This window comes from Nonomuraea sp. NPDC050202, from assembly GCF_040656115.1.
Lineage (GTDB): Bacteria > Actinomycetota > Actinomycetes > Streptosporangiales > Streptosporangiaceae > Nonomuraea.
This window is the reverse complement of record NZ_JBFALF010000054.1, coordinates 1-57,473: the sequence shown is the minus strand read 5'-3', so window position 1 is coordinate 57,473 and position 57,473 is coordinate 1. Positions and strand designations below refer to the sequence as shown.

The 57,473-nt window shown below is 69.3% G+C and carries 49 protein-coding genes and 5 pseudogenes (1 of these 54 running past the window's edge); 16 read left to right on the top strand and 38 right to left on the bottom strand.

Features of this window, described 5'->3' with window-relative positions:
• The 5 genes in view from AB0I79_RS58085 to AB0I79_RS58065 are tightly spaced (at most 47 nt apart) and all read right to left on the bottom strand, a layout consistent with a single transcriptional unit that may run on beyond the window.
• Positions 1–302, bottom strand: the beginning of a protein-coding gene (locus AB0I79_RS58085) for a hypothetical protein (protein WP_357893727.1). 646 nt of this gene lie to the left of the window's left edge; the window shows 302 of its 948 coding nt (coding positions 1–302); the start codon lies at positions 300–302; its stop codon lies off the left edge, out of view.
• Positions 302–832: an AAA family ATPase gene (locus tag AB0I79_RS58080; RefSeq protein WP_357893725.1), complete on the bottom strand. Its 531-nt coding sequence runs from the start codon at positions 830–832 to the stop codon at positions 302–304. The genes AB0I79_RS58085 and AB0I79_RS58080 overlap by 1 nt, the downstream gene beginning before the upstream one ends.
• A gap of 13 nt (positions 833–845) precedes the next feature.
• Positions 846–1,322 carry an NUDIX domain-containing protein gene (locus AB0I79_RS58075; protein WP_357893723.1) on the bottom strand — a complete coding sequence of 159 codons (477 nt, stop codon included), beginning with the start codon at positions 1,320–1,322 and terminating at the stop codon, positions 846–848.
• Between the two features lie 17 nt (positions 1,323–1,339).
• On the bottom strand, positions 1,340–2,446 hold the full coding sequence (locus tag AB0I79_RS58070; RefSeq protein WP_357893721.1) for a serine hydrolase domain-containing protein: 1,107 nt from the start codon (positions 2,444–2,446) through the stop codon (positions 1,340–1,342).
• Between the two features lie 47 nt (positions 2,447–2,493).
• Positions 2,494–3,954 carry an AMP-binding protein gene (locus tag AB0I79_RS58065; protein ID WP_357893719.1) on the bottom strand — a complete coding sequence of 487 codons (1,461 nt, stop codon included), beginning with the start codon at positions 3,952–3,954 and terminating at the stop codon, positions 2,494–2,496.
• A gap of 146 nt (positions 3,955–4,100) precedes the next feature.
• Between AB0I79_RS58065 and AB0I79_RS58060 the strand changes: the two genes are divergently transcribed.
• Entirely contained in the window at positions 4,101–4,880 is a 780-nt protein-coding gene (locus tag AB0I79_RS58060) for an inositol monophosphatase family protein (RefSeq protein WP_357893717.1), read from the top strand.
• Between the two features lies 1 nt (position 4,881).
• On the opposite strand, the gene AB0I79_RS58055 is transcribed toward AB0I79_RS58060, so the two are convergent.
• Both AB0I79_RS58055 and AB0I79_RS58050 read right to left on the bottom strand, forming a co-directional pair.
• Complete coding sequence (locus tag AB0I79_RS58055; protein WP_357893715.1) at positions 4,882–6,636, bottom strand: ABC transporter ATP-binding protein; 1,755 nt, start codon at positions 6,634–6,636, stop codon at positions 4,882–4,884.
• A gap of 32 nt (positions 6,637–6,668) precedes the next feature.
• A complete protein-coding gene (locus AB0I79_RS58050) occupies positions 6,669–8,243 on the bottom strand; it encodes an ATP-binding cassette domain-containing protein (protein ID WP_357893713.1) in 1,575 nt (524 codons plus the stop codon).
• Positions 8,244–8,617: 374 nt separating this feature from the next.
• On the opposite strand from AB0I79_RS58050, the gene AB0I79_RS58045 reads away from it, so the two are divergent.
• Entirely contained in the window at positions 8,618–10,024 is a 1,407-nt protein-coding gene (locus AB0I79_RS58045; protein WP_357893711.1) for a condensation domain-containing protein, read from the top strand.
• Between the two features lie 16 nt (positions 10,025–10,040).
• Here the strand turns inward: AB0I79_RS58045 and AB0I79_RS58040 are convergent, their stop codons facing one another.
• Genes AB0I79_RS58040 through AB0I79_RS57995 form a run of 10 tightly spaced genes read right to left on the bottom strand, consistent with a single transcriptional unit; the run spans position 10,041 to position 23,363 of the window.
• Entirely contained in the window at positions 10,041–11,390 is a 1,350-nt protein-coding gene (locus AB0I79_RS58040) for a hypothetical protein (RefSeq protein WP_357893709.1), read from the bottom strand.
• A complete protein-coding gene (locus tag AB0I79_RS58035) occupies positions 11,387–12,367 on the bottom strand; it encodes a BadF/BadG/BcrA/BcrD ATPase family protein (protein ID WP_357893707.1) in 981 nt (326 codons plus the stop codon). Before AB0I79_RS58035 ends, AB0I79_RS58040 begins: the two co-directional genes overlap by 4 nt.
• Positions 12,360–14,228, bottom strand: coding sequence for a thiamine pyrophosphate-dependent enzyme (locus AB0I79_RS58030; RefSeq protein WP_357893705.1), 1,869 nt, complete (start codon positions 14,226–14,228; stop codon positions 12,360–12,362). Before AB0I79_RS58030 ends, AB0I79_RS58035 begins: the two co-directional genes overlap by 8 nt.
• A complete protein-coding gene (locus AB0I79_RS58025) occupies positions 14,228–14,965 on the bottom strand; it encodes a hypothetical protein (protein ID WP_357893703.1) in 738 nt (245 codons plus the stop codon). Before AB0I79_RS58025 ends, AB0I79_RS58030 begins: the two co-directional genes overlap by 1 nt.
• A gap of 26 nt (positions 14,966–14,991) precedes the next feature.
• Positions 14,992–16,671, bottom strand: a complete 1,680-nt coding sequence (locus AB0I79_RS58020) for an acyl-CoA dehydrogenase (protein ID WP_357893702.1) — start codon at positions 16,669–16,671, stop codon at positions 14,992–14,994.
• A gap of 5 nt (positions 16,672–16,676) precedes the next feature.
• Positions 16,677–18,440, bottom strand: a complete 1,764-nt coding sequence (locus tag AB0I79_RS58015; protein WP_357893700.1) for an acyl-CoA dehydrogenase — start codon at positions 18,438–18,440, stop codon at positions 16,677–16,679.
• Between the two features lie 53 nt (positions 18,441–18,493).
• Positions 18,494–20,371: a condensation domain-containing protein gene (locus tag AB0I79_RS58010; protein ID WP_357893699.1), complete on the bottom strand. Its 1,878-nt coding sequence runs from the start codon at positions 20,369–20,371 to the stop codon at positions 18,494–18,496.
• A 17-nt stretch (positions 20,372–20,388) separates the two neighbouring features.
• The gene (locus AB0I79_RS58005) at positions 20,389–20,715 is read right to left on the bottom strand and encodes a phosphopantetheine-binding protein (protein WP_357893697.1); all 327 of its coding nucleotides are present in this window, start codon (positions 20,713–20,715) and stop codon (positions 20,389–20,391) included.
• On the bottom strand, positions 20,712–22,415 hold the full coding sequence (locus AB0I79_RS58000; protein WP_357893695.1) for an AMP-binding protein: 1,704 nt from the start codon (positions 22,413–22,415) through the stop codon (positions 20,712–20,714). Before AB0I79_RS58000 ends, AB0I79_RS58005 begins: the two co-directional genes overlap by 4 nt.
• A gap of 6 nt (positions 22,416–22,421) precedes the next feature.
• On the bottom strand, positions 22,422–23,363 hold the full coding sequence (locus AB0I79_RS57995) for a ferritin-like domain-containing protein (RefSeq protein WP_357893693.1): 942 nt from the start codon (positions 23,361–23,363) through the stop codon (positions 22,422–22,424).
• 499 nt (positions 23,364–23,862) lie between these two features.
• Between AB0I79_RS57995 and AB0I79_RS57990 the strand changes: the two genes are divergently transcribed.
• Together AB0I79_RS57990 and AB0I79_RS57985 are read left to right on the top strand one after the other, a co-directional pair.
• Complete coding sequence (locus tag AB0I79_RS57990; RefSeq protein WP_357893691.1) at positions 23,863–25,224, top strand: condensation domain-containing protein; 1,362 nt, start codon at positions 23,863–23,865, stop codon at positions 25,222–25,224.
• 879 nt (positions 25,225–26,103) lie between these two features.
• A pseudogene (locus AB0I79_RS57985) lies at positions 26,104–26,881 on the top strand (transposase family protein).
• A gap of 253 nt (positions 26,882–27,134) precedes the next feature.
• Here the strand turns inward: AB0I79_RS57985 and AB0I79_RS57980 are convergent.
• The 6 genes and pseudogenes from AB0I79_RS57980 to AB0I79_RS57955 all read right to left on the bottom strand — a co-directional run.
• The gene (locus AB0I79_RS57980) at positions 27,135–27,281 is read right to left on the bottom strand and encodes a hypothetical protein (protein WP_357893689.1); all 147 of its coding nucleotides are present in this window, start codon (positions 27,279–27,281) and stop codon (positions 27,135–27,137) included.
• 10 nt (positions 27,282–27,291) lie between these two features.
• Positions 27,292–27,828, bottom strand: a complete 537-nt coding sequence (locus AB0I79_RS57975; protein WP_357893688.1) for a hypothetical protein — start codon at positions 27,826–27,828, stop codon at positions 27,292–27,294.
• 39 nt (positions 27,829–27,867) lie between these two features.
• The gene (locus AB0I79_RS57970; protein ID WP_357893686.1) at positions 27,868–28,344 is read right to left on the bottom strand and encodes a hypothetical protein; all 477 of its coding nucleotides are present in this window, start codon (positions 28,342–28,344) and stop codon (positions 27,868–27,870) included.
• A gap of 520 nt (positions 28,345–28,864) precedes the next feature.
• The gene (locus tag AB0I79_RS57965; RefSeq protein WP_357893684.1) at positions 28,865–30,103 is read right to left on the bottom strand and encodes a helicase-related protein; all 1,239 of its coding nucleotides are present in this window, start codon (positions 30,101–30,103) and stop codon (positions 28,865–28,867) included.
• 34 nt (positions 30,104–30,137) lie between these two features.
• A pseudogene (locus AB0I79_RS57960) lies at positions 30,138–30,476 on the bottom strand (DEAD/DEAH box helicase family protein); the annotation flags it as partial.
• A gap of 469 nt (positions 30,477–30,945) precedes the next feature.
• Positions 30,946–31,281: pseudogene (locus AB0I79_RS57955) on the bottom strand (transposase family protein); the annotation flags it as partial.
• Here AB0I79_RS57955 and AB0I79_RS57950 point away from each other — a divergent pair.
• The 3 genes and pseudogenes from AB0I79_RS57950 (at position 31,243) to AB0I79_RS57940 (ending at position 33,600) form a co-directional block, all read left to right on the top strand.
• The gene (locus AB0I79_RS57950; RefSeq protein WP_357893682.1) at positions 31,243–31,530 is read left to right on the top strand and encodes an FAD-dependent monooxygenase; all 288 of its coding nucleotides are present in this window, start codon (positions 31,243–31,245) and stop codon (positions 31,528–31,530) included. The pseudogene AB0I79_RS57955 and the gene AB0I79_RS57950 sit on opposite strands and share 39 nt — an antisense overlap.
• A complete protein-coding gene (locus AB0I79_RS57945) occupies positions 31,490–32,140 on the top strand; it encodes an FAD-dependent monooxygenase (RefSeq protein WP_357893680.1) in 651 nt (216 codons plus the stop codon). The genes AB0I79_RS57950 and AB0I79_RS57945 overlap by 41 nt, the downstream gene beginning before the upstream one ends.
• A 140-nt stretch (positions 32,141–32,280) precedes the next feature.
• Positions 32,281–33,600 (top strand): annotated as a pseudogene (locus AB0I79_RS57940) (IS256 family transposase).
• On the opposite strand, the gene AB0I79_RS57935 reads toward AB0I79_RS57940, so the two are convergent.
• Positions 33,539–34,243 carry an SDR family NAD(P)-dependent oxidoreductase gene (locus AB0I79_RS57935; RefSeq protein WP_357893678.1) on the bottom strand — a complete coding sequence of 235 codons (705 nt, stop codon included), beginning with the start codon at positions 34,241–34,243 and terminating at the stop codon, positions 33,539–33,541. The pseudogene AB0I79_RS57940 and the gene AB0I79_RS57935 overlap by 62 nt on opposite strands.
• Before the next feature lie 154 nt (positions 34,244–34,397).
• Between AB0I79_RS57935 and AB0I79_RS57930 the strand changes: the two genes are divergently transcribed.
• A complete protein-coding gene (locus tag AB0I79_RS57930; RefSeq protein WP_357893676.1) occupies positions 34,398–34,847 on the top strand; it encodes a helix-turn-helix domain-containing protein in 450 nt (149 codons plus the stop codon).
• A gap of 184 nt (positions 34,848–35,031) precedes the next feature.
• On the opposite strand, the gene AB0I79_RS57925 is transcribed toward AB0I79_RS57930, so the two are convergent.
• Positions 35,032–35,214, bottom strand: coding sequence for an ATP-binding protein (locus AB0I79_RS57925; protein ID WP_357893740.1), 183 nt, complete (start codon positions 35,212–35,214; stop codon positions 35,032–35,034).
• Between AB0I79_RS57925 and AB0I79_RS57920 the strand changes: the two genes are divergently transcribed.
• The 4 genes from AB0I79_RS57920 to AB0I79_RS57905 all read left to right on the top strand — a co-directional run bounded on the left by AB0I79_RS57920 (position 35,128) and on the right by AB0I79_RS57905 (position 39,629).
• Complete coding sequence (locus AB0I79_RS57920) at positions 35,128–36,444, top strand: FAD-dependent oxidoreductase (RefSeq protein ID WP_357893674.1); 1,317 nt, start codon at positions 35,128–35,130, stop codon at positions 36,442–36,444. The genes AB0I79_RS57925 and AB0I79_RS57920 overlap by 87 nt on opposite strands.
• 286 nt (positions 36,445–36,730) lie before the next feature.
• On the top strand, positions 36,731–38,008 hold the full coding sequence (locus AB0I79_RS57915) for a DUF3500 domain-containing protein (RefSeq protein WP_357893672.1): 1,278 nt from the start codon (positions 36,731–36,733) through the stop codon (positions 38,006–38,008).
• Positions 38,009–38,124: 116 nt separating this feature from the next.
• Positions 38,125–38,763: a transposase family protein gene (locus tag AB0I79_RS57910; protein ID WP_357893670.1), complete on the top strand. Its 639-nt coding sequence runs from the start codon at positions 38,125–38,127 to the stop codon at positions 38,761–38,763.
• A complete protein-coding gene (locus AB0I79_RS57905; protein ID WP_357893668.1) occupies positions 38,721–39,629 on the top strand; it encodes a transposase in 909 nt (302 codons plus the stop codon). Before AB0I79_RS57910 ends, AB0I79_RS57905 begins: the two co-directional genes overlap by 43 nt.
• Here the strand turns inward: AB0I79_RS57905 and AB0I79_RS57900 are convergent.
• Positions 39,550–40,668 carry an amidohydrolase family protein gene (locus AB0I79_RS57900; protein WP_357893666.1) on the bottom strand — a complete coding sequence of 373 codons (1,119 nt, stop codon included), beginning with the start codon at positions 40,666–40,668 and terminating at the stop codon, positions 39,550–39,552. The two genes, AB0I79_RS57905 and AB0I79_RS57900, sit on opposite strands and share 80 nt — an antisense overlap.
• Before the next feature lie 60 nt (positions 40,669–40,728).
• On the opposite strand from AB0I79_RS57900, the gene AB0I79_RS57895 reads away from it, so the two are divergent.
• Positions 40,729–41,229 (top strand): MarR family transcriptional regulator, encoded by a 501-nt coding sequence (locus AB0I79_RS57895; RefSeq protein ID WP_357893664.1) that lies wholly within the window; start codon positions 40,729–40,731, stop codon positions 41,227–41,229.
• Positions 41,230–41,286: 57 nt separating this feature from the next.
• Here the strand turns inward: AB0I79_RS57895 and AB0I79_RS57890 are convergent.
• The 11 genes and pseudogenes from AB0I79_RS57890 to AB0I79_RS57840 form a co-directional block, all read right to left on the bottom strand.
• Positions 41,287–42,478: pseudogene (locus tag AB0I79_RS57890) on the bottom strand (IS256 family transposase); the annotation flags it as partial.
• Between the two features lie 322 nt (positions 42,479–42,800).
• On the bottom strand, positions 42,801–45,353 hold the full coding sequence (gene acnA, locus AB0I79_RS57885; RefSeq protein WP_357893738.1) for an aconitate hydratase AcnA: 2,553 nt from the start codon (positions 45,351–45,353) through the stop codon (positions 42,801–42,803).
• Between the two features lie 14 nt (positions 45,354–45,367).
• Entirely contained in the window at positions 45,368–45,613 is a 246-nt protein-coding gene (locus AB0I79_RS57880; RefSeq protein WP_357893662.1) for a putative quinol monooxygenase, read from the bottom strand.
• Positions 45,601–46,656: an Ldh family oxidoreductase gene (locus AB0I79_RS57875; RefSeq protein ID WP_357893660.1), complete on the bottom strand. Its 1,056-nt coding sequence runs from the start codon at positions 46,654–46,656 to the stop codon at positions 45,601–45,603. The genes AB0I79_RS57880 and AB0I79_RS57875 overlap by 13 nt, the downstream gene beginning before the upstream one ends.
• The gene (gene otnC / locus AB0I79_RS57870) at positions 46,653–47,264 is read right to left on the bottom strand and encodes a 3-oxo-tetronate 4-phosphate decarboxylase (RefSeq protein ID WP_357893658.1); all 612 of its coding nucleotides are present in this window, start codon (positions 47,262–47,264) and stop codon (positions 46,653–46,655) included. Before otnC ends, AB0I79_RS57875 begins: the two co-directional genes overlap by 4 nt.
• The gene (gene otnK, locus AB0I79_RS57865) at positions 47,261–48,481 is read right to left on the bottom strand and encodes a 3-oxo-tetronate kinase (protein WP_357893656.1); all 1,221 of its coding nucleotides are present in this window, start codon (positions 48,479–48,481) and stop codon (positions 47,261–47,263) included. Before otnK ends, otnC begins: the two co-directional genes overlap by 4 nt.
• Positions 48,478–49,119, bottom strand: coding sequence for an aspartate/glutamate racemase family protein (locus AB0I79_RS57860; protein WP_357893654.1), 642 nt, complete (start codon positions 49,117–49,119; stop codon positions 48,478–48,480). Before AB0I79_RS57860 ends, otnK begins: the two co-directional genes overlap by 4 nt.
• Positions 49,116–50,165, bottom strand: coding sequence for an isocitrate/isopropylmalate dehydrogenase family protein (locus tag AB0I79_RS57855; protein WP_357893652.1), 1,050 nt, complete (start codon positions 50,163–50,165; stop codon positions 49,116–49,118). Before AB0I79_RS57855 ends, AB0I79_RS57860 begins: the two co-directional genes overlap by 4 nt.
• A 29-nt stretch (positions 50,166–50,194) precedes the next feature.
• A complete protein-coding gene (locus tag AB0I79_RS57850) occupies positions 50,195–51,304 on the bottom strand; it encodes an ABC transporter ATP-binding protein (RefSeq protein ID WP_357893650.1) in 1,110 nt (369 codons plus the stop codon).
• A complete protein-coding gene (locus AB0I79_RS57845) occupies positions 51,297–53,048 on the bottom strand; it encodes an iron ABC transporter permease (protein ID WP_357893648.1) in 1,752 nt (583 codons plus the stop codon). The genes AB0I79_RS57850 and AB0I79_RS57845 overlap by 8 nt, the downstream gene beginning before the upstream one ends.
• A gap of 10 nt (positions 53,049–53,058) precedes the next feature.
• Complete coding sequence (locus tag AB0I79_RS57840; protein WP_357893646.1) at positions 53,059–54,204, bottom strand: extracellular solute-binding protein; 1,146 nt, start codon at positions 54,202–54,204, stop codon at positions 53,059–53,061.
• 238 nt (positions 54,205–54,442) lie between these two features.
• Between AB0I79_RS57840 and AB0I79_RS57835 the strand changes: the two genes are divergently transcribed.
• From AB0I79_RS57835 to rraA, 3 genes are read left to right on the top strand one after another with little or no spacing between them, the layout of a single operon-like run.
• Positions 54,443–55,156, top strand: coding sequence for a GntR family transcriptional regulator (locus tag AB0I79_RS57835; RefSeq protein ID WP_357893644.1), 714 nt, complete (start codon positions 54,443–54,445; stop codon positions 55,154–55,156).
• Positions 55,149–56,303: an MFS transporter gene (locus AB0I79_RS57830; RefSeq protein ID WP_357893642.1), complete on the top strand. Its 1,155-nt coding sequence runs from the start codon at positions 55,149–55,151 to the stop codon at positions 56,301–56,303. The genes AB0I79_RS57835 and AB0I79_RS57830 overlap by 8 nt, the downstream gene beginning before the upstream one ends.
• Before the next feature lie 18 nt (positions 56,304–56,321).
• Complete coding sequence (rraA, locus tag AB0I79_RS57825; RefSeq protein ID WP_357893640.1) at positions 56,322–56,792, top strand: ribonuclease E activity regulator RraA; 471 nt, start codon at positions 56,322–56,324, stop codon at positions 56,790–56,792.
• Positions 56,793–57,083: 291 nt separating this feature from the next.
• Here the strand turns inward: rraA and AB0I79_RS57820 are convergent.
• A partial coding sequence (locus AB0I79_RS57820) for a helix-turn-helix domain-containing protein (protein WP_357893638.1) occupies positions 57,084–57,473 on the bottom strand: 390 nt, incomplete at its 5' end.

Sequence of the window (57,473 nt, the reverse complement as noted above, 5' to 3'; positions counted from 1 at the left end):
AGCCTACGGTGATGGTCGGGGCTGTAGAGAAAGACGTCCTGCTTGCCGTATCCGGGCAAGAGCCTGTTCTCCTGCGGTGTGCCCCAGTCGGTGTCGGTGGACAGTGACGGGAACTTGTTCTCCAGGAGCACGACGTCGAAGGGCTCTGGAAGCTCGGCAGATCCTGGACAGAACGGGCAGGTTCGTTCGGTCGCGAGCCCCCTGTCATGCTTGAACGGCCGCAGACCCGCCCGCTCCGGCGCGTAGATGGTGACGTCCTTGCTGTGGCCGCTGATCGCGATGAACGTCGAAGGGGCCGGCATCACCCGAGCCTCCGCGACCCGCTGTGGGTGATGATCCACTCGGCCACCTCCTCCAGGTTCACCCGGCCCGAGGTGTCCACGTCGAGCACCGGGGATATGCCGAGGGGCCGGTCGTCGCCGTCGGCCTGCCATCGCAGGAAGGCGGCGTCCAGATCCGGCTCGTCGTGTCCTTCGTGCCGTCTGGAGCTGCGCTCCGCATACCGTCGCCGGGCCACGTCCAGGGGACAGCGGCAGTAGATCTCGAGCAGGTCACCCGGCAGTTTGCTCAGATCCGCCGGGGCGTACTGCCTGGAGAAGAAGCTGTCAAGGACGGCGCGGTCGCATTCCATGGCGACCGCGTACATGGCCGCTATGCTCGCCCTGCCGAGAACCTTCGTCCATTCGCCGGCGCGCGGCCCGAATTCGGCGAGGAAAGCGTCCTTGATCGTGTCCTTCGAGATCAACGGCAACCCGAGGCGCCGCGCGAGGGGAGCTGCCAGGGTGCTCTTCCCCGACCCCGGCAGCCCGTTCACGACGATGTACAGTCCCATGACTTCCTTTCGATCAGGTGAGACGCAAGGGGGCCCCGGGGGTGAACCGCCCGCTGAGCGCGCGCTCGATGAGCATGCGCAGATGCGGCGGGGCGGTGCTGCCGCTGACTTCGTCCAGCTCCGACGGGGTGGCGAACCATCGGTAGCCTCGGGTCGCCCGGCGCTCCAGCTCGTCCTGCCCGCCGAAGTGGACGGTCGTGCTGGCGGCGATCGCGCTGACGAAGAGCTCCTTCCTGTGATGCAAGGAGCCAGCGAACTCGAAGGAGACCTCGCGCGTCGCGAGGAGCGGCCCCACCTCGCCGATGGGGATTCCCGTCTCTTCCATGGTCTCGCGCGCCGCGGCCTGCGCCAGAGTCTCGCCCGGCTCGACGATGCCCCCCGGCGGGAGCCAGATCTCCGCGGCGTCGTCTCTGGCGGGATCCCGTACGCGAAGGAGCAGGAAATGGTCGAGCCGATCGAACAACAGGACCCGCACCGAAGGCTTGTACATGTTCTCCGTCATCGTCTCTAACGGGGCTGCCAAAGTTGTCGCGGAGGGCCGAAGCTGTCGGCGCCGGCGAGCCCCAGATCCTGATACAACGCTTTTACGACCTTCCATTTTCGGGGGCGGTCCACCGTGCTGTTGTAGCGGCTGTTCGCGATATAAGAAACGACCACCCTACGGTCGAGGTCGGCGAATGTGAACGATGAGCGATAACCCGTGTGCCCCACCACACAGGTGTCGGGTGGCAGGCCGAAGACGAGCGGATCGGTGCACAGTCCCCACCCCCACGCGGCGTCGAATCCGCCGAACATGCCATCGGGCAATCCGAGCCTGCGGTGGCGGGTGAGTGCGCGGGCGAGGTCGGCGCTGATGACCCGGCCGTGCTTGCCGGCGCCGTCGTTGAGAATGCACTGCATGGGCGCCGCCAGGTCACGGGCGGTCCCGCGAGCGCTGGATCCGGCCGACCGCTCGGTCACCAGGAAGGGCTTCTTCTCGAACGGCTCCAGCCTCGCCACGTTGCCCCGGCAGTGGTACATGTAGCCGAAGCGAGGCTCGTGCCGCGCGTGGATCGAGCGGTCGGTCACCGGCCAGGACGACTCCATCCCCAAAGGCGCCATCACCCGCTCCTTGACGACCTCGTCGAAAGGCCTTCCGGTGAGCCGCCGGATGAGCTCCGCCAGAACGTGCCAGGAGGCGTGGGAGGTGTAGACGACCTGTGAGCCCGGAGCAGCGCTGAGCGGCTCCGCGCAGATCCGCAGGAAGGCCTCTTGCGCCGGCAGGTGGTATAGGACGACGTCGTCGGCGGTCGGCCCGGTGTCAGGCCCCAGGTAGCGCACCCCCCAGCTGTGGTAAGGCACTGTGTGGGTGAGCAGGTGCTCGAAAGTGACCTCCTGCTTACCCGCCCGGCCGTACTCGGGCAGCACGGAGCCGACCCGCGAGGTGACGGCGATGTCGTGATCGGCGAGAAGTCCGATCGCGGCCAGCAACGTCAGGGGCTTGCTGCAGCACAGCCAGCGCAGGAGGGTGCCGGGCTGCATCGGCCTGCCCTCACAGGCGTGCCCCACGGCGACGTTCACCTCCTGCTGCCCGCCGACCGCGGCGTAGAGCTGCGCTCCGGTGATGCCCGGCACGTGGGGGCCCTCGGCGAGAGCCTCCATGGTGCGGGTGAACCCGCCGCTCATTCGCCGTCCCCCCGGTATCGGAACAGCTCGATCTTGCCGGCGTGCGAGCGGGCCAGCTCAGCGGTGTACTCGATCGTGAGCGGGACCTTGTACGGCGAGAGCCGTTCACGGCAATGCGCCAGCAACGCCCCCTCCGCCGGCGGGCGCGCCGGGTCGGCGGGCACGACGATCGCGTGCACCACCTGGTCCAGGACCGGGTCCTCCCGGCCGACGACCAGGGCTTCCCTGACGTCCTCGCGTTCCAGGAGCACAGCCTCCACCTCACGGGCGCTGACGTTGGCGCCGCCAACGATGATGACGTCGTTCAGCCTGCTGGTGAGGAAGAGGTATCCGTCGTCGTCGAGGTAACCGAGATCGCCGACGCTGAAGAACCCGTCCGGCCCCGCACGCAGGTGGTCGAGCGAGCCGGGCGCGGCGGACGTCGTGGCGCTGCTGCGGAAGAAGACCTCACCCACCCCGTACGGGGGGAGCGGCGAGGAGTCCTCGCCGAGGACGACGACCTCGTTGTGCGGCGCGGGACGGCCCACGGTGCCGGGCCTGTCCAGCCATTCTCGCCCGCCGCACACAGTGGTGCCGACCATCTGCGTGGCGCCGTAGACCTCGTAGACGCGCTCAGGACCGAGCCGGTCGATCCACCTCCTCTTGACCTGCGCGGGGCATGGCGCGGCGGAGTGGAACATGCCGTGCAGCCGCGCGCAGAAGTCCTTGGCGAGCGATTCCTCGGCGTCGATGAGCGCCATCTGGTGGGGGGTCAGCTGGCACCAGGTGGGCGGCCAGCGGGCGACGGCGGAGGCGATGGCGGAGGAGGTGAAGCGATCGAGCAGGACCACGTGCGCGCCCGCCACCAGCCCCGCCAGGGTGGTGGTGAAGGGAGCGGTGTGTGACAGGGGCCCGCAGACCAGCTGCGTGCCGTCCGGTGTCCAGCCGGTCGCCGACATCAGCAGGCGGGTCGAGTGCTGCACGAATCCGGGCGGCTGCGGCACGGGGATCAGGGCAGGGAGCCCGGTGCTGCCGCCCGAGGGCAGGTACCAGCCGGGCTGTGGCTCGGGTGCGCGCTCGGGCAGGCCGGCCGCGGGTGGTGCGGTCAGGACGTCCCCGCACATGGGATAGGTCCGCGAAGCGTCGATACCCGCTCCGGACAGGAGCCTGTCGAGCTCGGCGGTGGTGGCCTCGGGCGGCACGATGACGGGAGTGAGGCCCAGCCACCACGAGGCGAGGATCGCTCGGATGAACGCCTCTCCGTTGGGCAGCGCCACCAGCGCCAGCCGCTTGGAGGCGGCGCCGGTCTCCAGCGCCGCCTCCACGGTCGCGACGACGCACTGAGTCAGCTCGGCGGCGGACATAGTGGTCCAGACGCCGTCGGGGCCGGCACTGCTCAGGAGCGGCCGGCCGCCGTCCGACCGGGCGAGCCGCAGCAATCGCCGGCACTCGGTGGCATGGAATTGCGCTGGCCTCATTCCGTCTCCGATTATTCGGGTGTACCCGGGAAGCTCGGCAACAAAAGTATTTGTTTTCCGTGGGCGGCGTCAAGACTTCAATTCCGCTCCGCCGGAACGGAAAATGGTATGCGAAATGGGCACAGCAACTCGTTCAGGAGGAGTCGGTGCGCGAATTGGATGCGATTCTCGGAAGCTTGGTGCAGGAATTCCGGAAGATTCTCTCCGGCCCCGGCGGTGCAGGCTCCGTCAGCGCGGGCGGAGAGCTCACCACCGCTTGGGACCTGCGGATCGACCGCCTCCTGCAGAAGGCGCTCGCCACGGCCTATCCGGGTCTTCCCATCGTCAGCGAGGAATCCACTCCTCTCCTTCTGGAATCGGTACGCGGGGACTACCTGGTCGTCGACCCGGTGGACGGGACGAAGGCGCTGGCCGCCGGATCGCCGCTGTTCGCGGTCTGCGTCGCGCGGATCGCCGGCGACTCCGTCGTCGAAGCCGTCGTGGATTTTCCGCGCCTGGGCTTTCGCATGTCCGCCGCGCGTGGCGGCGGCGTCGCGCTCCACGGAAGCCTGCCGGACTCGCTGGCGCGGCTGACCGGCGTGGTTTGCAGCCCCGGCATCTCCACCGACATCGAGCGACTGATGCGCGGGGCCGGGTCGTCGGCGCCCGTGACGGGGGTGCCGACCTCCAGCCTGAAGATGGGGCTGATCGCCGCGAACCGAGCCGAGGCCGCCTGCTACCTCCACACCGGAGGCCGGCCCGCAGCGCTGTGGGACTACGCCGCGGGGGCGCTGCTCGTGCGAGAAAGCGGCGGAGCGGTGACCGACCTTCAGGGCGGCAGCCTCATCGATCCCGTGTTGCCTTGGACGACGGGGTGGATCGCGGCTGCCTCCGAGAGCCGGCTTGGCCCGATCGGCGCCGCCGCCAGGGCGCTGGCGGGGGCGTGACTCAGCTTCGCTGCCGATACGCCCGCTCCTGCACGGTGTAGAAGGCGGCGTACTGACCGTCATGGCGCATGAGCTCGTCATGGGTTCCCATCTCGGTGATTCGGCCTTCGGACAGGACGACGATGAGGTCCGCCAGCCGTACGGTGGAGAACCGGTGCGACACCAGGACGACGATGGCTCCCATGGGGGCCGCGCCGTGGGAGGAGCGATGGGCGAAATGCTCGTAGAGCAGGTGCTCGGCATGCGGGTCAAGGGCGGCGCTGGGCTCGTCCAGCACCAGAAGGAGCGGCTGAGTCCGCATCGCCGAGCGGGCGACGGCGAGCTTCTGCCACTGCCCGCCCGACAGCTCCACCCCGCCGAACTCCGAGCCCAACCGGGTCCGCATCCCGTCGGGCAGCTTCGCCACCTCGCTCTTCGCCCCGGCCTCCGCGACGGCCGAGCCGACCGCGGCGGCATCGCGCATTCGTGACAGGTCGCCGGCGCCGACCGTTTCGAAGACGCGGAACCGGAAACGCGCGAAGTCCTGGTAGGCGGCGGAGACGCGGGCACGCCAGGAGTCGTGATCGATCGACTCCAGGGGTCGCCCATCGACGGTGATGACGCCCTCAGTCGGCGCTTCCATGCCGGTCAGCAGCTGGACCAAGGTACTCTTGCCCGCGCCGTTGGCTCCGACGATCGCCACCGTCGTGCCCGCGGCCAGGACGAGGTCGACGTCGCTCAGCGCGTCGCGGTCGGCACCGGGGTAGCGGAAGGAAACCCCGTGCAGAGCGATGCCCTCGGTGAGCCGCGAAGAAGCCGGCTCTCCGCCGCGGCGGCGCCGTTCGGCGTAGGACGTCAGCCAACGGTAGTGCTCGCCGGCATGTCCCGCGTCGGCCAGCTGGCCCGCGGTCCTGATGACGTGCCCGAGCTGGGTCTGCAGCTGACCGGCCAGCGACAGCACGAGGACGCCGTCGCCGATCGTGGCCTCGCCCCGGATGATCGCGAGGCCGACGAGCCACATCGCGCCGAAGACGCCGGCCGCGTAGACGCACCAGCCGCCCAGCTCCCACGCCGCGCCGGCCAGCCTGCCGCGGGCCTCCGCCCGGACGATCCGGTCCCACAGGGCGAGCGCTCGCCCGTGCAGGACCACTCCCGCGCAGGAGCTCCTGAGCTCCTTCGCCGGCTCCTCCGCGAAGCACAGCTCGTGCAGGCGCTGCTCCAGCCGGATGTCCTGGGAGCACGCATCCCTGGCCGCCCGCACGACCTTGCCGGCTCTGCGGGTGGCGATCATCAGTGGTACGGCGAACAGCACCACAAGAACGAGCGCGGGATTGACGTCGAACAGCAACCACACGCTCACGATCAGGCTCAGCGCCGCCGCACCGGCGGCGACCGCGGCCCAGAAGGACTCGGCCAGGGCCCAGGAGCCCTGGCGCACGCTGGTCAGCCTGTCCAGATATTCGGGATCCCGTAGGTGACCTAGGGTCGGCATCCCCGCGTCGAGCCGCTGAAGGTCCCGGCCCAGACGAAGCTTGACCCGCTCGGTCAGGTAGAGCTGCAGGCTGAATCTCACGCGCTGGCCCAAAGCCGTCACGCCGAAGGCGGCCGCTCCCACAGCGACGGTCCAGGCGAGGCCCCAACGGTCGCCCGCGATGGCCTGGTCCACGAGCCAGCGCTGGCTCAGCGCGGTCACGGGGATCAGGCCCGCCTGCGCCAAAGTGATCGACAGCAGGACGAGCGTGGTGCGCCTGTCGGTGCGCAAGGTCAACAGGAACATGTGCATGAGGACGGTTGCCCGGGGCAGCACGGTCAGTTCCTCCCCTCGCAGGCCGGGCCGCGGAAGCGGGCGGCCTGCAGCGCGAACATCCGCGCATAGTCGCCGCCCTGCGCCATGAGCTCGTCATGGGAGCCCTCCTCGGTGATCCGGCCGCCGTCAAGCAGGACGATGCGGTCGGCCCTGCGCACGGTGGAGAGCCGGTGAGAGATCAGGATCTTGCTGGCGCCAGGAGCAGCGGCACGCAAACGGTCGTAGAAGGCGTCCTCCGCATGGATGTCGAGATGGGCGGTCGGCTCGTCCAGGACGAGGATGCCGCGCCCGTGGGCGACCGCGTACAGCGCGCGGGCGAGGGCGACGCGCTGCCACTGGCCGCCCGAGAAGTCCGTCCCGTCGCGGCCCTCCTGCCACAAGGAGCTCCGCACTCCCTCCGGGAGCCGGGTCAGGAGGGAGGCGCCGCCCGCGGCCGTGAGCGCCGCCACCAGCTCGGCCGGATCGCCGGCGGTCTCCGGGGCCGACAAGCGGATGTTCTCTCCCAGGCTCAGCGGATAACGCACATAATCCTGAAACACCAGGGCGAGATTCCGGCGCCATTCTTTCGCGTCCAGCTCGTCGAGATCGACGCCATCCACGGTGATATTTCCCCGGGTCGGCCGGTAGAGCCGGGCCAGCAACTTGATGAACGTGGTCTTACCGACCCCGTTGCGACCGACAAGGCCCACGGTCTCACCGGGATTCAGCACCAGGGAGAAATCCCGGAGAATGAACCCGTTCGTTCGCGCATAAGCGAAGGAGACCTGCTCGAAGCACACCAGCGGTGGTGATTCCGGCCGGTTGCGCGGCGTCCGGCGCTCGCGCACGGTGAGGGCCCCACCCTGCCGCTCGGCCAGCCGATCGGCCGCCTTGACGGCGGCCTGGCCGTACTCGATGTCGAACGCTTCGTTGCCGGTGGTCGCGAGGCCGAGCACGGTCAGGCCGCACAGGGCGAACGTGATGAGCTCGCCCGGCTCAATGTGCTGGTGCGCCGCCGCGACCGCGGGAACGGCCAGCGCCAGACCCGCCCCCGCGAGCAGCAGCGTCACGTTGACCCACTGGCTGCCGAGCACCTGGTTCAGCTCCCGCCAGCCGGGCCCGGACCCGCGCACGCCGAGCCCTCTCAACCTGTTCACGATCCAGTCCGCGAGACCGAAGAGGCGGACCTCCTTTGCGGTCGGCCCGGTGGTCAGATCCGACCAGTAGGCCAGCTCCCGCCTGGCGGGGGCCGACCGGTCCATCGTCTCGACGATGAAAACCCACTGGCGGCGAATGCGCGCCCTGGTCACCATAGCGATGACCAGAAGCGCGCACGCGTGCGCAGGCGACAGCGCGGCCAGCGGCAGCGCCGGGAGCAGGGCGGAGAGGAACCTGAACAGCAGGGTGATCTGACCGACGACCGCCGCTCCCGCCGACCTGGCGCGACCGGCGCCATGACCCTCGTCGGAGGCGCGCACGGCGTCCTCGTGGAACGCCGGGTCCTCCAGGTGCTCGATACCGTCAGGGGCGAGCGCGCTCGCGCGAACCGTGCCCCGGATGCGGCCGTCGATGCGACGGCGCAACACGTCGCCCGCCACGGTACGGCCGATCTCGCTCGCCTGGCCGGAGATCAGCGCCAGGGTGAGCGCCGCCACCCCTGCAAGCAGCGGTCCGGGCTCTCCCCCCTGGCCGGCGGCCGAGACGAAGAACCCGGCGGCCATGGCCCTGGCCGTCGGCAGGCAGGCGGCGAGCACGTACGCGGCGGGCACGACAATGGCGAGGGTCGGCCCTCCGGCGCCGGTCAGGCGGAGAAGGCGCAGTCGCTCGGCCGCAAAACGCGAAAAGAGAGCGATACGAGCTGCCAATGTCATCCCATCGGATCGCTAATAAAAATGTCATCTAGAACGGTATTGACGTTGATTATTACCGGCCTCTAACGTGGCCTGTGTCGACGTGCAGGGAGGAGCTGCCGGTGCCGGTTTCCGCGGAATTCGTACTCGATTCTTTTCTGCTTCTCGGTCGGGAAATTCTGGGCGTGGAATGCGCGCCGGACGACAGTTTCTTCGCGCGCGGCGGTGATTCGCTCCAGGCGACGCGCCTGGCCGCTCTGGCGGCCGAGCGGCACGGATGGACGTTCTCCGCGCGGGATGTTTTCGCGTTGGAGACCTTCCGAGGCGTCGCCGGGCTCGTACACCGCCAGCTGCGAAGTGAGGACGCGCCCGTCCAGCGGAGCGGGCGCGTGCGGACAGCCGCGCCCCACAACCTGTGGCACCTGGAGGTCGAGGGGGCTCTTGAGCCGGATGTGCTGCGCTTGGCCGTCAACGATCTGGTCAACAGGCATGAAAGCCTGCGGGTGCGCTATGAGGGTCATCCCATCGCACGGCCGGCGGCGCTGAGGAACTCGCTGGAGCCACCTGTCAGCGTGCTCTCCGGGACGCATTTGACGCCGCAGCACGTGGCCGCATGGATCCGCCGGGAGTCCGCCGTTCCGCTCGACCTGAACACCGCGCCGCACGTACGCGTGCTGTTCGCGCCACGGGAGACGCGCTCGACCCTCGTCGTCATCGTTGCGCGCCCGGTGTGCGACCCGGAGTCGATGCGGATCCTCGTGCGCGACTTGGCGTTCGCCTACGGGGCCCGACGGAAGGGCGGGCCGCCGGTCTGGCCCCGGCCGGCGGAGCCGTACAGTGCCTTCCTCCGTACCCTCCAGGTGTCGCCCGCGTCCGGTGCCGGCATCGAGCAGGGTGGGGTCGAGCAGATCCTGCAAAGACGGCTGCCGAAGGCCGAGGTTCATCACGCCGCGCGTGCCCTCGGAGGGGATCTGCGTTCGCTCTGCGCCGTCGCGGCCCTGCTCGTCTCGCACCGCCTGGGCGGGAGCGATTCCCCCGCTCTGTCGATCTCCGTGAGCGACCGCCCCGCGCCATGGGCGGACTCGGTCGGGTCCTTCGAACGGACCGCGTTCCTGCACGTGACCGTCGAAGCCGGGCAGTCGCTGCGTGAGCTGGCCGGGAAGCTGGACCGCGGCACCGTCATCGGGCCGGACGGCCATGCATGGCTCCATCTCGACGTGGAGCCCTCCCCGGCCGAGGCGGCGCGCGACTTCGCCGGCCAGCCCGCCCACGCGATCTCCATCGAGCATCGTGACCTGCCGAGGCCGTGGCCGACGTTGCGCGTGAGCGAGGAAGGAGACGCCGTGCTGCTGTCCCTCAGCTTCCCCGGCGCGACCGTGCTCTCGGAGAGCGCGTCTCAGGAGAGCGCGTCTTATGAGAACGTCCTTGTGGACAGCAGGACAGCGTTGCTCGACGCGTTCGCCCGCGTGATCCGCCGCATGAGCGAGAACCCCGACGCGACCTGCGGCTCCTTCACAGCTCTGGTATGACACCGGCCCGCGCCTCTCAGCCGGCCGCCGGCAGCAACGCCCGCAGCGAGTCGGTCAGATGCGCGGGCAGCTCCATGTAGAGCCTGGTCAGCGGCTCGGTACCCGACTGCCTGAGGGCGACGCGGCCGCCCACGCCGGCGTCGGTGAAGACCGTCGCGTCCAGAGCCCGCCGCTCCGTCCAGCCGGGCAGCACGGTCCGTACGGCCGCCGCCACCACCTCGGGATCGGCGGCCACGTTGTGCTGTCGCTGCCGGAAGGGCACCAGAGCCCGCACCAGGGCGACGGCCCGGTCGAGCCCGTCCACCGACCCGGTGGCCCTGAGCGCCAGGGTGAGGGCGGCCAGCGCGTCCCGCTCGAAGTAGTCGGTGGCGGAGCCGGCCCGCGCGATCCCGCCGTTGGGCTCCAGCCCGATCGCGGAAGGGCGTCCCGACTCCTTCCACGCGGCGACGACGTTCTTGAACCCGACCGCGGCATAGACGACGCCGACGCCGGCGGCTTCGGCGGCCGTGGCGGCGAGCGAGGGCGCCACCGAGGTGGTGATGAGCACATGGGGAGAGCCAGCGGAGGTCAGCAGCACGGCTGCCAGCTCGGAGCTGTTGATGTATCCCGACCGCCGGGTGAACAGGGCGAGCCTGTCACCGTCGCCGTCGGTCATGGCCACCACCGTCCGCTCAGGTGAGCGGGACCGCCCGAGCAGGACGGTGGAGATCTGCTCCATGTCGGTCTGGAGCATGGGATCAGGAGTGATCCCGGAAAAGAACGGGAGGGGAAGCTTTCTGGCCACTCGCAGCCCGCCGATCCGCGCCGCCACCGGTCCCACGGCTCCGTACGCGCAGTCGAGCACCACCTGCCCGTCGAAATCGGCGAGTGTCCGGCTCAGCGCCGTCCCCACGGTAGCGGCGTAGTCGGCGGTCGGATCGAGCGGGTCGGGTGGGGGCTGGGACGAGGTGCCGAGGCTCTCCAGCAGGTCCAGGACGTTCACGTCGGCGTCGGGGAGGTCCTGGGATGGCGGGGTGTAGCCGTCGCCGGAGCGGAACTTCAGCCCGATCGTCCCCGGGGGGTTGTGGCTGGCGGTGAAGGTGAGCGAGGCGGCGACCCAGTCGTGGCGGTGCGCGAAGCGGCCGACGGCGGGCGTGGGGGTGTACTCCTGCGCGAGCCCGACCCGCAGTCCCCGCTGCCGCAGCAAGGTCGCCGCCAGCCGGGCCAGCTCCCGCGAGCCCGCCCGCGTGTCGAATCCGATGAGCGTGGTCGAGGCGAGAGCCCCGGATGCCGCCAGCCGGAGGACGACGGACAGGATCTCCCGCTCCGACCAGCGCGGTCCTGGAAGTCCCCGCCAACCGTCCGTGGTGGAGTCCTTCGACCTCATGGGGTCACCCCCGTCTGCGAGCAGGGGATGGGGCCCAGTGACGTGCCGCGCAGGAACCCCTCGTCCCAGAGCCTCGAAAGCCGGATCATCCCCGGCAGAGGGTCGCCGGTGGGGGCGACGGTGGCGTCCGCGACGCGGACTTCGGCTCGAATGCCGCCGAGTACGGCTTCCCCGAACCACGGCCATTGGGCCAGCAGCGAGCCGGAGAGCACCACGTCACACTCCTCCTCGCCGATGCCGGCCTGCCGGGCCGCGGCGACCGCTCCCACGACCAGTTCCTGCTGTGCGTCGTTCACCAGCTGCGTGGCCACCTCGTCTCCGGCCGAGGCCGCGCTCATCACCCGCTCGGCGAAGCCGGCGACCTGGAGCTTGGCCGCCTCGCCGTAGACCTTGCCGAACAGGACAGGGCGCAGCTCGTCCTTCCCGGCGCCGGCCCAGTCCTGGACCGCGGTGAGCAGGCCGGTGCGCGGGCCGCGGCCATCCAGCGCCTTGACCGCGGCTCGCAGCCCACGCAGGCCGAGGTCGAAGCCACCTCCCTCGTCGGACAGGAGGTACTCGAGTCCGGAAGTGCGCGCCCAGGACCTTGAGCCCCGCCGCGCGGCGAAGCCGGTTCCGGTGCCCGCGACGACGGCGAGAACGCAGCCCCCCAGTCCCTTCCGCACCAGGAGGGGGACGATGTCGTTGGTCACCAGCATGGCCGTCACCGTCAGCCCGGCTCCGCGGAAGGCGTCGTCGAGGAGCCGCGCGAAGGCGTCGCACTCCCTCTGGGTGGCGGCAGCGCCATGGGCGGCCACGACGCGGACCGCGTCCGCGCCGCGCAGCGCGATCGTCCGGGCGAGGGCGGTGAGGTGGGCGACGGAGGCTCGCTCGCCGACCGAGCGCGGGTTGGTGCAGGACGAACGGGCCCTCACCGGTGAGCCGTCCATCCACGCCCACGTGCGCGAGCCGCCGCCCTCGATGAGAACGTCCCTAGGCATCCCGGTCACCGGCAAGCTTTCCGAGCAGCTCGCGTGTGATCGTGGCGGCGTCCAGCCCGGAGGCGCGGTACAGCTCGGTGAGCGACTTCCCGCACAGTCCAGGGCCGTCGGCGCCGAAACGCACGGCGCCTGCGGGAGCACGCCTGCCGAGGAACGCCGAGGGCGCGTTGTGGATCGTGCACGCGATGCTTTCCGGCGGGAACAGAGCCGCTCTGTCACCGTCGCCCAGCCGATCGAACCTCCGCGCCGCGATCACCTCGGCGACCCTGCAGCTCCAGCCCGCCTCGCCCAGCCGGTCCGCCACGTCGAGGGCCGTCTCCCGCAGCGCTCCCGCCGTGAGGACGACCACGTCCGGCGCCTCGGCGTCGCGGTGCACCAGGTATCCCTTCGACAGGTCCCGGCGTGCCAGCTCCTCGAGAGTCGAGCGCTGCGGCACGGCCTCGTGCGGCAGCCTCAGGTAGGTGGGCCGCCCACTGGAGAGAGCCTCGGCGAAGAGGATCTTGGCGGTGTTGGCGTCGGCCGCTTCAAGGAGGTCCAGCCCCTCCATCGCATCCAGGGCCAGCAGGAGCGTGTCGGACTGCACCATGGGCCCGAGCAGGTCCCCGACTCCTCCGGAGGTGCCGACGAAGACAATGGGCAGCCCCATGAAACACGCCGACTGGCGGATCTGGTCCAGCATGCGCCAATAGAAGCCCTCCATCGAGAAGAGCAGCGGGCGCATGCCGTTGGCGGCGGCACCGGCCAGCAAGGAGGCGGCGTCCTGTTCGGCGATACCGAGTTCCAGGACATTGCTGTCCGGGTTGTGCCAGCTCCACGAGCCGACGACGGTCATCCACGGCAGGATGCCGGAGTTGCGGATCGCGTCCGGTGAGGCGAACAAGGTGCTCGCCTCGCGCAGCTCCTCGGCCAGCTCGCCGCCGATCTGCTTCGTCACCACGCTCTCGCCGGCCGTCCTGCCGCTCATCCCGGACAGAAAGGCCGCGCGGCCGGCCGGCGCCTCGGGCAGCGGGTGCTCGGGGGAGGCCGGAACGGGGTGATACCGCCGGACGATCTTCAGCGCCGCTGTCGCGGAGGCGGACAGGTCCACGTCCGGGAGGTGCCGGGAAGCGGCCTCGCTGCTGAGGGTGTTGGTCCCCTCGACCTCCCGATGCAGGCCCCGCCCCTTGACGGTGTGCAGCACCAGGGCCGCCGGGCGCTCCACGGTGTGGGCGTGTTCCAGAGCCTCCACCAAGGCGGCCATGTCATGCCCGTCCACCTCCAGGGCCTCCCAGCCGAAGCCGCGCCAGCGGCCCGCCCACTCCTGCCGGTCGAGCTTGACGCAGCTTCCGGAGCCGTTGGCGTCCAGGAGCGCCACGATGTTGCGCAGCTCCAGCCGGTGCGCCGTCATCGCCGCCTCCCAAACCTGGCCCTCCGAGCACTCGCCGTCGCCGAGCAGCACGTAGCTCGTCAGATCGCGCCCGGCCGAGCGGTCGGCGAGAGCCAGGCCGCAGCCGAAGGAGAGCCCCTGGCCGAGGGAGCCGGTGCTCATCTCGACTCCCCGTGCCAGGTCCCGGCGCGGCATCCGCGGAACGGGGTGATGGAGCTCGCCGAACTCGGCGAGCTCCTCGATGGACAGATCGTCGTAGAAGCCGTGCGCCCACAGCGCGAAGAACATCGGCGCGGCGGCGTGGCCCTTGGAATGGACGAAATGGTCGCGCTCGCCCGGGGGCAGCATGCCCAGGCGAGCCGGGGAGCCGAAGAAGAGCGCGGTCAGCGCGTCGACTGACGACAGGGAGCCTCCGGGATGCTTGTTCGCCCTGAAACAGAAGGCGCGCATGCCGCTCGCGATCTCTTCGAGCTCCGAGGTCAGAGGGCGACTCACTACTGGCACGAGTCCTCCAAGGGGGATGCTGGGCCCGTCACGCTGATGAGCAGGCCGGGCGCAGGCGTCTGTCGCGGTGGTGCTTCGGGGAAGAGCAGGCGCTTGCTCTCTGCGATGAGGTGGCGGGTATCGACGACCGCCTCATCCCAGCGATGGTGGCCGCCCATCGCGGTGTCCAGCGCTTTGAGGAAGTGCCGGCTGCGGGCCGAGTAGCCCTCGGGAGAGACGCGCCAGTCGGCCGAGTCCCCGATCCGCGCGAGGAGATACTCCTCGCGCGAGGAGATGGCGAGGTGCATCTCCTCGTCGGCGACGGGGATGAAGCCGCTGACAAGGCCCGCGGCCATCGCCACGACCTCGGGCCGCAGCGCCGTCACGTGAATGTGGACGTGGTTGATGGAGCAGTCGTCATGCGAGGCGGAGCGGTCCTTGCGGAAGCCGTGCTCGAAGATGAAGCACTTGTGTCCCAGCCTGGTCCTGATGCGCTCGATCACCACGGCCGACAGGTCGACGACCGCGCGGGCCGTGTCGCGGTCCGCCGCGCCGAGGCTGGGGACGTGATCATTCGTGCACACGAGCATGTGCCCGACGTCCAGATGCCCCAAGGCCGGGAGCACGCATGCCCGCGCCGTGCGCACCCATGGGTAGTCGAGCGGGACCTCGCTCTCTCCGGCGATGGAGCGGCACAATGGGCAGTCGGAGGCCGGGACGGGGGACGGGTCGTTGGTCTGGTCATGCATGAAAGCGCCCTTCAGGAAATTCCAGGTCACCTGAGCGGCTGGTCTGAAAGATCGAACGACCGCCCTTCTTCGAACCGCCGTACGAGCTCCGCGTACAGCCAGGGGGTGTGATCACCCCGCTCGCCCAGCAACAGCCCGTGCCGCGGCACACCGGCCAGCAGCCGGCGTAAGGCGGCGGCCACCCAGCGGGGATCACCGACGAAGACGTCCGCGGCCCGGTGGTGCCACCAGATGTTGAGACACGCGCTGGCCGCCAAAAGCGCCGCGTACCTGGAGGTGGTCGCCAGCGCGGCGGTGTCGGCGGTGACGGTGAGCCGATGCGGCCGCATGGCCGCGCACTCGCGCCGCAGCGCCGCCAGCTCGCCGGCCAGCGCGTCCACCAGCCCGGCCAGCTCCGTCCCACGCAGCCGCTGCTGTGTGAGCGTTAACGCGGCGATGAGAGGGTCCCTTCGCGCAGCGGCGGGAGGCAGCTTGCCCAGAGGGAAGGAGGGCAGATCCTCTCGTAGCCGGAAGAGCGCGCTGTCCGGGTCTTCCGGTGCCGCCCAGGCGTGACGGGCGAGCCTGGGCAGGTACGGGAGCAGCAACGACTGGCAGGCAGCCCGCGGCAGGTGCCCGAAGACCGCGGGCGCGAGATCCCTGAGATGTTTCTGGAAAAGGGCATGCGGCCCCTCACGCAGGTAGAAGTGGGCGCCGAGGAGTGTGGACAGCCGCCGCATCGCATCCATGGCCAGGCGCGGTACGAGGAACTTCACCGCCGCGGAGTACAGATGCGACTCGGCGGGCGTGATCTGGAGCGCCCGCGCCGCCACCGAGGCGATGGCGTCGCAGACCAACAGGTCGATGAAGGTATCGCAGAGCAGCCGCCTGGTGACCGCGAGATCGGCTACGCGACCAGGACCTCGCCGCCGGTCGAGGGCGAAGCGCAGCGCGAGACGCAGGCCCGTATCCAGGCTCGCCACGGCCGTTCCTGAGATGACGACCCGCGTGATGGGGAACGACCGCAAGACCGTATCGACACCGCCGCCTGGAGCACCGAGCACGCAGTCGCCGGGAACCGGGCACCCTGCGAGCTCGACGCCGGTCAGTCGCACGCCGCGCATGCCTGAGGTGTGAAAGCGCGGCAAGTACCGCATCCCCTCACGCACCGCTGCCGCGTTGTCGATGAGGAACTGCGAATGGCTCCACAGGCCGGGCTGCGGGTCCGTACGGGCGAAGAGCACGGTCTTCTCGGCGCGATCCACGTTCGCGATCACTTCCTTGCGCCCGTTCATGATCCAGCCGTCTCCGGACGGCAGCGCGTTGAACCCGACCCGGAGAAGATCCGTTCCGTGCTCCAGCTCGTGATAGGCGACGGCGAGCTTGCCGTTGCGCAGCAGCAGCCCGGCGACCGTCCGGCGCTGCCCGGGGGTGCCCGCGGCCCACACGTTGGTCGAGCCGATGAACGCGCTGCCGAAATAGGACAGCCAGAGCGCCATGTCGTGCCTGGCCACCGAGCGCATCGTGACGATCAGCCGCTCGAAGCTGACCAGGCGTCCTCCCAGCTCGGCGGGGACAAGCTCGGCCAGGAGCGCGTGCCGGTCGAGAAAACGCTCACCCGCCGCGAAGATCTCCTCCCGTTCGTCGGCGTCCAGGATCGAGGCGTGGCCGAAGGGCTCCACAGGGTCGAGCGGGTCGCCCAGCAGCGGATGGAACGACTCAGCGGGCATGACTCTCATCCCCTTCCGCGGGCAGGAGCTTCGCCGTGGATAGGGACGATCGAGAGGGGACCGGACGGCCGGGCGCGCTCGACCCGCTCGTAGAGGGCGATCATCGCCTCGTCGGCGTGGCGCGTCGCCGTGACACTGTCCGGGCGCAGCCGCGCGAGCAGGAAACCAAGGCAGGCGGTGAGCCACGCGGCCTCGTCCCACAGACCTGAGGCGACCCGCGTGCGGTTGTGGACCCACAAGTGAAGGCAGGCCGCCGCGGCGAAGCACAGCTCGTAGCGCTGAGCGAGATGGAAAGCCTCGGGTGGGCGGTCGAGCTGCGGCCAGTTCCTGGCCGCCAGCTGCTCGTGCACCTGCTGCACCTCGATCAGGAGCGCCCTGGCCAGAACGGCCAGGGCATCAGGTGCGCGGCCTTCGGCCGCGAGCGCGGTGACGGCCTCCACGGCTTGGGGGATCGACTGCACGACGCCGCAGCCGTTGCGCGAGACCACGCCGAGCCTGGCCGCGTCGAACGGCGGAAGCTTCCCGCCGATACGGAACAGCTGCCGCAGCCTCTGCTGATCCGCCCTGCCTCGGTGGAACGAGCGGGCCAGACGCCCGAACTGGTTGATGAGCACGGAACGGTTGACGAAGGTGCTCCCGTCGAAGATGCCGACGATGCGATGGTCGCGCTCCACCTTCTGCAAGCGTCCCTCGGCGAGGAAGGAGCGGATGCCGAGCAGTTCTCCCAGCGAGTCGAGGCAGTCCTCCGCCAGCGAGGGAACGACGGCCTTGGCGACGGCCGAGACCACGCTCAGCTCGTCCGGCAGGACGTGCACACACCGGGTGGCGGTGATGTTGACCGCTTCGGCGACGAACAGCGTCGCGTACGCCTGTCCCAGCCGGAGCCGGACGGCCGGAAGCTCGGCCAGGGGGCGGCCGTACAGGATCCGCTCGCGGGCGAAGCGGGTGGCCAGCTCGATCGCCTGGTCCAGGGCCCCCAAGGAGAGCGCAAGGCACCCGGTTCTGGTGAGCTGGAGCGCTTTGACGAGGATGGGCAGTCCCGCACCCGGCGTACCGATCAGCGCATCCTGCGGAACCCGGGCGCCCGACAGCTCGATGCCGCTGATGTCCGCGCCGCGGATGCCATGTGTTCGGATCTTCGGCAGGCACCGGTACTCCTCCGGCTCCAGCGCGCGTTTGTCGAGCAGGAACAGGCTCAGGGCCTGGTCGGTGCCGGCGAGCAGGGTGATCATCCGGCCACGCGTCGCATTGTTGATCAGCCACTTCTCGCCGCTGATGCGGTATCCGCCGCGGTCCCGGACGGCCCGGGTCTCGGTCGCGGCGAGGTCGCCTCCGTGCTCCCGCTCCGTCAGCCCCAGCGACACGCGGGCACCGGCCAGGATCGCCTCGGCCAGGCGGGCGGCCGGCCCGGGATCGCCGGCGACCCACAGCGGTGCCGCGCCAAGGAAGGTCTTGGCATGCCCGATCGCCAGGGTGAGATCTCGCCTGGCCAGAACTCTGACAAGTGCCGAGAGCTGCTCGAAGCTGACCAGCGCGCCGCCGTAGGCCCGCGGCACGTAGAAACGCTGTACTCCCATGCGGTCGAGCTCGTCGCACATCTCTGAGGGAAACGCCTCACGCCTGTCCAGTTCCAGGCACCGGGCATAGGAGAAGGGAGAGGAGGGATCGTCCGGATCTCCGAGCAGGCGCTCCAGGTCGTTCGCGAGCAGCGCCGCAGGCCGGTCCGGGCGCTCGGCCGAGCTCAGCAGGCCCGGGCATAGGTAGGGCAAGACGCCTCCTGTGTGGCTTCGCACGCTGTCTGGCGCACACGGGCAACGGCACGTCACGTGGCCGTGCGGGATCTGACGAGCTTGGCCGCGACCTGCGTCAGCGGTGCTGTGCCGACCAGGTCCCCGAAGGCGATCCCGGTGTAGCCGGCCCGCTTCACCTGGGTGAGGATCGCGGGCACTTTGAGGAAGGCTCCGCCGAGCTCGGCGTACGAGGCGGACATGTCCACCGTGAGCTCGGGGTTGAAGCCTGAGATCGTCGTGGCGAGGAAGGTTTCCTCAGCTCCCTCGGGCTCCTTCCTGGCTGCCCGCACCGCGGGGCCCGCGGCGAGCCGCGGCTGCCTTTCCCACGCGGCGGCATCGTGCGAGGCTTCCGGCGCCGAAGCGTGGATGGTGTAGACATGCGGGAGCATGGTCGTGGGGTAGTGGCTCACCCCGGCGCGCATGTGCCCGTCCAGCTCCTCGATCGACAGGCCGGCGGTCGCGGTGGCGACGTGCGCGTGCAACCGGCCGGACGGGATGGGGAAGACGGCGGCCGCGGAGACCAGCGGATGGTCGCGAAGGAGGTGCGCCACGTCCTCTAGCTTGATCCACGAATCTCTGATGGCGACCCATCCGGGCCCCTTCCACGGCGCGGGGACATCCACCGAGGCCAGGAGTTCGGACAGAGACGGGTCAGGTTCCTCGGCCACCACGGAGAGCAGGCCGCGCAACTGGTCGAGGAAACGCCGGGCGGCCGGGCCGGGGAGCACCTCGGTCGGAGCCCTGAGGCTGATCGACAGGTCCCCGTCGGACGGGAAGACGTCGACCAGCAGGTTGGCCACGCGGTAGTCCAGGGGCGTCTGGTGGATGCGGGGCTCCTCCACGCGCCTGCTCGCAGCGCTTTTGGTGTAGTCGTGGTATTCGAAGAGCACGGCGGAGGCGAAGCACGCCCCGATGCGGGCGGCTTCTCGCGACTCCATCATGGTGACCTCGCCGACGTCGTACTTGCCGTGCCGGTAGGAGGTCACCAGCGAGGCAAGCGATCGGCGCGCGAGCAGGGAGAAGGTCGGCAGGCCGCGCAGGTCGAACGGGACGCGCCCCCCGCCCGCGTACCGTCCCACGCTGGTGCTCATGCGCCGAGGCCAGCGATTGGTGAAGATCGAGTCGATCGCGCACGTCAGGTGTCCCGTCCAGCCGCACAGCAGCACGGCGAGCAGCGTCTGCAGGAGCGCGGGCAGGGTGGTCTCGTACTTCGCGGCGGCGAGCTCGCCGTGCCCGGCGAGAATCTTCGACGACAACGTCGTCTTCAGGCTCACCGACTCCGGCGGAGACTGCCAGTAGAAGGGCAGACTGGCATGCGGCCCGACGGCGAGCCCCCGCTTCCAGTGCTCCATAGCCCGGTCGTTCACCTGGCGCCACTGCTGGGAGGACTCCGCGAGGGCTTGGTCGAGAGGTTGCCAGCGGCGCTCGACCACCGCGGGCGTCCCCGAGAGGATCGCCTCGAACTCCTTGCGCAGCAACGTCATCGCGTAGCCGTCCACGACCACCGCGTGCACAACGAGCACCGCCGCGGTGACGACGTCACCCTCGATGCGGACCACCGCGCACGCGGCCGACCCCCGGGTGATGTCGATGGCGGGAGTGTACGCGTCGAGGTCGCGAGCTTCCGGGGCGGAGTCGGCGACGATGATGGCCGGCTCGGCGCTCGGCTGGACGATCTGCTGGGGAAGGCCGTCGTCGCCGATCCGGTAAAGCGTCCGCAAGGCCTCATTGTTCGCCACCAACCGGCCGAGCGCCTCGCGGAAGGCGGACAGGTGAAGACCGGCCGGGACACGGATGCGAATGCGGAGGAGCAGGGGCGCGGCGGCCGGCCGATCGGGCTGGCTGTCCAGCAGCCAGAGCCAGTGCTGCGCCCAGCAGATGGGCCCTAGCCTCGGGCGGCCCGAGGTCATGGTGGGGGACGGCTCCATTACCAGGCCTCCGCGAGCCACTGCTCGACCGACTCGCGTGACACCGGTTGCGCATCGCCTACCTCGATCTTGCGTCTGGCGTAGTCGTAGATGTCGCGGACGGTGCCGATCGGCGGCGCGTCGTCAATGGAGATCGGCTGCATGTCGAACAGTTCTTCCAGTGCGAAGGACAGCTCGACCAGGCGCAGGGAGTCGAAGCCGAGATCGGCGACGAGGGCGTTGTCCAGTGTGACCCCAGGGACCTGGTTGGGGGCCAGCGCGGCCACCACGCGCATGATGACGTCGAGAAGCGCCTCGTCGGCTCGGATATGGGCTTCGCTGGTCATATCTCCTCTTTGTGGTTGTCGAAGCGGACCTCGTCGGCGTGCGGCGTGCGCCAGAGCACGTTCGCGCCACCGCCGTTCGCGATGAACTTCGCCCACATCGCTCTGCGCATGGGCTTGCCGCTCGGGGTCCGCAGCAGCCAGCCGACCGGCACCGACATCACCGTGACACGCAGGTTCCCGGCGTAACCGCACACCGCCTTGCCGATCGCCTCCGCCTCCTCCGCTGCCAGGGCGCCCTGAACGGCGATGACGGCCATGGAATGACCGCCGAGGTCGCCGAGAAGGGCGACGGTCCGCTGCGGTGAGGGCGACTCGGACCAGGCGACCCTCTCGATGTCCTCGGCGAACAGCCATCTGCCCAACTGCTTGACGCTGTCGCCGAGCCGGCCGAGCACATAGAGCCGGCCCTGGTGGAGGAACCCGGCGTCCCCGGTCGCGAAGGTGGCGCCGATCGGCTGCTCGGCTCCGGCCTCCCGCAACACCGCGGCGGCCAGGGCCTGCCCCCGGATGACGATCTCCCCGACCACGTCCTCGCCGACCGGGGTGCCTTCCCCGTCCACGATCGTCACCTCGGTGCGTGGCAACGGCGTGCCGCACCCGACCACCGTCGTGGCAGCGGGAGGAAGAGGACGGCCGGCTCTGGCCGGCACCTGCTTGACGGCGTTGCCGAGCGACAGGGAGCGGGCGTCGACCGTGAGGGCAGGATGCACCTCGGCCAGTGAGGTGCCGGTGACGGCGAGCGTGGCCTCGGCCATGCCGTAGGCGGGCGACAGCGCGCGCGGCGGGAAGCCGAAGGGTTCGAGCAGGTTCACGAATCTGCGGGCGATGTCGTGATCGATGCGCTCCGCGCCGATGATCAAGCCGCGCCAGGACGAGAAGTCCAGGCCCTCCAGCTTCCGGGACGGTACACGGCGCAGGATGTGAGCCAGGCCGAAGGCCGGCATGGCGGTGATGGTCGGCGCGAGATCGCTGAAGAGCCGCAGCCAGCGTATCGGGGAACGGATGAAGTCCTCCGGAGGCATCAGCCAGACGTCGGCGCCTGCGGCCACCGGGTTGAGCAGGGCACCGACGAGGCCCATGTCGTGGGAGAGCGGAAGCCACGTGGGGAAGCGATCACGGGAGGTCATCTCAAGCCACCGGTGCAGGGCCGCGACGTTCGACTGCACGGCGGGCAACGAGATGCGCACCCCGTGCCGTGGGCCGGTCGAGCCGGAGCTGAGCTGGATGATGGACAGATCCTCGATCGCCGGGGCGTCGAAGTCCGCCCGGCGAGTGGCGGCCGGCGCGGAGGCGTCGATGAGAAGGCCGCCCACGTCGCGGGCGACGGGGGCCAGCACAGAGACAGAGCCGGGCGTGGTCACGACCGCTTTCGCTGCGATGAGCCGGACGACGTGGTCCAGACCGCGGCGGTATTCGGTGAGGTCCCCCATACGCGGGGGAGGGGCGGCGGCCGCGGGCACGGCGCCCATGATCAGCGCGCCGAAGTAGTGAGCGACGAACTCGGGTGATGTCGGGCAGAGGACGAGCACCGTGTCGCCGGGTCTCACGCCGAAACTCCACAACCGCAGGGCGGCTTGCCGGGCCAGGTACGCCATCTGCTCATAGGAGTAGAACGTCCAGGGATCGCCACCGCCGTCGCCGGCGAATCTGAGACCGCGGTCCGCAGGGGGGTCGTCGAGCCAAGTCAGGACGGAGGTCACGGGGCCTCACCCTCGTGAGCGGATCAGGGACAGGTCCTCCAGATGGGCACGGACGCCCGGGGTGAGGAGCTTGATCCGGGCGAGGCAGGTGAGGATCTTGGCGAACATCAGCTGCCGGAGATGGATCATCGCCGGATCGGTCATGACGTAGGAGACACCGGCGCGCACGTCCAGGTCCATCCGATCCCAGACGTCTTCCAGAAGAAACCGACGCCCCATGAGAAAGGTGGCCTCTTTGATGAAGTCCTCGCGATCGGCGCGCTCCGCGCTGGTCAGCTCGTCGTAGAAGCCTTCCAGGGACAGCACGCCATAGGCGACGTGCCGGGCCTCGTCGCGAGCCACCAGATCGGTGATCTGCCGGATGACCGGGTCGAAGGAACTCACCGAGCTGATACGGAACGCCGCGAGGGCCAGTCCCTCGACGATGATCTGCATGCCGAGGTAGATGATGTCCCAGCGACTCTCGCTGATCACATGGGACAGCAGGCAGTGCAGCGAGGAGTTGATCGGATACGGGTGGCTGAGTTCCTGCACGTAGCGGCCGTAGGCGTCAACGTGGCGCGCTTCATCGGTGACCTGGATGGCCGCGAAGAACTTGGCGTCCAGGTCCGGGACGACCTCTACCAGCCTGGCGGTCGCGAGCATGGCCCCTTGCTCGCCATGCAGGAACTGGCTGGTCATCCAGGAGTGGTGCTCCCACCTGTACTGGTTCCACAGCTCGGGCGGCACGGGCGAGGAAGAAGAGCGTCGACTCGCTGCCTCGTCTTCGGGCAGAGGCGCTCCGTACTCCGGAATACCCGACCAGTCGATATCGCGGTCGGCATCCCACTGCGCGGCTTTGGCCTTGTCGTAAAGCAGGCGAAGTTTGGCGTTTCTTCGCGAGTAATCCCAGGTAAATCGAGTGGCTACGGAGGCGTGTACCTCCGTGAGCGCAGAAAGGTCGTGCATGTACGCGCCCCCGAGCAATGTGGTGTGGTGCGGACTGCGACGGCCCGGAAGGGGGGAGCTGTCCGGCCACCGAGCCGGACACCGCCTCACCGAGTTTGGTTAGACGACAAACATACTGGGGAGACCTTCGAGCTCTTGTCAATCCCATGGAGAGGGTCGCGTGCCGTCCGGTGCGCTTTTCGAGCTCGGGTGAGCATCCGTCGCTTGCTCGGCGGTGCCGCATCGAGGCGGCACCGCCGGCGAGGCTTGACATGATCGGCGCAGCCGGTGTTGGCTAAGAAAACCATTGCAGTGAACGCAGATGTCATGGCGCTGGGAAAGCGCTGTCCAAGGCGATTTTCGCCGTCTGATCGGGCGGTCGCCACCAGGCCACGGATAATCATGCGTGGCGAGTCGACCCCTACCTGAGTCCGGACTTCCTGGAGTCGCCCAGAGGCGCGTATTGACAATCCTGGCGTCGTGTGTACGGAGGAGCAGCCTTGAAGGCGGGGATCGAACGGTGGACCATGACAGGCAGATTTCCTTTGCCGGCGCTCGCATGGACGAGTCGCCGCTGACATGGGCTCAACAGATCATGTGGGGGGCCATCAAGAGAAGGGCGCCCTTCGATCCAGCCTTCAATATCGGCCATGTCGAGCGGATCCCAGGCGCCTGCACACTGGGCGCATTCTGCGAGTCGCTCCAGGCGGTGACCGAAGATTTCGATGTGCTGCGCACCCGATTCCCTGCCAACACGTCAGGGATGCCTCGGCAGGTCGTGGAGCAGTACGGTTCGATTTCGCTCCGCGTGGTCGATGCGCCAGCTCGGGCAGCCAGGGAGACGGCTGACGCGATACGGGACGAGCTGGTGAAGGAACGGTTCGAATATGCGACAGAAATGCCGGTCCGGTACGCGGTGGTGACGACCGATGATCATCCGGCCTACCTCGTGGTCAGCGCTTCTCACCTGGCCTTCGACTATCAGGGTGTGCTCTGCCTTGCGGAACGGATCAAGAACCGCACCAACGGCAACGAGACGCGGCGGACGTATGACGTACTGCATCCATGCGATCAGGCGAGATTCGAAGCTTCACCTCAGGGCAGAGCCGAGAGCGACCGATCCCTTGAATATCAGGCGGGTGTGCTCTCCTCATTCCCGGTCACCAACTTCCCGACGCGGTTGCCGGAACGGCGGGACGCCGGCATCTTGAGAGCAGCCGTGAAATCGCCTGTCGCCTCCCTCGCCGTGGCCCGGCTCGCCCATCAGCACGGCGTATCACCGTCTGCCGTCTATGTCGCGGCCATGGCCTTCGCCATAGCAAAGTTGGCGAACGATCCCAGATGCATCATGTCAGTGATGTCGTCGAACCGATATCGGAGAAGATATCGACAGTACGTCGGCCTGATATCGCAAGGGATCCTCATCGGTATCGACGTGGACCCCATGAGCTTCTCTGAAACCATAGCCAGATCGTGGCAGGCGTGCCTGGCCGGCTATCTGCACTCGCGTTACAATCCACCTGATTTCGAGGCGCTCTTGCGTGCAGCAGAGCGTAAGCAAGGACATGACGTTGCTGTTGCCTTCTTCAACGACAGAATAGGTGGCACGGGCGGCAGCGCCGGCATCTCCACCGAACCGGGGCCTGACATCCGTGCATTGCGCGGCCGAACCAAAATTACTCGGCTGCCCTCGCCGGAGGCGGGAGGATTCAGATTTCATCTGGCCGTGCAGGGCCGGCGAAGCAACCCCGAACTGATGCTCTCCGTCGATACGTCATATGTCTCCGTAAATGACGTGGGGGCTCTTTTTCTTGCATGTGAATCGGTCCTCATCGAGGCTGCGACTGAGGGTGCGAACAGGGAGATCCCACTGAAAATCTGACGGTCGTCTCCGGCCTCGCCTGGCCGCCCTTGCCACACACCTGGACCTGGCTGCGCCGGCGTCCTGCGACTGCACCACGACTATCTGAACGGGCCGGCTTGGTGATGGGGAAGGACATGAGCCTCGGCCGGTGCACCGGAGCCGCGCCGGCGGGCCGACCTGGATGCGGAGATCACTTGGTCGTTCGACTTCTCCGGCGGCCCCACGGCTCGCCGCGTATCACCCCAGTCCGGCACGAGGCGGGCTGGCGGATGTCGGAAACACGATCGCGGCGCGGATGGCCGAACTCGGCCTGTCGCCCGCAAGCGGCGCAAGCAGCGCTCGCTGACGCGGCAAGGACGTGGCTTTCCTCATGGTCGCAGCGTCTTCTACCGGACCCCACACGCTGGGCCTCCAGGCGGGCGCTCGCCAGTAGGACCACGACCTCCAAGTCATCCTGGACGGCCTGCCCATCCCCGATCCCGGTCCCCTCCTCGGCGAACCGCCCGCCCCTGGCCCTCCGACCGGAAGCTTCCTGATCGCAGCCGGACCATCCACGTCAACATCAGCGCCGAAGCTGTTGCCGGCACACCCGCCGACTACGGCATCGCTTACGTAACTGCTCGGCTCCAACGCGGCAGAAGTCCATGCGCCGGATCGACTGCCTCGGATGCCCGCAGGTCCGGCAGCGTTGCAACGTCCGCAGACCGGTCGTCCCCAAGAACGATCAATCGCGACCATTTGATCTTGGTGGCCAGCAGGAAATCAACCATTGAGGGTTTTCCAACCTGAAACCGCAGGCTGCGGGCATGCCATGCGGCAGCGCTTGATCGACAAGTAGAAGAGCCCCTGGTAGAAGGGTTGTCGACCAAGATCAACCTTTAGACCAGAGGCTCCGCGTTGCTGTTCTACCGCGCCGCGCTGCCGTTGTCACATCAAACGCTGTCTTACCCGTCCGGCATACTGCGCCGGCACCGCAAGACGATCAGCTCACCGTGGCGCCGCCTCAACCCCGGCCAGCAGGCCCTGCTCGTGCTCGTCCACCTGCGCAAAGGCGAGACCCTGGCCGAGCTCGCCGCCGGCTTCGGCATCGGCTTCGGCGTCGGCATCGCCACCGCCTGGCGCTACATCCGCGAGGCCATCACCCTGCTCGCCCGCCGCTCCCCCCGCCTGGATGCGGCCTTACGCGCAGCCAAGCGGGCCGGCTACCCCTACCTGGTGCTGGACGGCACCCTCATCCCCATCGACCGCGTCGCCGCCGACCGGCCCTATGACTCCGGCAAGCACCGTAAGCACGGCATGAACATCCAGGTCCTGGCCGCTCCGGACGGCACACCCCTGTGGACATCGGGCTCCTTGCCTGGATCGGTGCACGACCTCAAGGCCGCCCGGATCTGGGGCATCCTGCGCCACCTCAAGGCCGCCGACCTCGTCACTCTCGCCGACAAGGGGGTACGTCGGCGCTGGTGAGCACGTGCGCGTGCCCTACAAGGGGCGCAACAAGCCCGCCTCACAGAAGGCCGCCAACGCCGCCCATGCCAAGCTCCGCGGACCGGGAGAGCGCGCCAACGCACAGCTGAAGACCTGGCGTATTCTGCGCAAACTCCGCTGCTGCCCGCTTCTGGCAGGTCAGCTCGTCAAAGCGATCCTCGTCCTTCAGCTCCGCGAAGCAGGATGAAAAACACTCAGTCTGTCCGTTGCTGTCCCGCCACGCCGGGACGCCTGTGGTACTCACACCGCCGCAGCGTGTGAGGCCGAGCTTCCGCCGGCAGTCCGAGCCCGATCCCGTAGGCGAGGGACACCGGGTCGAGCAGTCTTCCGCCCCCGAAGCAGCAGCCCGGCCTTCGCAGGATGATTGGGGAGACGTACCGAGGGCGGGTCTTGCATGGTCCGACCCTACTCAGAGGACCCAATGACTATTCGATTCGGGGTCACCGCTTGCGCAGGCGTTGGACGACGATCAGCACGACCAGACCGGCGATCATGACAGGCACCACATCCATGTACTCCGACAAGACCGGTAGGCCGACCGACACCAGCGCCACGAACCCCAGCGTAAGGACGAGCGTCTTCGACATGACGGCGATGCTAGGAGGCCAGTAGGTCGAAGTGGAAGCCGACGAAGACGGCCAGGAGTGCCGCCACCCGGAGGAAGATCGTCCGCGGATCGGCGAACAACTGCGGGGCTCGTTCGGCCAAAGCGCTTACGACGGCCAGCACAAGCCACGTCCCGCCCATCATGGCGGCGATGACACACGCCACGAAGAGGGCCCCGCCGGCAAGTTCAAGGATGGCACCTACCACGGGTATGTCGGGTACCCGCGCAAGTAGCGGCTCATCGACCCACGCATTCAGAAGAACCGCGACGAGAACCAGGATCCCCATGGGGAGATATCCAAAGAGAAGGCCCCACAGAGTCTGGATTGCGGATTTGATACGAACTGCAGCAGCTGCCAGCCGGTCGGGCCCGGCGAGATCGAGAATTACAGTGAGTCCGCCAGCAAACGCGACGATCTTCCCTGAGCGGCCCATCCAGATCATCGGGATGCCGAACAGGTCGTTTCCCAGGGTGGACTTGCCGTCCAGCCACATACCCCACGCTTCGAAGTAGCTGATGTCCGCCACCACCGGAGCGTAGAACCGGGCGCGGGCGTTGGCGAGGGGCTATGAGGCGAGCAAGTCGAAGTGGAAGCCGACGCCGACCATAACAAGGCTCCAGATACGGCTCACCTTGACGAAGCGATCTGCGGTCCACCGTGACAGGGCACCGAATCGGCGACCGCCAATGCGGGTGGACTGCTCGTACTTGACGAACGCGCCGAGTATGAGAAAGGCCACCCACATGAGGGGCAACACCAGCCAGCTTTGCGTTTGGACAGCGATGCGCACACCAATGGCGGCAACCGCGGCGAACCCAAACGACACCGTTGCGATCAGCACGGCGCCCTGCAGATAGCGAACCACCGTCTTGACACCCTGCGGGCCGATGATGTCCAAGACCACAATTAGCCCGGCCGCGAAGGCGACGACCTTGCCTGCTCTACCCAACGCCAGGATGGAGACTCCGTGAAGCGTGTGCTGGTTCACCTGAACGTTGGTGAACCACATGCACCACGCCTCGGTCCAGGTGAGGTCCGCCATGGAAGCAGCATAAAAGCCCTACCTCGACGGCAGGCAACCGTTGCCGGGGTCGAAGAATCGGAATGCTTGTCCGGTCGAGCCGCTCCCAAGCGAAGACGCGCACACGATGGAGTCTTCGACCAAAGCCCGCCCGGAGGTCTACGGGGTCACGCTCCGTCGAGCAGTCTGCGAAGCCCGACGTCGATATCGTCGTCAGCAGGATCGGGCTCGTCCCCGATGAGGGCCACGGTGCTCCTCATCCGTGGTAGTCGGGGTTCCCGTTGTCGACGTGGTTGGGCGGGGCCGGTTTTCTGTGCGGCATGGCATCGGCTGCTTTGCGTCTCTGCGGCGCTGTAGCGGTCGCTGAGCCGCTTTCAGGGCCGCCCGGGCGTCTGGGCGTCTGGATGTCGGGATGGCGGGATGGCGGGAGAATCGCCCTCAGGGCCGCACATGCGGGTTTTCGTTCTCGGGCACTTCTGGCAGCGGTAGGTAGCGACGAGGCCGATGCGTTCGACCTCGACCCAGCGGTGGCGTAAATGCATCATGCGCTCCTCTCGACGTGCGATCCCTGGTCGATCGCCGCGGACGCCCGGTGCACCACCTGCAGGTCGGACACCTCGCCGGCGGTGCTGCCGTGCGGCACGACGATCCGGTTGAAGCGGCAGAACGCCAGTTGCTTGCGTGACGGAGGCTGGCCCCGCCACTGGGCGGCCCGGGTGAGGAAGTGGTGGGGCGCGAACCGGCGAGCCTGGCTTTCCGCCCACACCATGGCTTCGGCGATCTCGTACGCCGGGTCGGGGTTCGGCGCCAGAGCTCCCGCGCCGTCCTGCCACATGCGGACGCGGAAGCCTTTCGTCTCGGGCGCGGGGGCCAGGAACAGCAGCCGGTCGTCGCCCGCCGGCAGGAACCACACGCCGCCGTAGGTGCGCAGCCAGCGAGCCGTCGAGTGGTGGAACAGGTTGACGTCCTCCCACTCCACCGCGGGGGACACGTCGAGCAGTGCGTCGTCGGGCTCGTCGGCCGCCTCCCGCAGGCTCTGGCCGTCCTTCGGCGCGGCGATCTTCCTGTCGGTCAGGTCGACGATGGAGGCGAGCTTGTGGCGGGTAGAGGCACCCATCACGTCGAGGATGAGGGCGTCCCGCTTGCCGGGGTGGGGGCGTAACGCGCGGCCGGCCATCTGCACATACAGCCCGGCCGACTTGGTTGGGCGGGCGATGACGGCGCAGGAGGTCCAGGGCGCGTCGAACCCTTCGGTGAGGACCATGCAGTTGGCCAGCACCTGCAGGTCGCCTGCCTGGTAGAGCTTGAGGGTGACGGCCCGTTTTTCCTTCGGCATGGCCCCGTAGATGAGCCCGGTGGGGATGCCCGCGTCGTTCATGGTGTCGGCCATGACCTGGGCGGAGCTGACGGTCGGGGTGAAGATGACGCCGGGCCGGTCGGACGCGTGCTCCAGGTAGGCGTCGGCGACCACGTCGGCGGCGTTGGACTCCTCCAGCGCCTGGCCGAGCTGTCCTTCCTGCAGGTCGCCGCTACGGGTCTTGACGGCGTCGAGGTCGAGGTTGCCGACGACGACGCGCTTGCCCTTGACGTCGACGAGGTGGCCTGCCGTGATGAGGTCGAGGATGTCCATGCGGTAGACGACGTCGGACCATACGTCGGCCAGGCCGCCGTCCACCCGCGTCAGGGTGGCGGTGAAGTCGGCGACGGGGCGGCCTTCCCATGCCCCGAAGTGCCGCAGCGTGGCCATGTAGGTGGGGGGCGGCGGCGTGGTGGCATTCATCGACGATAACGACGCCGATGTCGGCGATGGCCTGGCGGCGCCGCTGTACGGCGAGGGTCTGGATGCTGGCGACGATGACGTCGGCGTGGGCGTGCTCGTCGCGTTCGGCTTTGACGATGCCGACGCGCAGGTCGGGCGCCACGGATTGGATCTTGTCGGCGGCCTGCTGGATGAGTTCCTCGCGGTGGGCGATGAGGAGGGCGCGGCCGCTGATGTCCGGCAGTACGGCGCGGATCAGGTTGGCGAACACGACGGTTTTGCCCGCGCCGGTGGGCAGCACGACGGCCAGGCGGTTGTGCGGGCCTCGCCATCCTTGGATCAGAGCGTGGATGGCTTCGGCCTGGTAGGGGCGCGGCTGGAAAGCTTCGGGCATGGCGGAGTCACCTCGGTTCTGCGCGCTCAAGGGGGAGGTGGGGGCGTGTAACGCAAAGGGCGGCTGCGTTACGCCTGCGTTACGCTTTGCGTTACGCCCCAAAGTGGGCTCTGACCTTCATTTATCTATCTGAATTAGAGAGTTGTAACGCAGTAACGCAAAACAGAGGCAGGTACACGTGTGTGCGCACACACACGTGCGCACACGCCCACACCCTAGGTGTGTCTCTCCGAAAATGCGTTACACTTCAAACGATCTTGCAAATCTTGCTCTGACCTGCGGAAACAATCGCCCTGAGGTGTAACGCAAAAGTGCGTTACACGGTCGCTCACAGCAGCTCCTGGTCGTCATCGGAGATCGTCATGGCGGCCGCCGTGAAGGAGAAGCACTTCACCACCCGGCCGTCAAAACGGACCGGGGTCAGATACTTAAGCCTTGTTCATCCGAAGTAGCGGCCCTCTTCGACGAGCTACAGCAGGAGGATCGCTTGCTCGAGTGCGGTCGCGCGATGTAGGCAGCAGCGCAGCTTGGTCAGCACCTCTCATCTGCAAAGTAGCTACCGCGCGTTCACCGATGGCTCGGATGCGGGCGTGGGCGCGGTTGACGTCCCGCGGTCCGCGCGCGACAGCCAGGGACGATGCCGATGCCGCTTGATCGGCGTGCGGATCGTGCCGCCCGCGCCTTGGTAGGCTTTATCCGCGAAAATCTTCACGCAGGCACTGGTCAGAGCGTTGACCAGGCTGGCCGTCCGAGCGGCGGTCACGTCGTGAACGGCGCCCGGCAGTGCGAGCGAGGCCCACACCAGCGGCCGGAGTTCGAGCTGATTCGACGGCTCGTCTCGCCCTACCGTGATATCTCGCCGGATCAGGCGGAAAGGTCAGTGAACTACACATTCAACGCGGTCGTCGCTGACCGGTGGCGGGATGGCCGGTGCTTCCTGCTCGGTGATGCCGCTCACATGATGCCGCCGTTCGCCGGAGGGCCTCAACTCGGGGATCAAGGACGCCACCAACTTGGCATGGAAACTCGCGGAGGTCTGGCACGGCCGCTGTGACTCGAGCCTGCTCGACACCTACGAGCTCGAACGCCGCCCGCATGCGACGGCGACCGTCGCGTTCTCCAAGCGGCTGGGTCGTGTTGTCATGACCACAAGTCGCCCACGCGCTTGGCTCAGGGACACGATGGTCCGTGCGATCCGGCTCACCGGCCCTGGGCGGCGCTACCTTGCCGAGATGCGATTCCGTCCGCGTGCCATACATCGTCAGGGGGTGGTCTCCGGTGAGGGCGGCCTTGTCGGCACGCTGTTGCCGCAGTCGCGCGTGCTCGTGCCGTCCAGTCGGCGTCCCGTACTGCTGGACGAGGTGCTGGGGCAGGGGTTCGCCCTGCGCGGGGTGGATGTGACAGCAGCCCAGTGGGACCGGGTGGCCCGCCTGCTGCCCGCAGGCTGGCCGGTGGCGTGTGTAGATGTGGTGCTGGGTGAACGGCTGCCTCGCACCGACGGGGGACGGCAGGCGGTCGCGGACACCGACGGACAGTTAGAAGCTGCTCTTGGAACGGCGCGCAGGCGCTTTGTCTTGGTCAAACCGGACCGCTACCTCAGTGCGGTGTTCGCGGCCGAGGGCACCGGACCGGTGGACGCCTTGCTGCGCGCCTACGTTAGGTGAGCTCTCTAGTGCCGCATCAAGCCAGGAGTAATGCTCAGGACCTGTGGATCGGCTCGGGGAGGACGTACCTTCCCGAGTGATTGATCGATAGGTCACCGAGCAAGACCGGTGTTCGCGGCACCGGCCGGGAAGGCACGTCCGTGCTCAGCGTAGTGAACGACGACAGCTCCTCCTTGATCAACGAGATTGTCCGGGAGGGCGCACGAAGGATGCTGGCCGCCGCACTGGAGGCCGAAGTCAACGCCTACATAGCCGAGTTGGCCGACCAGCGCGATGAACGTGGCCGTCGTCTTGTGGTGCGCAACGGCTATCACCAGCCGCGGAAGGTCACCACCGCAGCCGGCGCGGTCGAGGTGAAGGCGCCGCGGGTGAACGACAAGCGCGTCGACGAGACCACCGGCGAGCGCGAGGGGTTCTCCTCTGCGATCCTGCCGCCTGGTGCCGCAAGTCCCCGAAGATCAGCGAGGTGCTGCCGCTGCTCTACCTGCACGGCCTGTCCTCCGGCGACTTCGTCCCCGCCCTGGAGCAGTTTCTGGGCAGCTCGGCCGGGCTCTCCCCGGCGACGGTCACCCGGCTCACGACGCAGTGGCAGGCCGATCACGCCGCCTTCATGGACCGTGACCTCGCGCAGGTCGACTACGTGTACGTGTGGGCCGACGGCATCCACCTCAATGTCCGCCTGGAGGAGGCAAAGCCTGTGTCCTGGTGCTGATCGGGGTCCGTGCCGACGGATCCAAGGAGCTGATCGCACTCAAGGACGGCTACCGTGAGTCCGGCGAGTCCTGGGCCGACCTGATGCGCGACTGTGCCCGCCGGGGCATGCGCGCGCCCGGCCTCGCGGTCGGCGATGGCGCCCTGGGCTTCTGGAAAGCTTTGGCCGAGGTGTTCCCCGCCACCCGCGAACAGAGGTGCTGGGTACACAAAACGTCCAACGTCCTCGATGCCATGCCGAAGTCTGCGCAGCCAGGCGCAAAGAAGGCCATCCAAGACATCTACACGCCGAGGACCGCGATCACGCGGTGCAGGCAATCAAGACGTTCGCCCAGCTCTACGCCGCGAAGTTCCCCAAAGCGGTCAGAAGATCACCGACGATACAGCCGAGCTACTGGCGTTCTTCGACTTCCCCGCCGAGCACTGGATCCACCTGCGGACCACGAACCCCATCGAGTCAACCTTCGCCACCGTTCGCCTGCGCACCAAGGTCACCCGAGGCGCCGGCTCCCGCACCGCCGCTCTGGCGATGGTCTTCAAGCTCATCGAGTCCGCCCAAGCCCGCCGGCGGGCCGTGAACGCGCCCCACCTCGTCGCCCTCGTCCGCGCCGGAGCCCGCTTCGAACGCGGCGTGCTGGTCGAACGATCCGACGAGCACGCCGCCTAGCCTGCCGCCGACGGAGCCGGTCAGCCATGCCCGTCGGCCCGCTCGGCGACCAGGGCGCGGAACGCCTCAAGGTCACCGATGACCTCTTCCGCACGGTCTCGTTGCTGGTACAGGCTGTAGTAGCGGGCGCCGATGGCATCAGGGTCGGCCACCTCGTCGCCCGGGATGACGCCGGAGGCGATCGTCACCGTTGCCGCGTGGATCCCCTGGGGGCGGAGTTCGGCGTGCAGCGCGTGCGCCCAGTTGCGCAAGCCGGCCATGGCCAGGCCCACGTTGGCCAGGAATGGTGCGGCAATCGTGGAGGACACACCGGTGGTCAGCAGCAGTGTCCCCTCGCCTCGGGCGCGCATCTGCGGTAGCACCTGTCCCACGGCCGTCACCGCGCCCAGCACATGCAGCTCAAACTGCGCGGCGGCGGATGTCACCGTGGTCTGTGCGGCGTGGGTGATCGGCCCCGTCGGGCTGGGGCTGTACTCCAAGACATCGACCGGTCCCAGCGCCTCCCCGGCCCTGGTGAGAGCATCGGCCAGCGCGTCACGATCTCGGATATCGGCGGGAAACGCCGCAGCGGTGACGCCCAGCCCGGCCAAATCACCCACCAGAGCGGCGAGCGTGTCCTTGCTCCGGGCGATCAGCCCCACCCGGAAGCCGTGCCGGCCGAAAGCCCGGGCCACCCCCATTCCCAGCCCTGGCCCGGCACCGACAATAACAAGCGTCTTCGCCACCACAACGTCCCTTCCGATCACAGCGGTTCACGCTGCGCACAGCCGCAGCCTGCCCGCCTGGCAGTTACTCTTTGTTCGTAGCAGCATGATTTGTCACTGCCCTGTCGGTGGCAAGACGGCACATTTGTGTCGGTGACGTACATGGAGGTAACCCTTGACGCTCTCCAGGAGCACCTCACCAGCCGGGCAGCGCCGCGACGTCACGCCACCGGCGCCAGAAGACGCGGGCGGTCGCGAGCCGGATGACGAGGTATGCCGACAGGTGCTGCAGATCCTCGCCCTGATCGGCGACAAGTGGAGCATCCTGGTCATCGGGCAGCTCCGCAACCGAACCCTGCGCTTCAGCGAACTGCACCGCGCGGTCACGGGGATCTCGCAGCGCATGCTCACCCTGACCCTGCGGCAACTTGAGCGCGATGGCCTCCTCAGCCGGACCGTGCACCCCAGCGTTCCTCCGCGCGTCGACTACGCGCTCACCCCACTTGGCGAAACACTGCTTGACTCCGTCGCCGCGCTTGCCGAATGGGCCACCACACACCGACAAGAAATCAACAGCAACCGACGCCACTACGACGCCACCCATTCGCCACAAACACAGCCCTAGCCATCCACAGCATTTGACAATTCCTCTCAGCCGCATTTACGCATCTTGAGCGTTTCGAGGGTGCATGTGCGGTCGGCGGCGCGGGATACGGGGCTGTGCGCTGTGCCGATCATGGTTAGGCCGCCGTGTGGGAGGACGTCGCTTCGGAGCGACGGGCGAGGCCTGGTGGTCTGCCGAGCGTAGATCAACGAAGGCTGGGAGCCGCCTCGGGATACTGAGGTAGGAGCACGCGGAAGGTCGCACCCTGCCCCGGTGCTGTCTCCACCTCGACTCGGCCACCATGGGCTTGCACGATGGCGGCCACGATGGCCAGCCCGAGCCCGGCTCCGCCGTTGGCCCTGGAGCGGCCCTGGCCGACCCGATACAGCCGTTCGAACAAGTGGGGCACGTGCTCGGGCCCGCGGGGCTGACCGCGGCCGCGGCGCTCGCCCCGGCCGTGGACGGCGACGTCCTGGTCCTGGAGCGCGAGCAGGAGACCGGCGGCATCCCCCGGCACAGCGACCACCCCGGCTACGGCATCCGCGACCTGCGCAGGTTCATCTCCGGCCCCGCCTATGCGCGCAGGCTGTCCCGCTCGGCGCTCGAGGCCGGGGCGCGGCTGGAGACCGAGGCCATGGTCACCGGCTGGGCAGGAGAGCGGACGCTGGAGGTCACCTCGCCGCACGGCCGCCGCCTCGTCCAGGCCGACGCGGTGGTCCTGGCGACCGGTGCCCGCGAGCGGCCCCGCCCCGCCCGGCTCATCCCAGGCGATCGGCCTGACGGCGTCTACACCACCGGACAGCTGCAGAACCTCGTCCACCTTCACCACCGCGAGGTCGGACGGCGCGCCGTGGTCATCGGCGCCGAACTGGTCAGCTGGTCGGCGGTGCTGACCCTGCACGAGGCGGGCTGCCGCACGGTGCTCATGACCAGCGAGTACGCCAAGCCCGAGGCCTACACCGCCTTCAGCATCCCCGGACGGCTGGCCTTCGGCGTGCACGTCCGCGCCCGCACCCGTCTCGTCGCCATCAACGGCAAGGGACGGGTGACCTCCGTCGACATCGAGAACCTGGACACCGGCAGACGCCACCGCGTCCCCTGCGACACCGTGATCACCACCGGCGACTGGATCCCCGACCACGAGCTGGCCCGCCTCGGCGGCCTGGAGATGGACGCCGCCACCCTCGGGCCCCGCGTGGACACCGCATTGGCCACGAGCCTTCCCGGGGTGTTCGCTGCCGGGAACCTGCTGCACCCGGTCGACACCGCCGACGTCGCCGCGCTCGACGGCCGCCACGTGGCCGCCGCCATCCTGCGGCACCTGGCCGGCGACCCTGCCCCGGCGGGTGGGGTGCCGCTGGTGGCCGAGGCGCCGCTGCGCTGGGTCGCGCCGCAGCTGGTGTACCCCGGCGGGCCGCCGCTCGCCCGAGGCAAGCTCCTGCTGTGGTCGGACGCCTTCCGCACGCTTCCACGGATCACCGCCACCCAAGACGGACGCCTCATCGGCCGGATCAGGGTGCCGTGGCCGGCCGCCCCTGGCCGGGTCTTCCGCGTCCCCTTCGCCCTCATGACAGGCGCCGACCCGGCGCGCGGTCCGGTGCGCCTCGCTCTGGACTAAGACGACGTCATCGAACGTCACCGCCGCGCAGATCCGCTCCACCTGGAGCACCGCATCGACAACGCGCCATGTCCGCCGTTTGAGGAGCAGCGCGAGGAGTGGCCATGTCCAAGGCGTCGAAAAGACCACCACCTCCACTCGGAATCGGGAAACCCGCTGGTCGGTCAGGCTGTTCACCGGTTTGAGCCGAATACGGTTTGATCTCTCAGTGGTTCGGCGGGAAGTTCAGGAGTTGCTCAATGCCGCTCTCAGATTCCTCTAATCGTCCCTGGACACGATCGAGCGCATGACACCTCACTCCTCATCCGCCGGGAAGATGCTCAGCCGGCGGTCGTTCATGAATCGCGTACTGCTGTCCGGCGGAGTGGCGGCCGTTGCCGTCATGGCGGGCGCGTGCGGCTCGGACGGCGGCTCGGCGTCCTCCTCACCCTCGTCCGCCGCCGGTGGCCCGCCTTCGGGCCGGCCGGGGGGTGGACCGGGGGGTGGCACACCGGTCACCTATGCCGACTTCAAGGGGATCACCACCGACGGCACCGTGGTCGAGGACCTGTACTCCGTCCACTCCACCGGAGTCAGCACCGACGAGGTACGGGCCGAGGCGACCGCCTTCCTCGCTGCGCTGTCGGCGGACCAGAAGGCGGAGACGCTCTTCGACGTCGAGGCGGACGAGTGGTTCAAGTGGAGCAACGTCCACGCCTACGCGCGCGCGGGGGTCTCGCTGGCGGACCTGAGCGATGTGCAGAAGACGGCCGGGTTCGCGCTGCTGCAGGCCGGGCTGAGCGCCCGCGGGCTGAAGCAGACCCGCAACATCATCCGGCTCAACCAGGTCGCCGGGGAACTGATCAAGCAGACCGACCAGTTCAACGAGGAGGCCTACTACTTCACCGTGATGGGCACGCCCTCCGCGACGGCCCCGTGGGGCTTCCAGTTCGAGGGGCACCATCTGGCCATCAACTACTTCGTGCTCGGCGACCAGGTCGTGATGACGCCGACGTTCATGGGTACCGAGCCGGCCTCCGGCACGTACAACGGCGAGGAGATCGTCCTGTTCACCGATGAGACCCAGGCCGGCCTCGCCATGATCAACTCCCTGACGAGCGCTCAGCAGGAGAAGGCGATCGTCTCCTCCAGCAAGACCGGCGACAACGAGAAGAGCGCCGCGTTCCAGGACAACGCGCAGATTCCCTACCAGGGCGTTCAGGGCAGCACCTTGGCTGCGGCCCAGCAGCAGAAGCTCCTGGACCTGATCGAGGTCTACGTCGGCAACATCGACGACGGCCACGCCAAGGTGAAAATGAAGGAGGTCGCAGCCCACCTCGATGACACCTACTTCTCCTGGGCCGGCGCCACCGACGACGACGCCGTCTTCTACTACCGGGTCCACAGCCCGGTCATCCTCATCGAATACGACGCCCAGCAGCCCGGCCCCCTGGCTGCCTCGTACGGCGCCGCACAAGGCGGCGCCCCCACCCGTAACCACATCCACACCGTCGTACGCACCCCCAACGGCAACGACTACGGCATGGACCTGCTCAAACAACACCTGGAGACCGGCCACTCCTGAAAGGGCTGGAGGTATCACTCCAGGGGTTCTGCCAAGTTTCCTGTGGTGACAGAATGTGCCGTTCCGTCCACACTCCGCTGCTCTGGATGAGACCGTGAACGGTGTGCAACCGTGACATGGTGACCGTGCTCTTCCCGCACCTGGCCGCGGTGGAGATCGAGCAGATAGACCGCCAGGACGGCCAGATCCGGGTGTCGGCCCGCACACGAGGCGACCCGGTGTGCTGCCCCTCGTGCGGGGTGGTCACGGGTAAGGTGCACGGCTATCACCGGCGGCGCCTGGCCGATCGCCCGGTGGGCGGGCTGCCCGTGGTGATCGAGCTGAGGTTACGACGCCTGGTGTGCATCAACCTGGACTGCGCGCGGCAGACCTTCCACGAGCAGGTGCCGGGTCTGGCCGGCCGCTACGGGCGTCGCACGCCGGGCGCGACGGCGCTGGTGATCGCGTGCGCGCTGGCGCTGGCCGGGCGAGGCGGAGCCGCTCTCCTGGCCACGACCGGGTTCCTGCTCAGCCGTACCAGCGTGCTGAGCACCCTGATGGCACTGCCGGAGCAGCCGCCGGCCGTCCCGACGGCGATCGGCGTCGACGACTTCGCGATCAAACGGGGTCAGCGGTATGCCACCGTCATCATCGATGCCGTCACCCATCGCTGCCTGGATGTGCTGCCCGATCGGCTCGGCGTCTCCTTCGCCCACTGGCTGCAACAACAGGCGTGGCGAACAACGAGATCGCCCGCCGGCTCAACCTCGCCCTGAACACCGTCAAGAAGTACGCCCGCGCCCCACGCGTCGAGCAACTGATCGGCACCCCGAAACGGGGCGCCACACTGGTCGACCCGTTCCGCGACCACCTGCGCAGCCGCTGGGCCGCCGAACCCGGCGTGACCGCGCAGACCCTGCTGCAAGAGATCAAGTCCATGGGGTACCAGGGCGGCTCCACCCTGCTGTACCGCTACCTGGGCCAAGGACGCGCCGAAGACGCCCAGCCACCGCCCTCACCCCGCCGCGTCGCCATCTGGATCATGACCGACCCGGCCCACCTCAGCCCCGGCCACACGGCCCGGCTGCATAAAGTGCTGGACTGCTGCCTGGAGTTGAAGCAGGCCACCGAGCACGTACGCACCTTCGCCAGCCTGCTCACCCAGCGCCAGGGACACCGGCTCGACGAGTGGATCGCCGAAGTCCGCGCCACCGATCTGCAGCCCCTGCGCTCCTTCGCCGAAGGGCTGCTCATCGACCACGACGCCGTCGCCGCCGGGCTCACCCTGCCCTACAGCAACGGCCCCACCGAGGGCGTGGTCAACAAGATCAAATTACTGAAACGGCAGATGTACGGGCGAGCCGGTCTCGCCCTGCTCCGAAACGGATACTTCTCACCATCGCTAGGAACTGAGCGTTACCACGGGAATCTTGGCAGAGCCCCTGAAGTGACAACCTCGCGAACCGCCCGACCCCCTGGCGTTCGCTGCCGCCTGCCCACTGAACCACCAATTTTCGGATCACCTCTTAAGCTCCCTGGTCGGACGGGCCGCTATGTCCGCGTCAGCGCACGTGGCCGGACTTCTTCACCACCCGGCCCGCGACCAGGACGGTGTCGACCGCGCTCACGTCGGCGTTCATGACCACCGCGCCGATCGGGTCGTGCGCCGACGCCATGCCGAGGGTGTCTGTACGCAGCAGCACCAGGTCGGCCTGCTTGCCGGGCCGGATCGAGCCGGTCACCTCCTCCAGGCCCGCCACCCGGGCGCCCTCGATGGTCGCGACCCGGATCAGGTCGCGAGTGGTCAGCCCGGCGTCCAGCACGTACATGGCCCGCATCAGGCTGAACATGTCACCGGGCCCGCCGGTCACGGTGTCGCCCCCCAGCGCGGCCGCGATGCCCGCGCTCCTGGCCCGCCGCAGCGGCGGCTGGCCCATGCCGAGCCGGACTTCGCTGAAGGGCGAGACCGAGAGCATGCCGCCCTCACCGGCCACGCGCCTGAGCCCTTCGTCGGTCATGGAGGTGGCGTGGATGTAGGTGGTCCCCTCGCCGAAGACGCCCAGCCCGTCGTCGCCGCGCACGTGGACGGTGACCGGCAGGCCGAGCTCCTCGGCGACTGCGCGCTCGCGCAGCGCCGCTTCGCGGCCGACGAAGTCGGGTCCGAAAGCGGCCAACTGCAGGGTGAGCAGCGGGCCGGGCTTCAATCGGGCCGCCTCCCGCGCGATCGTGACCGGGTCGGTGTGGGAGTAGCCGTAGACCGCGCGGATCCCAGCATGGCTCAGGCCCTCGACGGCCGCGTCCGTGTGCTCGGGGGTGTGCTGGATCTGCGACCAGTCCAGCAGGGTCGTGATGCCGGAGTCGAGGCATTCCCGCGCGCCCGCCAGGTTGCCCTCATAGACGTCCTGCGGGGTGAAGCCCGGGGCGAGCTCGCCCAGTATCTTGCGCAGGTAGGAGGGGAAGTCGGCGTCGGGCAGGATCGCGCGCAGACCTGACTGCCAGGTGTGGCGGTGGGTGTCGACGAAGCCGGGCAGCACGATCCGGTCGGTGGCGTTGATCACCTCGTCGCCCGTGAGGCCGCTGCCCACGCCTGCGATCGTGTCGCCGTCGATCAGGACGTCCGCACGCGCCGCCTCGGCACGCTCAACGTCCACCACGATCCCGTTCTTGATCAGTATGCTCATACTGAAAGCTTAAGAAAAAGCTTTTTAGAAAGCAACATGGGTGGCTAGTAGCCTGGGGGCGTGCAGGACGAGATCGACGCGCTGGCGAAGTCGTGGCAGGGACACCTGGCGCCACCGGTCGTGGCCGCGCTGGAGCTCAGCAAGCGGATCACGCTGATCGGAGCGGTGTTCGAGCAGGCGCTCAAGGCGGAACTGTCGGAGCTGGGACTCACCTATGCCGAATTTGACGTGCTGGCGGCCCTGATGCGGGGCGGCGAGCCGTACCGGATGAAGCCCAGCGAGCTGTCGCGGGCCCTCATGCTGACCTCGGGCGGCACCAGCAACGTCCTGCAGCGGCTGGCCGCCGTCGGACTTGTGGAGCGCTCGAAGAACGCCGAGGACGCGCGCAGCCGCTTCGTGCAGCTGACGCCCTCGGGCCTGGAGCTCGCCTCGGCCGCGATGCGCGCCTCCGTGCGCGCCCACACCGAGGCGGTGGCGGGAGTCCCGGAGGAGTCCGTACGGCAGGCCGCCGACGCGCTGCGCGGCGTGCTGTCGGTCGTGGGACGCCGCCGCTTCCGCTAGTGTCATCCGCCTGATATTGGGTGTGTCCAGTCAGTGGTGTATCTCGATCTTGCGTGATTAACGGGTGGTCGGGGTCAGGCGGCCTTCGAAGGTGATGGCGAAGGCGTTCAGGGCGGCCTCCCCGCGGGTGATCCAGCGCTTGCGGCCCTTGCCGGTCGGGTCGAGGCTCATGATCGCCATGTAGACGCACTTGAGCGCGGCCTGCTCGTTCGGGAAGCGGCCGCGGGCCTTGACCGCCCGGCGGATGCGGGCGTTGACCGACTCGATGGCGTTGGTCGAGCAGATCACCCGGCGGATCTCGGTGTCGAAGTTGAGGAAGGGCACGAACTCGGCCCAGGCGTCCTCCCGCAATTTCACGATCGCCGGGTATCTGCCGCCCCAAAGCTTGGTGAACTCCATGAAGCGTTCGAGCGCGGCGGCCTCGGTCGGGGCGGTGTAGACCGGTTTGAGCGCTTTGGCGATGGCGTCCCAGTGCTGGCGGGCGGCATACCGGAACGAGGCACGCAGGAGGTGAACGACGCAGGTTTGCACGACGGCCTGAGGCCAGACGGTCTCGATGGCCTGCGGCAGCCCCTTGAGCCCGTCGCAGACCACCATCAGCGCATCGGTGACGCCGCGGTTCTTGATCTCGGTCAGCACGTGCAGCCAGAACTTGGCGCCCTCGCCGCCGTCGCCGGCCCACAGGCCGAGGATGTCGCGCTCGCCGTCGACGGTGACTGCCAGCGCGACGTAGATGGGCCGGTTGGCGACCTGGCCCTCGCGCAGCTTCAGTGGATGGCGTCGATGAACAGGACCGGGTAGACGGCCGGTTCTGCCACTCGGCCATGCCGTCCAGCACCTTGTCGGTGATGGTGGAGATGGTCTGCTTGGACACTTGCGCGCCGTAGGCCTCGGCCAGGTGGGCGGAGATCTAGCCGGTGGTCAGACCCTTGGCGGCCAGCGAAATGACCATCTCATCAACCCCGGACAACCGCCGCTGCCGCTTGCGCACGATCTTCGGCTCGAAGCTGCCGTCCCGGTCCCGTGGCACGCTGATCTCCACCGGGCCGACGTCGGTGATGACGGTCTTGGAGCGGGCACCGTTGCGGCTGTTGCCCGTCTCGCCAGCACCGCGCTGGTGCTTGTCGTAGCCGAGATGGTCGGTGATCTCGCCTTCCAGCGCGGACTCCAGCACCAGCCTGGTCAGCCGGCCGAGGAGCCCGTTCTCCCGGACCAGTTCCACGCCCTCGGTGCGGGCCTGGTCGACCAGCCGGGCCACCAGCTCCCGATCCGACTCCTTGTTCTTGGTCTCCTTGGGGCTTCCTCAGCACGACCCGGTCGGGGGCAGCGGCGACTGCATGGAAGAGGCGCCCCTGAGCGACGGCCGCGTCGCCCTGTGCGACTCGGAACAGGCAGAGCAGTCGGGGCTTCGGTGTGCACCGCACTACGAATCATGGCCACACCGGTACCCACCGGAACAAGCGGCTGTGGCCACAGCACCGCCGCGCCGTTCACGCATTCAGACTGGTTGCGCTGTGCCGCGTTTGTCGGGGACATGCGGCCAGCGCTGAGACCCCTTCTCGTAGGAAGCCTCAATCTGCGAGCAGGTGGCGCAGTACGTAGGGCATGATGCCTCCGTGCCGGTAGTAGTCGGCCTCGCGCGGCGTGTCGAGGCGGGGACGAACCTCGAAGGTGGTGGCGTCGGCGGTCACGGTCAGGGTCGGGGGGATGTCCGGTCCGGTGAGGCCGGTGACGGTGATGGTCTCGTGGCCGGTGAGGCCGAGCTCGTCGGGGCCCTGGCCGGGGAGGAACTGCAGGGGGAGCACGCCCATGCCGACGAGGTTCGAGCGGTGGATGCGTTCGAAGGACTTGGCGAGGACGGCTTTCACGCCGAGCAGGGCGGGCCCCTTGGCGGCCCAGTCGCGGGAGGATCCGGCGCCGTAGCCGTCGCCGGCCAGGACGACGGTGGGCACCGAGGCGGCCTGGTAGGCGCGGGCGGCCTCGTAGACGGTGACGATGCGGCCGCCGTCGAGGAGGTTCGGGGTGAGGCCGCCCTCGGTGCCGGGGGCGAGGTGGTTGCGCAGGCGGACGTTGGCGAAGGCGCCGCGCATCATGACCTCGTGGTTGCCGCGGCGGGAGGCGTAGGTGTTGAGCTGGTGGCGGGGCACGCCGAGGCCGGTCAGGTACTGGCCGGCGGGGCTGGACGGCGGGATGGCGCCCGGTGGTGAGATGTGGTCGGTGGTGATGAAGTCGCCGAGTTTGACCAGGACGCGGGCGCCGGTGATGTCGGTGAGGGGCGGCGGCTCGGGTGACATCCCGTCGAGGTAGGGGGCGCGCCGCACGTAGGTGGAGCCGGGGTCCCACGGGTAGGTGGCCGAGCCGGAGACGTCGAGGCGCTGCCAGCGTTCGTCGCCGTCGAAGACGTCGGCGTAGGCGCGGGTGAACATCTCCGGGCGGATCACCTCGTCGATGACGGCGCGCACCTCCTGCGGGCTGGGCCACAGGTCGCGCAGGTAGACGGGCCGTCCGTCGGTGTCCGTGCCGAGGGGCTCGGTGGTGAGGTCGATGTCCACGGTGCCGGCCAGGGCGTAGGCGACGACGAGCGGCGGGGAGGCGAGGTAGTTGGAGCGGACCTCGGGCTGGATGCGGCCCTCGAAGTTGCGGTTGCCGGACAGCACGGCGGCGACGTCGAGGTCGTGCTCGGCGACGGCCTGCGACACCTCCTCGATGAGCGGGCCGGAGGCGCCGATGCAGGTCATGCAGCCGAATCCGGCCAGGGTGAAGCCGAGTCGCTCCAGGGCGGGGGTCAGGCCGGCCTGGCCGTAGTAGTCCATGACGACGCGGGAGCCGGGGGACAGGGTGGTCTTCACCCAGGGCTTGGCACGCAGCCCGCGCTCGGCGGCTCTCTTGGCGAGCAGCCCGGCGGCGATCATGACGGATGGGTTGGAGGTGTTGGTGCAGGAGGTGATGGCGGCGATGGCGACGGCGCCGTGCCCGATCTCCTGGCCGCCGCCGGCCAGCCTTGCCCGCGCCGGCGGGTGCTCCTGAGCCCGGAACGCGGCTTTGACCCCTTCCAGGGGGATCCGGTCCTGCGGCCGGCGGGGACCGGCCAGGGACGGGACGACGGTGCCGAGGTCGAGATCGAGGTCGGCGGTGTAGAGGGGCGGCACGCCGGGGTCGTGCCACAGCCCCTGCGCCTTGGCGTACGCCTCGACCAGGTCGGCGTGCTCGTCGGAGCGGCCGGTGAAGCGCAGGTAGCGGATGGTCTCGGCATCGATGGGGAACAGCGCGGCGGTCGAGCCGAACTCCGGGCTCATGTTGGACAGCGTCACCCGGTCGGTGACCGGCAGCGCGGTGACGCCCGGCCCGTGAAACTCGACGATCTTGCTGACGACGCCGTGGGCGCGCAGCCGTTCGGTGAGGGTGAGCACGAGGTCGGTCGCGGTGGCGGCGACCGGCAGCTCGCCGTGCAGCCGCACGCCGATCACGTCGGGGACGAGGATGGAGACCGACTGGCCGAGCATGGCGGCCTCGGCCTCGATGCCGCCGATGCCCCAGCCGAGGGTGCCGAGCCCGTTGACCATGGTGGTGTGCGAGTCGGTGCCGAGGCACAGGTCGGGGTAGGCCTCGTCGCCGTCGCGCATGACCACGCGGGCCAGGTGCTCGACGTTGATCTGGTGCATGATGCCCTTGCCGGGCGGCACCACGGTGAAGTCGCGCAGCGACGCCTGCCCCCAGCGCAGGAAGCGGTAGCGTTCGGCGTTGCGCTCGTACTCCAGCTCGGCGTTGCGAGCCGGCGCGTCCGGGCGGCCGAACACGTCGGCGATGATCGAGTGGTCCACCACCAGCTCGGCGGGGATGGCCGGATTGACGCGCTCCGGGTTGCCGCCGAGTGCCGCCATGGCGTCGCGCATGGCGGCCAGGTCGGCGAGCGCGGGCACGCCGTTGGTGTCGTGCAGGAACACGCGGGCGGGATGCAGGTCCACAGCCTCGGTCCGGTCGCCGTGCGGCTGCCATCCGGCCAACGCCGCCACCTGGCCGGCGGGGGCGCCGTGACGGAGCAGGTTCTCCAGCATGATGCGCAGGCTGTACGGCAGGCGGGCGGGTGCGGCCACGGGGTGGATGCGGTAGCGGCGGGCGCCCACGGTGAGAAAGTCGGTCACGAATCCTGCCCTTGCAACGAGACGGGATGGCAGAAGGTGTTGCGGTGCTCGGTGAAGAAGGCGGCCTGGTCGCGATAGATCTCGTACAGGATGAACCGGTGCGGGTCCTCCTCGCTGCGTAGCACGTCGAAGCGGAGGCAGCCGGGCTCCTGCCTGCTGGCGCGGGCGTTGATCTCGATGCCCTGGCGGAAGGCGTCGAGGCGGCCGGGCCGTACCTGGAGGTGGACGATCACGACGAACATGCGCTCATCCACTCCGGCCGCGCGAGCTCGCACGTGTCGGCCAGCCGTTCGAGGCTGCTCAGCGTCCTGTCGGGCAGGCGTACGCCGGTGAGGGCCGTCGCGGCGGCGTTGCGGTCCTCGATCTCGCCGGGGTAGAAGATCTCGTCGTAGCCAGGGGCGAGTGGGACGGCCTTGGTGCGGTCGATGAGGTCGTCGAGCCGGCGGGCGTAGTCGCCGGGGTCGGCCACGGCGTCCAGGCGGAGCGCGAGCAGCAGGTGGCCGCAGCCGCTGCGCCGGTCCGGCACGTACGGGCCGGCCACGCCGGTGGCGTACGAGCTGCCGGTCAGCACGCCGGACAGCACGTCCATCATGAACGAGATGCCGTACCCCTTGTGCCCGGCCATGGGCAGGATGAGCCCGTCGATGGCCTCGCGCGGGTCGGTGGTGGGGGAGCCGTCCGCCGCCTGGGCCCAGCCTTCGGGGATGGGCTCCCCGCGTTCCCGGGCGGCGTAGATCTTGCCCCGGGCGACGGTGGTGTTGGCGATGTCGAGCACGACCAGGCCGCGCACGCCACCGGGCACCGCGATCGACCACGGGTTGGCGCCGACGCTCTTCTCCCGGCCTCCCCAGGGGGCCATGGCGGGGCTGCCGTTGGTGGTCAGCAGGGCGACGCAGCCCTCGGCGGCGATCATGCGGGTGAAGTAGGCGGCGGTGCCGAAGTGGTTGCCGTTGCGGACCGCGATCACGCCGACGCCGTGCTCGCCCGCCCTGCGTACGGCGTCGCGGGCCGCGTACGCGGTGACGACCTGGCCCACGCCGTCCTGGCCGTCGAGGACGGCGACGGCGCCGCCGTCGAGCACGGTGGCCACCTCGGTCGCCGCCCGCATGGCGCCGGAGCGCAGCCGGGCGGCGTACCACTCCAGGCGCAGCATGCCGTGTGAGGGATGCCCCCACGCGTCGGCCGTGACCAGGCTGTCGGCCACCAGCCGCGCGTCGGGCTCGGGGACGCCGAGCGAGGTCAGGACCGCGGTCCCGAACGAGGTCAGTTCGGACGGTGGGATCATGACAGGCTCCTGACCTGGTCGGGAGTGAGCGGCCGGGTGGGCCGGTCACGCAGCAGCAGCCACAGCCGCGCCGTCTCCTCCAGCTCCTCGATCGTGTCGGCGGCGGCGGCGAGGCTCGCGCCGGCGGCGATCGGGCCGTGGTTGGCCAGCAGCAGGGCGTGCGCGGTGCGGGCGGCCCGCTCGGCGATCGGGCCCAGGGCGGGGTCACCGGGCGCGTGGTAGGGCAGCAGCGGCAGCCGCCCGACGCGCATCACGTAGTAGGCGGTCAGGGGCGGCAGCACGTCGTCGGGATCGAGGCCGTCGTGACAGGACACGGCGACGGCGTGGGTGCTGTGCAGGTGGACGACCGCGCCGGCGTCCGGGCGGGCGCGGTAGAGGGCGGCGTGCAGGAACGCCTCCTTCGACGGGCGCGGCCCGTCCAGGTGCCTGCCCTGAAGGTCGACGAGTGCCAGGTCGCCGGGCGTCACGGTGCCCAGCGAGCCGCCGGTCGGGGTGATGAGGAATCCGTCGCCCACCCGTGCGCTGAGGTTGCCGGTACGGCCGTGGGTGAGCCGCCGCTGGAACATGGACGCGCTCAGCTCGGCGATCTGGTGCGCCAGGTCGGTCATGGCGTCTCCGTGGCTCGGACGAGGAGGTCGGGGCGGCCGAAGTTGCCGGACTTGAGCAGTAGCGCCGGGCGCGTTTCCCGGCCGGTGGGGTGCAGCCAGGGGACGCCGCGGTCCGCCTCGGCGCCGACGATCGCGCCGGACACGCCGAGGGCGTTCACCACGGCGCCGGAGGTCTCGCCGCCGGCCACGACGATGCGGCCCGCGCCCAGCTCGGCGGCCCGTACCGCCACTTCCGCCAGCGCCCGCTCCAGGAACGCGGCCGCCCCGGGGGAGCGCTCCTCCGGCGGCGCGGAGGAATAGATCATCACTCGTCCTTCCTCGGCGAGGCGGCTCTCCAGCCACTCCAGCGCCTCGGCCGGCGCGCTGTCGTGCGGGGCGAGCCGGTGGGCGGGCATGCTCGCCCGCGCCAGCGCCACCTGCTCCAGCGTGGCCGCCGAACAACTGCCCGCGAGCACCACGGACGGGCCTGGCGGCAGCGCCGGCACGCCATCTCCTGCGAGCAGGTCCACGCCGGTGAGGGCCCCGGCCGCGCGTGCCAGACCCGAGGCGCCCGTGATCACGGGCAGCTGCGTGGTGGCACCGGCGACAACAGTGAGGTGGCCGTCATGCACGGCGTCGACCACGGCGTGGCGCACGCCGCGCGCCTCCAGTTCCGTCAGCGCGGTCCGCACGGCCTCCACGCCGCGTTCCACCGTCTGCAGCGGGACCAGGGCGACCTCGTTCGGAGTCTGCCGGGCCAGGACGCGGACCAGGTCGGGGTCGGTCATCGGGGTGAGCGGGTGGTGCCGCATCGGCGAGTCGGACAGCAGCCGATCGCCGACGAACAGATGCCCCTGGTAGACGGTGCGACCGTGCTCCGGAGAAGCCGGGCACACGACGGTCAGCCGGGCCCCGGCCGCCTCGGCCAGCGCGTCGGCGACTGGGCCGATGTTGCCATGGTCGGTGGAGTCGAACGTGGAACAGTACTTGAAATACAGACGCTGGACCCCTTGGCCGGTCAGCCAGTCCTGCACGGCGCGCGAGGCGGTGACCGCCTCGCCGGCCGGCACCGAGCGGGTCTTGAGCGCGACGACCACCGCGTCGCTGTCGGGGACGACCGTCCCGGCCCGCGGCGGTCCGAAGAGCAGGACCGTCCGCAGCCCGGACCGCCGGAAGGCGGCGGCGACGTCGGTGCCCCCGGTGTAGTCGTCGGCCACGCAGCCGAGCACCGGGCTCATGACAGCGCCTTGCGCAGCGCCGTTGCCGCCGCGAGCGGCGGGCTCAGCACCGGCGCGCCGAGCCGCTCGCCGAGCTCGGCGTGGACCGCGCTGATCGAGTACTGCCCGAGCAGCACCAGATCCACCTCGTCGAGGGTGGGAGCGGCGGCCCGCGCGAGCGCGTCTGTCAGATCCGGCCAGTCGTGGGCGGCGGCCGCGGCGGCGGCGCCCGGTGCCGCGACCGCGCGTACCTCGACACCGTCCGCCACGTCCTGGAGCCGCCGGGCCGAGTCCGCCGCCGCCGACTCCAGCGAGCCGAGCACCAGGACCGTGCCGGGCCGGCGGCAGGCGACGTCGGCGAACATGGCCTCGTCCGAACCCGTGACCGGAACGTCGTACAGCCGCCGCGCCAGCTTCGCGGCAGGCCCGTACATGGAGCAGGACAGCAGCACCGCGTCGGCGCCGCCGCGGACCGCGTAGTCGATGAGGGAGAGCATGCGGCGCATCAGCGCGGGCGTCATGCCGCCCGCCGCGTCGGCCTCGGTGACGAGCCGGTCATCCATGAGATGCCAGGCGACGGCCTCCGGGAACCCTTCGGCGAGCCCGTCGGTGGCCGGCTGCACCGAGGCGGGAGTGGCGTTGACGACCGCGACCCTCATCGCTTCACACCGGTGGCGACGGCCTCGGCGAACGCGCGCGTGCCCGCCGTGCCGCCCATGTCGCGGGTACGGGTCCCGCCCCGCACGGTGCCGGCGACCGCCGTCTCGATCAGCGTCGCGGCCCGGGCCAGGGCGGGGTCCTGGTGGCGGGCGCCGAGCCAGTCGAGCAGCATGGCGCTGGAGAGGATCATCGCGATCGGGTTGGCCAGGTCGCGCCCGGCGATGTCGGGAGCGGAACCGTGGGCGGCCTGGGCCATGGCGCGTTCGTGGGAGGCGTTGATGGACGGTGCGATGCCGAGCGATCCGGCGAGCTCACCGGTCAGGTCGGACAAGATGTCGCCGAACATGTTCTCGGTGACGATGACGTCGAAGTCTTTCGCCCGCCGCACCAGGTGCACGGTCATCGCGTCGATGTGGAAGTCGTCCACAGCGACGTCCGGGTAGCGGGCGGCGACCTCGCGGCAGACGTCGCGGAACAGGCCGGTGGTGAGCTTCAGCACGTTCGCCTTGTGCACGATGGTGAGCTTGCCGCGGCGGCGGGAGGCCAGCTCGAACGCCTCGACGGCGATCCGCTCGACGGCGGGGCGGGTGATGATGCCCATGGCGATGGCCACGTCGGGGGTGGGCATGAATTCGCCGGTGCCCTTGTAGGTGCTGCGGTCGGCGTAGAAGCCTTGCGTGTTCTCGCGGACGATGACCAGGTCGGTGCCGGGCACGACGGCGTCGGCGCCCTCGAACGACTTGGCCGGGCGGATGTTGGCGAACAGGTCGAAGTGCTTGCGGATGGTGCCGCTGGGGTTGAGCGTGGAGCGGTGCGGCTCGGGGTAGGCGGCGCTGTCGTGCGGACCGAGCAGCCACGCGTCCAGCTCTCCCAGCGCGGTCAGCGTCGATTCCGGTACGGCCACGCCGTGCGTGTCGATGGCCGAGGCGCCCAGCGGCAGGTTCACCCACTCGACGGGGGCGGCGCCCGCCGCGGCCAGCGCAGCGTCCACGACCAGGACGGACGCGGGGACGATCTCGGGGCCGATGCCGTCGCCTTCGAGCACGCCAAGACGGTAGGAAGTCACAGAGGTCCTCACTGTGTGATGGTGATGAGCGCTTCGACGTCCTCGGGCAGGGCGTCGGTGGTCGGGTAGAGCAGGCAGGCGGAGGGCTCGACGGCGAGGGTGACCTCGCCGGTCAGCCCGGGGCGGGTGGTCTCGGCCTGGATCACGTGGTCGCCCAGGCGCAGGTCGTACTCGTAGCGGGAGCCGACGTAGGAGCTGGTGAGCACCTCGGCGGTGAGCACGTTCGCGCCGGTGGCGGCGCTGCGGCCGGCGGGGAGGATCTCCAGCTGTTCCGGCCGGACGGCCACGGTGACGCCAGTGCCGGTGCCGGCGGTCCCGGCGGGGACGGTGATGGTCTGGCCCGTGCAGTCCAGCCGTACCTCGGCGGGGCCGGTCATGACGCCGGGCAGGAAGTTGCACCGGCCGACGAAGGCGGCGACCTCGACGGTCGCGGGCGTCTCGTAGATCTCCGTCGGGGTGCCGATCTGTACCATGTCGCCCCTGGACATCACGGCGATGCGGTCGCTCAGGGCCAGGGCCTCGTCCTGGTCGTGGGTGACGTACACGGTGGTGATGCCGAGCTCGGTCTGCAGCCGCTTGAGCCAGGCGCGGGCCTGGTCGCGCAGCTTGGCGTCCAGGTTGGACAGCGGCTCGTCGAGCAGGAGCACGCTGGGGGAGTAGACCAGCGCGCGGGCCAGGGCGACGCGCTGCTGCTGGCCGCCGGAGAGCTGGTGGGGGTAGCGGTCCTTCAGCTCGGCCAGCCCCACCTTGTCCAGGGCCTCGGTGATGAGCGTGTCCTGCTCGCGCCGGTCGACCTTGCGGATCTTGAGGGGCATGGCGAGGTTCTGGGCGACGGTCATGTGCGGCCACAGCGCGTACGACTGGAACACCATGCCGAGGTTGCGGCCCTCGGGCGGCACGAACGTGCCGCTGTCGACGAACGTGGTCTCGCCGACGGAGATGCTGCCGCCGGTGGGCCGTTCCAGGCCGGCGATGCAGGCCAGGGTGGTGGACTTGCCGCAGCCGCTGGGGCCGAGCAGGGTGAAGAACTCGCCGTCGGCGATGGTGAAGCTGATGTCGCGCAGGACGGCGTTGTCCCCGAACTGCTTGGACAGGTGGGCGACCTTGACCTCAGGCATTCTTGTCACGTCCCTTGAGGAGTAGTCCGGCGAGCCCGACGAAGGTCGCGGTGATGGCGATCTGCAGGCTGGCCAGCGCGGCCACTGAGCCGGTGTTGCCCTGCACCCACAGTTCGAGCATGGTCGTGCCGATGATGTTGGAGTCGGCCGAGGCGAGGAACACCGCGGGGGAGTACTCCTTGAGCAGCGTCACGAACGTCAGGATCAGCGCGCCGGCGAAGGCCGGCCGCACCAACGCCGCGAGGATGCGGGTGAACGTGCGCACCCAGTCGGCCCCCGACACCCGGGCGGCGTTGTCCAGCTCGCGCCCGATCTGCATGACCGATGGCGCGATGGAGCCGAATCCGCTGGGCAGCGCGCGCAGCCCGAACCCGATGATCAGCGCCCACAGCGTGCCTTGGATGAGGGAACCGAGGCCGAAGGGAGCGAAGGCGAGCGCCCAGAACAGGCCGATGCCGACGATGATGCCGGGCATGGCCTGCGGGGCGAGCGCCAGGTACTCCACTGCCCGGTGGAAGCGGAAGTCCGACCGCCGGGCCACCATGACCGCCAGGAGTGACAGCACGCTGACCAGGACCGCGCCGATCGCGGCGACCAGGAGGCTGTTGACGATCGACTGTACGTACACGGGGTAGGTGAAGATGCGCTCGTAGTTGTCGCCGGTGAGGGTCTTGAACGGCGACTGCAGCGGCGTGAACACCTGCGTGAACGAGCGGAACACCAGCCCGCCGATGGGGATCAGGGCCCCCATCACGACGTAGACGGCGATGGCGGCGACGCTGATCCATTTCAGCCACCCCAGGTCGAGCGGGCGGGGCCGGGTGGCCTTGCCGCGTACGGAGACGAAGCGTTGCGCGTTCTTCAGCAGCTTGGCCTGCAACGCGACCAGGCTGATGGTGACCAGCAGGATGATCGCCGAGGCCGCGCCGAGCACGCCGTAGTCCGGGTTGATCGACTGCAGGCCGTTGCGGTACAGGAACGTGGAGAAGACGTCGATGCCGACCGGCTGCCCGAACAGCAGCGGCACGCTCAGCGTCTCCACCGACATGCTGATCACCAGGATCGAGGCGTAGACGACGGGCGGGCGCAGCAGCGGCAGGACCACCGAGCGCAGGATGCGCAGCGGGCCCGCGCCGCACACCCGCGCGGCCGCCTCCAGTGAGGCGTCGCTCTGGCGCAGCGCGTTGGCGCAGAACGTGTAGACGATCGGCGCCAGCGCCACCGCTTCGGTGAGGGCCATGCCGGGGATCGAGTAGAGGTTCCACGGCAGGAAGCCGAGCAGGCGGCGTACCTCGACGCTGACGAAGCCCGCCGGGCCGTACATGGTGATCCAGCCGAAGCCGAGGATGAGCGAGGAGATGAAGAACGGCCACTGCATGGCGGCGGCGAAGAGCCGGCCGCCGGGCAACTTCGTGCGCACCACGACCACGGCCATCGGCACCGCGATGAGCAGGCTGAGCACGGTGGTCAGCCCGGCGAACAGCGCAGTGTTGAGCACGACCCGGCCGAAGCCCGCCTCGGTGAACAGCCGTACGTAGTTGTCCACGCCGAGGACGCCGCCGGCCTCGTAGAGGGGGCGGTCCAGGAAGGACTGGTAGAGCGTCGGCACGACCGGCGCCAGCACCAGGACGGCCAGCAGGAGCAGCACGGTGTACTGCAGCCAGCTCTCCCGGCTCAGCCCCAGCGGCCTGCGGTAGCGCGGTGGCGGATGCACCGGGCGGCGCGGCGGGGACAGGGTGGTCATCGCGTTCCTCTCAGCGGCCGAGCAGGCCGTTCCACTTGTCGGTGAAGGACTTGACCTCGGCGTCGGGGACCTTCTCGTACTTCGCCAGGATCACGCTGTCCTGGCCCACGGCCTTCACCAGCTCCTGGTAGGTGTGCAGCCCCTCGGCGGCCGGCACGTCGTCCCGGTAAGAGGTCAGGCCGCCCTCGGCCACCGCGCGCTGCCCCTCCTGCGACAGGACGAAGTCCACGAACAGCTTCGACGTGGCCGGGTGCGGCGCCTTGGCGGCGATGCCGATGCCGCGCGGCAGCGCGACCGTGCCGTCGTCGAGGAAGGAGATCGCCAGCAGGCCGCCGCTCTTCTCGACCACCGGGTACGCCGGGGCGGCGCTGACGAAGAAGCCGGCCACGTACTCACCCGAGGTGATCTTCTCCAGCTGGGTGCCGGACGAGGTCTCCGGCCTGGCCAGCGGCAGCACCGACTGCAGCGAGGTCCAGGAGTCCGGGCGGGCGGCGGCGAAGGCGTGCGAGACGGTGAAGCCGAACGCGCCGCCCACGTCCCTCGTGGTGATCTTGCTCTTGTACTGGGCGGGGTCCTTGGCCAGGATCGCGGCCAGGCTCTTCAGGCCGGTCGGCTTCCCGGGCAGCAGCGAGGTGTTGTAGGCGATCGACAGCGGGTCGATCGACATGGCGTACACGTGGGGCATCAGCTCGCCGAAGTCGGGCAGCTTGTCCTTCTCCGGCGAGGCGTACTCCATCAGGGTGCCCTGCCTTGCCCCGAAGTCGGCCCACGCCTGGGCGGCGTTCGACACCACCAGGTCGGCCGGCGAGCTACCCGTGGCCTGCTCGCTGAGCACTCGCTGGAACACCTCGTCGCTGTCCAGGTTGTTGGCCGCGATCTTCGTCACCCACGGGTACTTCTTGCTGAAGTCGCGGAAGATCGGCGCCCAGTTCTCCTGGTCGGTGTTGGAGTAGATGGTGAGAGTGCCGCCCTCCTTCTTGGACGCCTCGATGAGCTGGGAGTAGTCGGCCGGGTAGTACGACGGGGCCTGTCCCGTCGCGATCTGGTTCGGCGGCGGTTCCTTCGCCGCCTCGCCACCACCGCCACATGCCGTGAGCAGGCCGAGAGCGAGTACGGCGGCGCCAAGGGCGCGGAGAGGGGGGTGGAAGGTGATCATGTGCTTCCTCCTAGACCAGGCGCGGCCGACCAGCCGCCGCCTGCGATGTCGCACACTCTGCTTCGTTATAACCTATGGCGTCAACCCCCCGTTTCCGGAATGTAACGCCTTCAGCCCTTTAGATGCCTTATAGCGTCTCTAGAGGTAAGACAGGCGACATAGCCGGTAGATCCGGCACTTGCGGATAAGGCGGGATCTCGGTGTACGTTATAACCGTCACCGATGAGACAGGACAGCGATGAGCGAATCAGCGGCCGAGATCTACACCACCAAAGCGGATTTCGCCTACCTCCGCGTCAAGGAGCTCGTCCTGTCCGGCGCGCTGCTTCCCGGCTCGGTCATCGCGCAGGCGCAGCTCGCCCGTGAGATCGGGATCAGCACCACCCCGCTGCGAGAGGCGCTGCGCCGGCTCAAGAGCGAAGGGCTGGTCGAGCTCGACGCCCACCGCGACGCCCGTGTCGCGCCCCTGGCCGCCGAGGAGGCCCGCGACCTGCTGGAAATGCGCCGTAGCCTCGATCCGCTCGCCGTCGCGCTGGCCGCCGAACGCCGTACGAAGGCCGACATCGCCGCCATGCGCGCCGCGCTGGAGGGCCTCAGACCGCTGCCGGGCAACCCCGCGTACGAGGAGCTCGTCGCCCACCGCAAGTTCCACGCTGCGCTCTACTCGGCCTCGCACAACGACCTGCTCATCCAGACCCTCGACGGACTGTGGGACAAGGCCGACCGCTACCGCCGCCTGGCCCTGGAGGTCGAGCGCGGCCAGGCGGCCCGCGACCGCAAGGCCGCCGAGCACGAGGCCCTGCTGGAGTACGTCATCGCGGGAGACGCCGACTCGGCCGCCGCCGTCATGCGCGAGCACATCGACACCAGCCTCGGCGCCCAGGCCGCCTGGCGGCTGCGCAAGCATCACCCCGCGGAGGACTCCGCCGTCGAGGGCGAGGCCGATGCCTGAATTCCGGCATCGGCATGCCGCCCTGCTGGCTCACGCCGCCGGCACCCAGATCGTCACGTTCGTGCTGCGCCCCACCATGTCCTACCGGGCGATCGAGCTGGACGTGCCGCCCGTCTGGCTCGGCGTGCTCGGCGCCAGTTTCGCCCTCGCGCCGCTGCTGCTGGCCCTGCCCGCCGGGCACGCCGCCGACCGCTACGGCGAGCGTCGCATGGCCCTGGCGGGCGCGCTCTTCCTGACCGCCGCCGCGACCGCCTTCACCACGATCGGCCACACCGTCGCCGGTCTCGTCGCGGCAGGGATCCTGCTCGGCACCGGGCATCTGGGCAGCGTCATCGCGCAGCAGGCGCTGGTCGCCAACACCACCGAACGCGGCCGCCATGACACCGCCTTCGGCCACTACACCTTCGCCGCCTCCCTCGGCCAGGCCGCCGGCCCGCTGCTGATCGCCGCGTTCGGCGGCCAGGCCGCCATCCCCGACACCGGCAGTATCTTTGCCGCCTCCTGTGGCCTGTCCCTGCTGCTCCTTGCGCTGTCGGCCCTGCTCCCGAACCACCCGACCGGCCGCGCCGAAGCCGACGACGGCGACCTGCGGACGCTGCTGCGACTACCCGGACTCGCGCACGCCCTGCTGACGAGCTGCGTGGTGCTGGCCGCGGTCGACATCACCCTGGCCTACCTGCCCGCGCTCGGCGCCGAACTCGGGCTGACCGCGAGCGCCGTGGGTCTCCTGCTCACACTCCGCGGGCTCGCCTCCACGATCTCGCGCTTCTTCCTCGGCCGCCTCGCCCGCGCCGTGGGCCGGCGCCGGCTGCTGGTCGTCAGCACCCTGGGGGCGGCCGCCGGCATGCTGCTCACACCGGTACCCATGCCCCTGTGGCTGCTGGCGGCACTGCTCGTCGTCGTGGGCTTCGGCCTCGGCGTCGGGCAGCCGCTGACGATGTCCTGGCTGGCCGAATCGGCCCCCGAGGGCATGCGCGGCCGCGCCATGTCACTGCGCCTGGTCGGCAACCGCACCGGCCAGCTTTTCATCCCGGGGGCGGCCGGCCTCATGGTGGCCGGGCTCGGCACTGGTGGCGTTCTGCTCGTGACTGCGATCACCCTTGGCTGGGCCGGCATCGCGGCCCGGCGGCTACCCGTCGATCCCTAGAAAGGGTTCTCCACCATCATGACCATCGTCACTGCCGACCTGTACGACGAGCGCGGCGACCAGCTTGACTCCTGCGACCTGCAACTGCGCCAGTACGGCGGACGCCACGCCTTCGCCGGGCCCGTCGTGACCGTCCTGTGCCACGAGGACAACGCCCTGCTCAAGTCGATCCTCGCCGAGCCGGGCGAGGGCCGGGTGCTGGTCGTGGACGGCGGTGGCTCCCTGCACACCGCGCTCATGGGCGACGTCATTGCCGGCATGGCCGTCTCGAACGGCTGGGCCGGCGTGGTCATCAACGGCGCGGTCCGCGACGTCGCCGCCCTCCGCGAGCTGGACCTGGGCATCAAGGCACTCGGCTCCAACCCCCGCAAGAGCGGCAAGCAGGGCACCGGCGAACGCGACGTCCCGGTCACCTTTGGAGGCGTCACCTTCCACCCGGGCGCCGAGCTGTTCTCCGACGACGACGGGATCCTCGTCACCCGCCGATGACCGGACGTGCGCCGCAGTAGACCGAGCGCGTCGCCGCGTGCCGCGGCATGGGGGCCGCGCCGCCGTACAGAAGGGCTCCCGTCACCGCCGCCATGCCGGTGACGGGAGCCCTTCTGTACCGCGTCCACCGACCGGTTCGCTCGGTCGCCCCTACCAGCCTGTGCCCCCTCTTGAAGATCGCCGGCAGCGTCACGGCGTTGAGAACAGAGCTCAGCCCGAAATGCCGTGATCACCGTCGACTGTGCCGTCTCCGTCTCCGGGCAGGCATCAGTCTCGTCTATTTCCGCGGCCTCATGGGGATCCACCGCGAGCGGCTTCTCGCAGACGGCCGCAACGGCCGGCTTGGCTCCCACCTGGCCTGGGCGGACCTGCGTCGTGGCTGGGACCGACGCCGACCACGGCGGGTCGCGTGGGAACGGCGAGGCCGAGGGCCGCGGCGGACGCCAGCACCGGGACCGCGCTGTCGTCCGCCGAGACCGGCTTGTCCGGATCGAGGTGGCGGTAGATCGTGGCGCGGCTGACGCCGAGCCGGTCGGCGATCTGCTGGACGGTGTAGCGGCGCTTGCCGTCCTCGCCCTTCATCTCGTACAGCGCGCGGGCCATCTCCACCCCATGGGCGTCCAGGGCCGCCCGCCGACGCGGCCTGGCTGTACTCGCCCGCAGGCTGGGTGAGCGCCGGAC

Coding starts and splice junctions, on each gene's coding strand:
- AB0I79_RS58080 (WP_357893725.1), bottom strand. CDS start 832: ATGGGACTGTACATCGTCGTGAACGGGCTGCCGGGGTCGGGGAAGAGC.
- AB0I79_RS58075 (WP_357893723.1), bottom strand. CDS start 1,322: ATGTACAAGCCTTCGGTGCGGGTCCTGTTGTTCGATCGGCTCGACCAT.
- AB0I79_RS58065 (WP_357893719.1), bottom strand. CDS start 3,954: ATGAGGCCAGCGCAATTCCATGCCACCGAGTGCCGGCGATTGCTGCGG.
- AB0I79_RS58055 (WP_357893715.1), bottom strand. CDS start 6,636: ATGTTCCTGTTGACCTTGCGCACCGACAGGCGCACCACGCTCGTCCTG.
- AB0I79_RS58040 (WP_357893709.1), bottom strand. CDS start 11,390: ATGAGGTCGAAGGACTCCACCACGGACGGTTGGCGGGGACTTCCAGGA.
- AB0I79_RS58035 (WP_357893707.1), bottom strand. CDS start 12,367: ATGCCTAGGGACGTTCTCATCGAGGGCGGCGGCTCGCGCACGTGGGCG.
- AB0I79_RS58025 (WP_357893703.1), bottom strand. CDS start 14,965: ATGCATGACCAGACCAACGACCCGTCCCCCGTCCCGGCCTCCGACTGC.
- AB0I79_RS58020 (WP_357893702.1), bottom strand. CDS start 16,671: ATGCCCGCTGAGTCGTTCCATCCGCTGCTGGGCGACCCGCTCGACCCT.
- AB0I79_RS58010 (WP_357893699.1), bottom strand. CDS start 20,371: ATGACCTCGGGCCGCCCGAGGCTAGGGCCCATCTGCTGGGCGCAGCAC.
- AB0I79_RS58005 (WP_357893697.1), bottom strand. CDS start 20,715: ATGACCAGCGAAGCCCATATCCGAGCCGACGAGGCGCTTCTCGACGTC.
- AB0I79_RS57995 (WP_357893693.1), bottom strand. CDS start 23,363: ATGCACGACCTTTCTGCGCTCACGGAGGTACACGCCTCCGTAGCCACT.
- AB0I79_RS57980 (WP_357893689.1), bottom strand. CDS start 27,281: ATGTCGAAGACGCTCGTCCTTACGCTGGGGTTCGTGGCGCTGGTGTCG.
- AB0I79_RS57970 (WP_357893686.1), bottom strand. CDS start 28,344: ATGGCGGACCTCACCTGGACCGAGGCGTGGTGCATGTGGTTCACCAAC.
- AB0I79_RS57965 (WP_357893684.1), bottom strand. CDS start 30,103: ATGAATGCCACCACGCCGCCGCCCCCCACCTACATGGCCACGCTGCGG.
- AB0I79_RS57920 (WP_357893674.1), top strand. CDS start 35,128: ATGGGCTTGCACGATGGCGGCCACGATGGCCAGCCCGAGCCCGGCTCC.
- AB0I79_RS57915 (WP_357893672.1), top strand. CDS start 36,731: ATGACACCTCACTCCTCATCCGCCGGGAAGATGCTCAGCCGGCGGTCG.
- AB0I79_RS57910 (WP_357893670.1), top strand. CDS start 38,125: ATGGTGACCGTGCTCTTCCCGCACCTGGCCGCGGTGGAGATCGAGCAG.
- AB0I79_RS57900 (WP_357893666.1), bottom strand. CDS start 40,668: ATGAGCATACTGATCAAGAACGGGATCGTGGTGGACGTTGAGCGTGCC.
- AB0I79_RS57880 (WP_357893662.1), bottom strand. CDS start 45,613: ATGTTCGTCGTGATCGTCCACCTCCAGGTACGGCCCGGCCGCCTCGAC.
- AB0I79_RS57875 (WP_357893660.1), bottom strand. CDS start 46,656: ATGATCCCACCGTCCGAACTGACCTCGTTCGGGACCGCGGTCCTGACC.
- otnC (WP_357893658.1), bottom strand. CDS start 47,264: ATGACCGACCTGGCGCACCAGATCGCCGAGCTGAGCGCGTCCATGTTC.
- otnK (WP_357893656.1), bottom strand. CDS start 48,481: ATGAGCCCGGTGCTCGGCTGCGTGGCCGACGACTACACCGGGGGCACC.
- AB0I79_RS57860 (WP_357893654.1), bottom strand. CDS start 49,119: ATGAGGGTCGCGGTCGTCAACGCCACTCCCGCCTCGGTGCAGCCGGCC.
- AB0I79_RS57850 (WP_357893650.1), bottom strand. CDS start 51,304: ATGCCTGAGGTCAAGGTCGCCCACCTGTCCAAGCAGTTCGGGGACAAC.
- AB0I79_RS57845 (WP_357893648.1), bottom strand. CDS start 53,048: ATGACCACCCTGTCCCCGCCGCGCCGCCCGGTGCATCCGCCACCGCGC.
- AB0I79_RS57840 (WP_357893646.1), bottom strand. CDS start 54,204: ATGATCACCTTCCACCCCCCTCTCCGCGCCCTTGGCGCCGCCGTACTC.
- AB0I79_RS57835 (WP_357893644.1), top strand. CDS start 54,443: ATGAGCGAATCAGCGGCCGAGATCTACACCACCAAAGCGGATTTCGCC.
- AB0I79_RS57830 (WP_357893642.1), top strand. CDS start 55,149: ATGCCTGAATTCCGGCATCGGCATGCCGCCCTGCTGGCTCACGCCGCC.
- rraA (WP_357893640.1), top strand. CDS start 56,322: ATGACCATCGTCACTGCCGACCTGTACGACGAGCGCGGCGACCAGCTT.